Source organism: Streptomyces sp. Ag109_O5-1 (genome assembly GCF_003814875.1).
Taxonomy (GTDB): domain Bacteria; phylum Actinomycetota; class Actinomycetes; order Streptomycetales; family Streptomycetaceae; genus Streptomyces; species Streptomyces sasae.
On sequence record NZ_RKQF01000001.1, the window covers coordinates 3,256,675 to 3,312,402 of the forward strand.

Below are 55,728 nucleotides of genomic sequence, written 5' to 3' on the forward strand. Positions count from 1 at the left end.
CACCGGCCGTTGACGCAGGCGGAGCACCGGGCGCTGATCAGGGCCCTGGAGAACTGGGTGCCTGGCAACGACGCGTGGAACACCAACGAGGGCGAGATGTTCCCCGCGCTGGTGGCCCACACCCTCGGCATCCAGCTGCGTACGTTCCAGTCGACCGGCGGCGGCACGGCCCATCTGCGCACGGTCGGACCGGAGAACACCGGCCGTTCGGCCGATGTGTACTACAACGGCCGCAACCACTACGACGCCAGCCAGGCCCCGACGCGGCGCCCGCCCGTCATGACCGAAGAGGTCGCCCCCAAGGCCCCGAGGGCGCCCCTGTCCGCCCCCGCCACTCCCACCACGAGCGCCACAAGCACCACACACGCCCCGGCCACCGACCACACATCGCCCCGGCAGACCCGCGACGGCGACCATCACACCCCGACCACCGTCACGCCCCGTCGCGGCCTGAACCACGCACCGCGCTTCGTGGTGCGATCCGCCTTCGACGCGCGCGCCTTCCGCGTCGGCGAGAACACCGTCACCGACCTGACCGTGCGCGTCGCCTTCCGGGACGGCTCGGGGCACGACACCGAGACCCCGTGGCAGCGGCTGCAACAGGGCGCCGAGGACTACTACAACCGGCCGGGGCACCGCCTCCCCGACGGCAGCCTGCTGCATGTGACGGTGGAACGCGTGGCCGAGGACGCCGATCCCCATCTGGTCGTCGATCTCGCCGGCCACGACCGCCCCATGGACCAGCGCACCTGGTGGCCGGACGCGGATCCCGTCGCGTACGCCCACGAGCTGGGCCACCAGCTCGGTCTGCGCGACGAGTACCGCGAGGACGACGAGGAGCCGGGCCGCGCGCAGGTGCCGGGCAGCCTGCTGGGCGACTTCCACCAACCGGCGCCGTACGGTCTCGCCCAGGGCGGGCTGCGCGGCCGTCACCTCCAGCTGCTCGGCGCGCTCGTCGGGGACGTCCGGGGGCCCGGCACGGGCCACGGTGCGGGCCACCCCGAGACCCAGGAGCCCCCGAGGACGTCGTCGGACTCCGCCGACGACGTCCCCGCCCCGGACGCACGGCAACACACGGACCGCACCCCGCTGTCGCAGGACCCCCGCTGGCACGACGCCCGCTCGGCCGCCCCGCCGGTGACCCGGCGCCATGCCTGGGTCGACCCGGTGACCGACCCGCACCGCGGCACGGCCTCGCAGCACGAGACCGCGGCCCAGGACCCGCACATGCCACGGAGCGAGCACGACGCTCCGGGGACGTACCGGGACGAGGAGCAGGACTGGTCGCGGGTCCTGGAGGAGTACACGGAGGAACGGGCACGCGAGCACGAGTGGCTGGACCGCCTCTACGGCGACTCACTCGACCCGGAGGCGTACGACAGCGCCCACGGCGCCCTCCTCACGCTGCGGGCGATGGATCTGCCCGGTGCGACAGCGGACACGGCCGACCGCACGCACCTGGAGTCGCTGGCCCGCCAGGTGCTGCATCTGGACACCGAGCCGACCGAGGACGACTACCGGCACCTGCTGTCGCTCACCGCGAACGCCGGACCCGAGTCGATCACGGACGCCTCCGCGCTCGCCGCGCACTTCCTGGTGACGGAACACGACGCGCTGGACGACCACACCGCGCTGGTCGACGGGTCGGGATACGCGGCCGGGCGCGACTGGACGGGTTCGAGGGCGAACCCGCCGGACCTGACGAAGTACACGGTGACCGGTCCGGACGGGCGGCCGACAGAGCATCCGGCACCGTGGCACGACCCGTATGTGGTCACCGCGCAGGGGACCCCGGACCACCTCGTCCTGATGGCGGGCGGCCGCGCGATCCATGTGACCGACCCGGAGGAGTTCGCCGCACTCGTCGCCCGTGACCCGCTGCGCGGCGAGGGCCAGGACATCCTGCTGGTCGTCTCCGGGGGGCAGGACCACGGGCTCGCCCAGTCCATCGCGTCCCGGACCGGGACCGCCGTGTGGTCGACCGACTCGCATGTGAGTATCACGACCGACTGGGAGACCGGAGCCGAACACCTCGACCTGCTCGGGGGGAGCGGCGGCTGGGCGCTGCTCCTGGGCGGCGAGGGCGGCCTGGGGGACCTGTTCGACGGGCTCGGTCTCGGCCACGACTCCGCCGCGGAGGACCACACCGCCCCCGTGTCCCCGGACCACGCCCCGGTGACGCACCCCGTGGCACCGGGTCACGACCCCGGTGGCCCCGACTACGCGAGCAAGCTGCACCCGCCGCGGGACGCCGCGGAGTCGGCGCTGTCTCCGACGGATCTGGTGGACCGCCTCCGGGCCCGGCCGCTGACGACCACCGACTACCGGGTGATCGGCACCACCCCCGACACCGTGCTGTTCGAAGAACCGACCGGCATGTACCACGCCGCCTTCGACTACCGCCGGACAAGCTCCGACAACGTCCCGCAACTGACGGTGCCCGCGCAGGGCATGAGGCAGACACTGGTCGACGAGCACCCGCCGTTGCATGTCTCGGGGGACCTGTCGCTGGCCCACCGTCAGTACGGCTACGGCCAGCAGGTCTTCGCCACCGCCAAGGCCGTCGAAGCGGCCAACCGGCAGTTGTCGCTCGCGGGCAGCCTGGTGAGGCTCAAGGCGGACGGCCTGGCGCTGCACGTCGGCGACGGCAAGGGCGGCCATCGCGAACTGGTCCGTGTCACCCCGCAGTTCCTCACCCGCTCCGGAAAGTCGGAGGAGGAGGTCTGTCGTGACTTCGCCCAGATGGTGTCGGGCGGCGTGCCCGCGTCACATGTGGTCTTCCGGGATCCCGACGGCTCCGGGGTGGCCACGGGGCCGATCAATGCACTGGGACGCACCGAGGTCACCGGCATCCACTACCTCGCGGAGGCTCTCGGCCAGGTGGCCGACGGCCGGGAGCCGACCGGGCCCATGGATCCGTCGTGGGCCGCGCGCCAGGTGCTGCGGGACGACCGGCTCATCGCCGAGAGCGACGGTCCCACACCGGGCGAGTCCTACGGCAGCGCGCTGAGCTACGACCCGCTGGACAACCCGCGACGCGACGTGCTCTCCGACGCGGCGCACGGGATCGGCATCAACGAGCACGCCTGGGCGAAGGTCGGCGAGACCTACCTCGTGCACTCGATCAACGCGCTGGACGAGAACGGCTACCCGAGCCTGGCGCACAACTACGCCAAGCCGAGCGCGCCGGAGGGCCGCCACTTCGGCTACCACTTCGCCGCCGTCGTGCTCTCCAGTGAGGACGGCAAGCACCAGATCACGCTGGAGAACTTCGCCCGGCGCGCCCAGATCGCGGGCACCATGCGATCGGTCGTGGCGGAGAACCTCACCAGAACCTCGCCGAACGGTTTCCGGAGGCTGCACGCGGCCGTCGGCGACGAGCTGGACCGTCAGCGGGCGAGGGGTGCCGACGAAGCCACGCTCAAGAGGCTGGGCCGCCATCTGGACCTGGTCGACGCGCTCACCAAGGCGGCGGACGCGCGGCGAGCAGTCGGTGCGACGGCTCCGGGGAGTCCGCAGGAAGCGGCCGCCAGGGCGGAGTACGAGCGTACGGTCAAGGTCGCCGAGGCGCGGATGAAGCAGGCGGCGGACCTGCCCAAGGGCAGCGAGCTCTGGCACTTCCGGATGTTCTCCCAGCGGCCCGGTGAGACCATGCACGAGGTGAGCGCGGACCTCCTCAGCTCCACTCCGTCGGCCGAGGCCAACCCGCTGACGTCCGTGATCGTGCACGGTCACCGGCTCCCCCAGGTGGACATCGGGTTCGACCAGGGCTCCCGGCAGATCAACAAGGTCGAGGCGCGCAAACTGACCTACGTGGCCGAGCACGTGGTGCGCGCCGGGCTGTGGAACCACCACAACGGACTGCCGCTGCCGCGGCTCACCGTGACCGGGCGCGGCACCAACCGCCGTCCCACGCTGGGCGGGGTCTTCCCCGACAGCGCCCAGGTCCGGGCCGACACCGTCCACCGGGAACTCCGGGACCGGCTGGACCGCCACCTCATCAACTACCAGCACGGTTCGGCACAGCCGCATCTGACCGCGGCCGACTTCCCGGTCACGGTCACCACCGAGCACGGCAGCCGGACGACGGTGTCGGTGCACGATCCCCGGCAGGGCGACGCCCCCGCGGCCCCGCCGACCCGCTCCCGCCGGGGGCCGGGCAGCACGGACGTACAGCCCCGGGCGCCCCGGCCCCCGCAGGAGCTGCACCACACGGCGCAACCACAACCGCATGCCGCGCCACACGAGGCCGCGCCGCTGGACGGCATGCCGCAGGAGAGCGTGCCGCAGCCGTCCTACCGCAACGAGCGGCTGACCATCGGAGGGGTCGAGTTCGCGGACGGATCGTCCGAGCTGACGGGACCCCAGCGGGAGACGGTGCACCGGCTGGCCGCCGAGGTGGCATGGGCCTCGCTGGCGAACGTCAGGGCGGGCTTCCCGCCGCCCCGCGTCGAGGTGGTCGGCCACGCCAACGGGCTACGGGGCGGTCTCCCGCACTTCGGCGAGGCGCTCCGGCGCGGACAGGCGCGCGCGGACGGCGTGGCCGACATGTTCCGCTCGGCGCTGGCAGTCCATCTCGCGCGTCTCCAGGCCGACTCGGAGACCGCCATGGCCCCCGAGGACATCGAGATCACAACGCGCTCCGAGGGCAACGCGCTGCCCGACGACAGCACACCGGACGCGGATCCGACGAACGCACGACGCCGTACGCACATCCTGATCGACCTGCCCCGTCCCCGGACCGCCGAGGAGTGACGAGCCGACGCCGGCCGGAAACCGGCGTCATCGCCACTCCACACCCCGCGACGCCGGGCTGGTCCACCCGACAGACCCTGGGTGCGGGGTGACCGGTCCCTGGACCCGGGGGATGAGTTCGCGGGCGACCAGGTCGGCCTGCACCTGTTCGAGGTGCGAGATCTCGTGCTCCGCGGGGTTGGTGCCCGTCGAGGTCGGGGCGGTCACGCCGGCGAGTGGGTCGTCCGTCCTCGGCGTGGTACGGGTGAGTACCGTGCCGATGCCGGGAGCGGCGGCATCGCGGGCGGTGAGCGGAGGCAGGTTCCAGCGCTGCTGGACCGTCTTGAGGACGGAGGTGTGATCCAGCAGGGTGGTGCCTTCGGGCACGCGGAAGACCGTGCCCGGCTCTATGAGCGGGGAGACCAGGACGGTGGGCACCCGTACACCGAAGCGGGTGAAGCCGAAGCCGAACTCCCCGGCCGAACTGTCCGGCGGCACCGCCCCGTCGGGGGGCGGCACATGGTCGTAGCAGCCGCCGTGCTCGTCGTAGGTGATGATCAGCAGGGTGCTCGCCCAGGTCGGGCCGTCGCGCAGGGCCCGGTAGACGTCGAGGATGAGCTGTTCACCGAGGGCGACGTCGTAGTTGGGGTGCTGGCTGTTGCCGGTGGAGCTCCAGCTGGGCTCCAGGAAGGTGAAAGCGGGCAGGGTGCCGCCCGCGGCGGCGGTCCGGAAGTCGGGGAACAGACCGAAGTGCGAGGCCGGCGCGAGCGTTGTGTCTGGGAAGTTCCCGCGGGTCAGGGGCTGTTTCTCATAGCCGTACACCGCCCAGTCGAGGCCGTGGTCGGAGAGCCGGCCGAAGATGCTGGGGACGGTGAAGGTGTGGGTGCCGTCGTCCATGTGGCCCTGGCTGGTGCCCGCGCACGCCAACGCCCGGTTCGGCAAGGTCTCGGTCGGCGCCGACGCGAACCAGTGGTCGGCCACCGCGAACCCCCGCGCCAGACCGGCCAGCACCGGCAGCGCCTGCGGGGTGAAGCAGCCCATGATGTCCGCGGAGGTCGTCCCCGGGTAGATCGGCCGGTGCTGCCGGGCGCGCAGGACCAGGGTGTCGGCGTAATCGGTGACGAAACCGTCGTTCGTCGGCGCCGAGCCGCCGGGCGTCGCGGTGCCGAACAGCTGCCGGTTGGTGGGCTCGTAGCCCTCGCCCGGGTCCGCGCCGGGCATGAAGTAGGCGCCCGCCGCGGTGCCGTCGATGCGGAACACCATGACGCTCTTGCCGTTCTCGTCCGGGTTGGACTCGGTGCCGGTGAGCCCCTCATACGGCTGCTTCGACGGCGACACGTTGCCTTCGTCGGTGTAGAGCCAGCCGAGCATGTGGTCGAACGAGCGGTTCTCCAGCATCAGCACCACGATGTGCTCGACGGCCGCCAACTGTCCTGTGTCTTCGGGCATTTCATGCCTCCCCGGAGCGCCGCACCGTCGCGGCGGCGTGCTGATTCCCCCCGTGCGGCGATCCACAAACCGGCCTTGCCTCGTCTTTTCACTCCTGTGAACCGGAGTTGGCCGAAGGACATCGGGCGTTTCGGCGCCCCCGCTCCATGGAGCGAGTGGAAACAGCGTCAACCGGCCACCCGAGCAAGCGTGTTGGGTGGGCGGACGTCGAGTGGAGCGGTCATCCTCCGCCGCCACACCACTGGTCACAGCCCTGTGGTCGCCCCCGGCGTCGCGGTGGGCGTACGCAGGGCGGGCGGCCGGAAAGCCGCCTTGTGGCCGCGGGCGGCACGTCGCAATACTCGTCGACGTTCCGATCCTGGCATGATCACGCCAGCAAATCAGGCTGGTTCCCATGCCCTCCCCGACCCCTCCGGCCCCGCCTGCCGAGCAGACGGGGCACCCCCCTCAGGAGGCTCCACACGTGACGAACCGTCCGACATCCGCCGCCCGCCTCACCCTCGCGGGCACGGCCGCGGCGACCCTCGCCGCCACCGCCGTCCTGCTGCCCGGCACCGGAGCGGCCACCGCCGCACCCGCCCAGGTGGCCCACCAGGCCAGGGCCGCGGCGACCCTCGCCGCCCGGCTCGGGAACCGCGCCGCCGGCTCCTACTACGACGCCGCGTCCCGGCGACTCGTGGTCGACATCACCGACGCCTCGGCGGCCCCGCAGGTCCGCGCCACCGGTGCCGTACCGAAGGTCGTGCACTACTCCACCCCCCAACTGCGCACAGCCGTAGCAGACTTGGCGAAGCAGGCCCGGATCGCCGGCACCGCGTGGGCGATCGACCCCAGGCAGGACAAGGTCGTGGTCACCGCCGACCCCACGGTCACCGGGGCGAAGCGCACCCGGCTCGACGCCGCGGTCGAGGCGCTCGGCGGCAGAGCCGTCCTGCGCCACACGGCCTCGCCCTTCAAGCTGAAGATCGCCGGAGGGGACGCCATCTGGGGCAGCTCGGTGCGCTGCTCCCTCGGCTTCAACGTCACCGTGAACGGTGCGCCCTACTTCCTCACCGCCGGCCACTGCGGCAACGCCTCCTCGACCTGGTCCGACACCCAGGACGGCTCCGAGGTCGGCCAGACCGTCGACTCCCAGTTCCCCGGCACCGACTACGCCCTCGTGCAGTACGACGACTCCGGCTCGTCCCCCGCCAGCGAGGTCGACCTGTACGACGGCAGCACCCAGCAGATCACCGGGGCCGCCGACGCCTACGTAGGCGAGTCGGTCCAGCGCAGCGGCAGCACCAGCGGCCTGCACGGCGGCTCGGTCACCGGCCTCGACGCCACCGTGAACTACTCGGAGGGCTCGGTCTCCGGCCTGATCGACACGAGCGTGTGCGCCGAGGCCGGCGACAGCGGCGGCGCCCTCTTCGACGGCAGCTCGGCGATCGGACTGACCTCGGGCGGCAGCGGTGACTGCAGTTCGGGCGGCGAGACGTTCTTCCAGCCGGTGACGGCGGCGCTGAGCGCGGAGGGGGCGACGATCCCGTAGGCCACCGGAACCGCCAAGGGCGGTCGCTCACTTCGGTGAGCGGCTGCCCGCCGTCCAACTGCCGCTTCAGCGCGGGGATTCAGGGTGAGGACGGCAACTTGTTACCCGGGCGTAGCGGATGTCCATCCGTCCCCTCTAGGCTCTGCGCGACCACCGAGCACCATGAAGGGATCTGGCATGCTCATGATCCGCCGAAGAATCCGGGCCGCACTTCTGACGGCCTCGGCCCTGCTGCTCGGTGCGGTGGCGATGCCCGCCGCACACGCCGACGACGTCGGCGGGCAGACGCTGGCCGGGGTCTCCGGCACGGGCATCCACAACACGTACGACGACAAGTCCACGTACACCTACCTGGCCGACGCCCTGGACACCGGCACCTCCCTGGTCGAACTCGACACCTGGCACAACGTGTTCACCGGCAAGTGGAACGTGAGCCACAGCAACCCGCTGGGCAGTGACAACAACTGCGTGCAGGCGAGCACGGCCGCCGACCTGTACACCGGCGACCGCAACCAGAACCTCGACAGCTGCCTCGACGACATCCGGATCTGGCTCCAGGCCCACCCCACGAGCCACCCGGTCATGGTCAAGATCGAGATGAAGAACGGGTTCTACAGCACCCTCGGCATGACGCCGACCACGTTCGACAGCTACGTCAAGACGCACCTCGGCAGCGTTCTCTACACACCCGCCGACCTGCTCATCAAGAGCGACGGCTCGAAGTACGCGGATCTCGACACCGCCGCAAAGGCGAACAACTGGGCGAGCTACGGCTCGCTCGCCGGCCACGCGATCGTGGAGATCATCCCCGGCACCTTCGAGCAGGCCGTCAGCCCCGCCTCCTCGTGGTCGGACGTGGTCTACGCCCAGCACCTCAAGGACCTCGCCGCCGCGGGGAACATCAGCCAGGCGGCGGTCTTCCCGAGCGTCCTCGGCGCCCAGGCCGTCGACCCGCGCTCCCGCTACAGCGACACCACGCTGCGCCCCTGGTTCGTGGTGTTCGACGCCGACGCGGGCGCCTGGGTCGGCGACGGCAACACCGAGTGGTACAACACCAACCACTATCTGACGGTCGTCACCGACGCCTACGACGTCTCGCCCGCGCTCAGTTCCTCCGCGCCCTCACTGGCCGACGCCCAGGCCCGGGTCGCCCTGCTCGCCGCCGACGGGGCCTCGTACATCTCCTCGGACTGGATCACCGCCCCGGCCGACGGCGTCCTCAGCGACGTACTGCCCCGTGGCTGACGCCCGGCGCCCGCACGCGCTCCTGCGTGTCCTCACCACGGGTGCCGCGGCCCTCGCGCTCGCCGTGTCCGGCCAACTGGCCGGCACGGCGGGGGCGGTGGCAGCGGCCGACCCCGTGTCGCTGGTCAACCCGTACATCGGCACCGGCGGCAACGGCGACTTCAGCGCCGGGAACACCTTCCCGGGCGCCGACGTGCCGCACGGCATGCTCCAGTGGTCGCCCGACACCTCGTCACGCCCCAAGGGCGGCGGCTACAACTACTCCGACTCGGCCGTCTCGGGCTTCAGCCTCACCCATGTCTCCGGCGTCGGCTGCGACGCGGCCGGGGACCTGCCGATCCTGCCCGTGGTCGGTTCGCTCGGCTCGGACCCCGCCTCGACGACCGAGTCCTTCGCGCACTCCGCCGAGACGGCGTCGCCCGGCTCCTACTCCGTCGGCCTGGGCAACAGCACCAGCGTCGCGCTGACCACCAGCACGCGTGCCGGCATCGGCCGGTTCACCTTCCCGTCCTCCACGCAGGCGAGCCTGCTCCTCAAGGTGCAGGACACCCAGACGCCGTACGCCTCCTCGACGCTCGGCCTGTCCGGCGGCAACGCGGTGACGGGGTCGATCACCAGCACCGGCTTCTGCGAGGACACCACCCCGGTCACGCTCTACTACGCGATCACCTTCGACCACCCCTTCACCGCCACCGGCACCTTCACCGGCGGCGAGTACCTGACGTTCGACACCACGAGCAGCAGGACGGTGGAGGCCCGGGTCGGCATCTCCTACACCTCGGTGGCGGAGGCCGTGGCCAACCGGGACGCCGAGGTGACCGGGAAGACCTTCGCGGCCGTCAAGTCGGCGGCCGCGTCGGCATGGAGCGCCGAGCTGTCGAAGATCGCCGTCACCGGCGGCACCCCGGACCAGCAGAACGTCTTCTACACCGCGCTCTACCATGCCTCGCTCTTCCCCGCCGTCATCAGCGACGCGGACGGCTCCTACCGGGGCTTCGACGGCGCCGTGCACACGGTGGGCAGCGGCCACGCGGCGAAGTACGCCGACTTCTCCACCTGGGACACCTACCGCTCACAGGCCCAACTCACCGCGCTGCTCGACCCGTCGGCCGCGTCCGACATGGCACAGTCGGTGGTCGACGACTACCAGCAGGGCGGCACGCTGACCAAGTGGGGCATGGAGACCGCCGAGACCCACATCATGGTGGGCGACTCCGCCGTACCGCTGCTCGCCGGCTATTACGCCTTCGGCGCGCGGAACTTCGACACGTCGACGGCCCTGACCGCCATGGTCAAGGAGCAGACGACGGACACGGACGTCACCCCCGGCGTGACCTACCTGGACTCCTTCGGCTACCTGCCCACCAACTCGCTCTACGGCTGCTGCCACGAGTACGCCACGACGTCCACCCAACTCGAGTACGACACCGACGACTTCGCGCTCTCGGCGTTCGCGGGCGCGCTCGGCGACACCGCCACGCAGAAGAAGTTCCAGGACCGGGCGCAGGACTGGGAGAACATCTACAACCCGTCCTCCGGCTACATCCAGCCCCAGCACTCCAACGGCCGCTGGATGGACGGCTTCAACGCAAAACTGATCACCGGCACCTCGTCCAACGACTTCGCCGAGGGCGACGCCTTCACCTACACCCCGATGATCCCCTTCAACCTCGCCGAGCTGGCGTCCCTGGAGGGCGGCACCTCGTCACTGGCGTCGTACCTGGACCGCGTGCTCGGCGGCTACCAGGGCCTGGGCAGTGTCATCGGCACCCAGTCCAACATGGGCAACGAGCCCAGCATCGGCCTGCCTTGGGAGTACGACTGGCTCGGGGAGCCGTACAGGACGCAGTCCACCGTGCGGGCGGTCCAGGACCAGCTGTGGACCGACACGGCGGGCGGGCTGCCCGGCAACGACGACCTCGGCGAGATGAGCGCCTGGTACGTGTGGTCCGCCCTCGGCCTCTACCCGGAGATCCCGGGCACCGCCGACCTGGCCCTCGGCAGCCCGATGTTCACCTCGGCGGTCGTCACGACGGGCAGCGGACACACGCTCACCGTCAACGCCCCGGCGGCGGTGGACGGTTCGCCGTACGTCCAGTCGCTGAGCCTCAACGGCGGCTCCTGGAACAAGGCGTACGTACCGGCCTCGTATCTCAACAGCTCCGCACAGCTGGACTTCACCCTCTCCTCGTCCGCCAACACCTCGTGGGCGGCGGCCGGTTCCGCTGCTCCGCCGTCCTACGACGGCACCCCGGGCACCGGCGTGGCACAGCCCAGCGGCACGCTCACCGAGACCGCCACCGGCAAGTGTGCCGACGACGCCGGCTCGGGCACCTCGAACGGCACCGCCATCCAGATCTACACCTGCAACGGCACCACCGCGCAGACCTGGAAGGTCGTCCCGGACGGCACCCTCCAGGTGCTCGACGACTGCATGGACGTGACGGGCGGCGCGACCGCCTCCGGCACGAAGGTCCAACTGCACACCTGCAACGGCACCCAGGCTGAGCAGTGGCAGGCGAACTCGTCCGGTGAGATCGTCAACCCGGTCTCCGGCCTCTGCCTCACCGATGCGAGCAACGGTGCCACCGACAAGACCCGACTGACCATCGCCACCTGCACGGGCAGCATCGGCCAGCGCTGGACGGTTCCGTCGTCCGGCTGACGCACGGTGAAGAAGTGTCAAAAGAACACCCGTCGTGGTGTCAGCGGTTCCGGCGTTGTGCTGCGATGGCCGACGTCGGAACCGCTGCCGCTCGGGCCGAAAGGTTTGTCATGACCACATCCTTAAGAGGCCGTGCCCTGCTCACCTCGGGAGCCGCCGCCCTGGGGGCCCTCACCCTCGCCCTCCTCCCCGGCTCGGGCGCATCCGGTACGACCCCCGCCGCATCGGCGGCCTCCACCCGCACCGTACGCTCCCCGCAGGAGATCCTCGGCGAGCAACCGCAGGCCCTCAACCCGGTGTTCAGCAGCCCGGTGAGCACCAGCGAGTGCCGCAAGCAGATCAACCGGGGCTGCTACTCGCCCGTCCAGTACGACAAGGCGTACGACCTCTCGCCCCTGTACGCCGAGGGCATCACCGGCAGGGGTCGCACGATCGTCATCACGGACTCCTTCGGCTCCCCGACCATCCAGCACGACCTGGAGGTCTTCGACAAGCAGTGGGGCCTGCCCGACACCCAGGTGGACGTCGTCAAGTGGGGCGACGTGCCCGCCTTCGACTACACCGACCCGGACCAGAACGGCTGGGCCGACGAGACCACCCTCGACGTCGAGGCCGCCCACGCGGTGGCGCCCGGCGCGCGCATCGTCCTGGTCGAGACCGGCGTCTCCGAGACCGAGGGCCCGGTCGGCATCCCCGAGATGCAGAGCGCCGTCAACCACCTCGTGAACGAGGGCAAGGGCGACGTCGTCTCCATGAGCTGGGCCACCAGCGAGGCCCGCTTCCCCGGCTTCGACCTCGGCGACTACACCAGCCTCACGACCCTGCGCTACGGCTTCTCGGCAGCGGCCCGCCACGGCGTCACCCTCACCGCCAGCTCCGGTGACGGCGGCGGCCACGCAGGCCGCGTCGACGCGGCCTGGCCCGCCGGCGACCCCCTGGTCACCGCGATCGGCGGCACCGAGCTCTACCTGGACGACGCGGGCAACCGCCTGAAGCCGGACGCGGCCTGGTCGGGCAGCGGCGGCGACTACTCCAAGGTCTTCTCCCGCCCGGCGTACCAGGACCCGGTCCGCTCCGTCGTCGGCGAGCACCGCGGCACCCCCGACATCAGCATGGCGGCCTCCCCGGACGGCGCCCTGTGGCTGTACTCCAGCTACGACCCGACCCGCACCGGCTGGACCGCCGGCGGCAACGGCACCAGCGAGTCGTCACCACTGTTCGCGGGCGTCGTCGCCCTCGCCGACCAGCTCGCGGGCCACCGCCTGGGCCAGGTCGACCGCCTGCTGTACCGGCTCTACGGCCGCCCTGACACCGGCCTGGTGGATGTCACCACCGGCAACACGGGAGCCAACGGCTTTGCCGCGGGCCCTGGTTACGACCAGGCGACGGGTCTCGGCACGGTCGACGCCACGAAGCTCGTCCACACTCTGGCCGAGCGCCGCTGACCCCGACGTCTGCACAAGTCCCCTCAGAAGACCCGCTACACCCGGCTGACCGCCCACCGTGGCCCACTCAAAGCCCTGGCCGTCGCCGAGCACTCGATCACCACCGCGCTCAACCAGCTCAGCTGCACCGTCACCCTCAACGCCATCGGCGGCACAGCCCGACCATCCACAGACCAGGCACCCGTCGGCCGCTACGACCACCGGGCACCCAGCTCCGCCCAAACCGTCCCTGAACTGGACTTGTTTACACGTCAGAAGCCCTTCGCGGTGGGTTCGAGGATCGCCACGCACACTCGACCAGCAGGCGCACGGCCTTCTCGTCGTCCCACCAGGATCCCGAAGCTGGCGTCCAGGCGAGTGGTTCCGGAAAAGCCGTGGAGTTGGTCACCGGCACGTAGAGGTAGTCCATCAGGGTGGGCACCCAGTCGGATGCCTTGCTGGAGCCGTCGGAGACCTCTTGAACGGCGTCGTCGTTGTCGTCCTGCGAAAATCGGAAGTCCGCCAATGGCAGTTCCTCACGAGGCACTTGGGTCCGGCTGACCGGGCCGCCACGGTCCAGCTCCCAATAGGCCAGACCGAAGACGATGACGTTGGTGAGCCAGATCTGCAACGAGGCCACCAACAGCTCCTGGCCGTCCTTCACCTCGGCGGACACCAGCTCATGGACCAGGGGTGCCCAGCGCGAGGAGGTTGCTCGCCGCGATCACCGCCACGAGCGTCAGCGACAGGACACGGAAGGCCCGCGTCTGTCGAGTCAGCCGTCGAGGGTTGATCGCTACGAGGGACACGAGCAGCACACACTCCAGAGCGGGCAGTACGTAGCGGAGGGGGTGATCAGGAGCTGCTGGGGCAGGAGCAGGTACAGCGCGATGGCGACGAGTGTCACTGCCACACCTGGTAGTCGAGCCTCTCCGCGGCGCTCGTGCCGCGGATGTCTGTGACGGGCTTCTTCACGCGCTCGCGACATGACTGGTCCTCCACCTTGTCCCCACCTGGGCATGTAATGCGGCTCGTCCGGATCACTGTGCGCGTCGCAGGGGCCGGGCGCGGCGACGCTTCCACGGTCGGGCCCTCCCTGGTGACTACGGGGTCCGCCATGTGCGGACGGACGACCGGCGCCTAACGGGGGCTGAATCCCTGCGCCGGCAGCCCGCGTCTCCGGAGCCCCGGGGCCAAGCGGAGGCGGAGGGTGTTCATGATCCGGCTGCGGGCGCGGGGACCTGGCCGAAGTGAACGTCGAAGGTATCGCTGCACCATGAAGGTCATTCGTGCGCGCTGGGCACCCGGAGCGGGTCGTGAGGAGCGTCGGGCTTGGCGGCGGCGAGTTGCTCGCCCAGTTCGCCCAGCCGGCTGCGGCCGAGAGCGGAGCGGACCTCGGGGAACCACTCCTTCTCTTCCTCCTCGACGTGGTGCCGCACATTCTCGATGAGAACGGTCATCTTGGCGTCGAACCGCTCGTCCTCGGGATCCGTGCCCGCCAGCTCGGAGAGCATCCACAGGACGACATGGTGTTCCTCGACGCTCTCCAGTACATGGTCGGCGGTGTCCGGCACGGCGGCACGTGCGGCGGGGTAGAAGATCTCCTCCTCGATCCACGCGTGGACCGTCAGCTCCTCGATCACCCTGTCGGCGATCTTCCGCTTGGTCTTGTAGGCACGGTCCCCGGCCTGCTCGAACTCCTTGAACAGCTTCTCGACCGTCTGCTGGTCGTCCTTGAGCAGCACAATCGCGTCCATGGGCCCGCCTTCGTGTTCTCCGGCACGTCCCGCAAGGAGCGGGGGTGTTTCGCCGGTGGAAATACCAAAAGCCGATCGGCTCCCACGCTCCGATTACCCCAGGCAGTGCGTCCAACTCATCCGGAGCGCACCTTTTGCCGCGTCGGTCACGTCGTGAACGGGGTGGGTGTACTGGCTGTAATCACTGCCGGTCAAGATGTACGTTCGCACCATATCCCGGCTGCTGGTACGCCGTGGGTTGCGAAGTGAAAGCGAACTGCTGTGCGCCGACCTCGACGCGGCGTACGCTGAATCCGCGTCCTTGACCCCGGCGCTCCCCGTCGACAGACGGCGTCGTCCTTCGGCAAGCGGACCGGCTTCCCTGTTGTGTGCTCAGGTGGTTCTCCTGCCGGCGGTAGCACCGATCCCTCGGCGAACTCGCTGCTCACCTTTCGAGCGCGCCCGCACGGATGCGGCCTTTGCGGTGGCTTCGGTACGGGCAGGGAAGCCGAGGCGCTGTGCATTTTGTGCATACGATGATCCGGTACCGAGGCAGTGGCCGGGCGACCGTCTACCTGGAGGGTGAGATCGATCGGACCACCGTTCCAGCCGTACGCGCCGCGCTGGCAGCATGTGTGGCCAACGGGGTGACGGAGATCGACGTCGAGCTCGCCGCCGTCGGGTTCTGCGACGCCAGCGGTCTGAACGTCTTCCTCGAAGTCTCCCAGCACCTGGCCGCCTCGGAGGGCGAGCTGCGGCTGCACCATCCAGCCCCGGTCGTGAGTCGGCTCCTGGACCTCACGGGCACCGGATTCCTCCTGGCAGAGGAGAGCTCGGGCGTGGAACAGCCTCCAGCCGAGACAACTCAGCCGTCCAGCGGAGCCGCATGATCAGCGATCGGATGGCGGAGATCCTGCGGCGGCTGCAAACCAAGGAGTGGCCCGACGTGGCGGCGGACACTGCTGAACTGCTCGCTGTGGACGGGATCGCGGTCAGCGCGGGCAACGCACCAGGAGGGACGGAGATCCTCTGGTCCTCGGACAGCCTCTCGCGTGACTTCGAGGACCTACAGCTCACCCTGGGATACGGACCTGGGCGGGACTGCCTGGCCGACGGCATCGCGGTGCGCGTGCCCGATCTGGGCCGCGTGCACGAGGGCCGCTGGCCCGCCCTCCTCATCGAGGCGTCCGCCCTGAACGTGCGGGCGGTGTTCTGCTTCCCCCTGCACATCGGCGCCATCACCCTCGGCGCGCTGACCCTGGTCAGAAGGACCCCAGGACATCTGACACCCCTACAGGGCGACGATGCCAACGTACTGGCCGTCGCCCTGACCAAACGCGTCCTGGATCTCGGGAGCCCGCTGCGGTCGGCCGCGGAGAACCAGGACCTGGTCGCCCCGGTACTGCACCAGGCGGTCCTCCACCAGGCGACCGGCATGGTCAGCGTCCAGCTGTCCGTAACCCTGACAGAGGCTCTGCTGCGGCTCCGTGCCTACGCCTACGGCCACAGCCGCACCCTCACCGACACAGCCCGGGACGTCGTGGACAGACGGCTGCGACTCGAACCCGACCCGCACCCGACGAACGTCACCGAAGACGAAGACGAGGACTGATCTCGATGGCAACCCGTGAACAGCAACTCACCGAAGTCTTCGTCGAGGTGGCCGACTCCCTGATCGACGACTTCGACGTCATCGACTTCCTGCAGAAGCTGTCCGTGCACTGCATGGAACTGCTGGACGTCGCCGCCGTCGGCATCCTGCTCGCGGACGAGAACGACAACCTCCACGTTCTCGCCGCCTCCGACGAACACACCCGGCTGCTGGAACTCTTCGCCCTCCAGCACGACCAGGGCCCCTGCGTCGACTGCTACCACGACGGCCTGCCGCGGATCAACGTCAGCCTCACCGACCCGACGGCAACCGCCAGGTGGCCACAGTTCGCCCGCAGCGCCCAGGACACCGGTTTCGTCTCCACCAACGCCCTGCCGCTGCGGCTGCGCGGACGGGTCATCGGCGCGCTCAGCCTGTTCAGGGCCGGCCCCGCGCCGCTGGCCGAACAGGACCTCGCCCTCGCCCAGGCCCTCGCGGACGTGGCAACCATCGCCATCCTCCAACAGCGCACGCTTGCCCTCAGCGAGGCCGAGCGCGACCAGCTCCAGTACGCCCTCAACAGCCGCATCGTCATCGAGCAGGTCAAGGGCATCCTTGCCGAGCGATGGCAGATGCCCATCGACGAGGCGTTCGGCATCTTCCGTGCCTACGCTCGCGCCCACAACCGCAAACTCTCCGACCTCGCCCGGGCCATCGCCGACGGCACGCAGGGTACCGACACGATCCGCGCCTTTCCCTCGCGGGCAACGGAAACGGACAGCTGACACCTGCCGAGTTCGTCCACCGATCGTTCCCTGAGGCGCGCTCGTTCCCCCGCGGCAGGGGGTGCTGTGACGGCCAGGGTTCACCGGCTCGCGCCGATCGGGAGGACGGCCATGCGGGCGCGACGCCTGCGGTGGATGCCCAGGTGTTCGACCCCGGGGTTCACTCCGCGCAGCCGCGGGTGACGCATGTGGGGTATGACGCTCGGTCCCCCGGAGTAAGCGCCGGCCCACTCGGTCCGCGGTCCGGCAGATGCCAAATGACGAGACCACGTCCCGCGCCGTGATCATGAAGCCTGAGCAGGCCCGCGTGCAGCGCCCGTACTCACACACCGCGGACCGCCGAATCGCGGGACACCTCAAACGAGGTCGGTGACGCCTACCTGGTGGGTCGACACCGGTGTGTGGATCTTCGGCAAGCAGGTCATGCTACCGGCGAGCAGGGACGTGAGCATCGACCCGAACGAGAAGAAGGTCTTCGTCATCCTTGCCAAGCAACAGATCAAGGACGCACCGGAGTTCGACCGGGAGAAGCACCCCGGCGACCCGGGCTGCCGCGACGAACCGGGCACCTACTACGGCCCGGGCAGAGCCCGTTCGGCGGCCCGCAGGCCTGATCCGACGCCCGCTCCGAGCACCACGGCCCCCGGGACTCTTCGACGAGTCCCGGGGCTCTCGCGCGCCCGGGATGCACATGCGATGAGCGGGGATCTGGAACGGAGACCACCCACATCGCCTATGGTGCCGCCGTCGCTCAGGGTTGCGTCCAGGGAAGTGGTGTAAGGGTTCGGCCTGATCCGGGGTTTGTTCCGGCATCGGGATGAGGTCCGCATAGACGAACGGCCACCGGCTGATCTTCGAGATGTCGAGTCACGAAGGAGATCAGCACGATGACCGCGCCCGACAGTCTGCCCCTGCACGCCCTCGCCGAAGACAACCTCGCCGCGGCGAGTCCCGATCTGGTGCGCGGGATGGTCAAGACGTTCGCCGACGGCCGGTGCCGAGATGCTGGCCAGCGTCAACCTCATGTCCCTGTTCTGACTCCACCGCGCGCTGCGCGGGGCGCTGGTGGGCCACTTCGCCGCCGTGGAGACCACCCTCGTCGCCCGGCTCACGGCGCCTCGCCCACGGGCTGCGACGGGTCGGCGCGGGCCCTGCCGCCGTCCACTTCTACGCCGAGCACGTGGAGGCGGACGCGGTCCACGAACAGACCGTCCGCCGGGATGTCGTCGGCGGCCTCCTTGAAGCGGAGCCCGCTCTCGACGGGGACGTCGCCTTCGGTGTCGACGCCATCGAATGGACCGAGGAGCGGCTCGGCAACCATCTCCTCACCGCTTGGCGGCATGGCCGTACCTCACTGCGCGAACCGTTGTGACCGCTCTCAACGCATCGGCCGGACAGGCGAACCCTGCGCGTATGCGGTACGAGCGGAGTGCCTGGCTACCCGGGAACGGTGCCACCCTCCTCGTCTCGCACCAACTGCTCGTCGGCGACGGCACAGGGTGAGTGGCGTCGGGGCGCCCCGCGGCGACATGCACGCCCATACGAGGCAGTCGAGAAGAGGGGCATCGCGATGTCTGCGCAGTCCGAGCCCGAGTCCGCTCGGCAGGAGCACGGTGCGCTGGACGGCACGGGCCTGAACGGTCCCCGCTCGCGGGACCGCTCGGTTTCCGGTCCCTGCCGCTCGGGCTCGTCCTCGTCCTGGCCCTGATGGTCGTGCTCTACCTGGTGCTGATCGAGGGCGCCAAGCATGTCTTATACGCCCGCGCCGACACCCGGGCCGCGCTTCCGCCGGTACGCCACCGCGCCTCCGGCATCGCATCCACCGCCGGGCCGGCCGCTTCAGCCGTCCCGGACCGCTGACGACCCCGGTGACGCACTGTCACCGAGGTCGTCAGCGGGTCCGCACCGCACCGAGACGATCGCGTCGCCCCTGGCGGCCCGGAACGGTCAACCGCTCAAGGACTCCTCGGTGTCCCAGCGCGTCGGCCAGTTGTCCCGCCGCTCCCGGGCCACCTCCGCACGGCTGCCGGCCCGCTCTCCGGGCAGGGAGACCGGCCGCGCGAGGAGCGGTGCGGGGATGGCGGGCTCCGGGATCACGGCCCCTGCGGAGAGCGCGGCGTGCCTGTCGCTCCGGCGCACGAGCCGTCCGTCGGACTCGTCGTCGCTGTCCCTGCTCTGGTGCTCGAAGAAGCGGAGCATCTCCACGGGGAACGGCATCACGAGGGTGCTGTTCTTCTCAGCGGAGACATCCACGACGGTTTGCAACAGGCGCAGTTGGAGTGCTCCGGGGGTGTCGGCCATGGTCGCGGCGGCGTCGGTCAGCCGCTGGGACGCCTGGAACTCTCCGTCGGCGGCGATGACCCGGGCCCGGCGTTCCCGCTCGGCCTCGGCCTGCTTGGACATCGAGCGCATCATCGACTCCGGAAGGGCGATGTCCTTGATCTCGACGCGCTCGATGCGCAGCCCCCATGGCTCCTCGGTGGGGGCGTCCATCACCTTCTTGAGTTCCGCGTTGATGTGGTCACGGTCGGAGAGCAGCGTGTCCAGGTCGGCCCTGCCGATGACCGAGCGGAGCGACGTCTGGGCGATCTGGGAGACGGCGGCAGGATAGTTGCGCACGTTCACCAGGGCCTTGACGGGGTCGATGACCTTGAAGTAGACGACCGCGTCGACGGTGAGCGTCACGTTGTCGGCGGTGATGGACCCCTGCGGCGGGATACCCAGGACCTCGGTCTGCACGGACACCTTCCGCATCCGGTCCCCGATCGGCCGGATGACACGCAGGCCCGGCCCGCGGATGTCCGGCAGCAGCCGCCCGAAGCGGAACACCACGCCCTTCTCGTACTGCTGGACGTTGCGCAGGCTCAGGGCGAGCAGGACCAGCCCGGCCACGGCGCACACCGCCAGCACGGTGATCAGAACACCCATGGTTCTCACTTTCCTTACGTCGATGACGGTGCAGGACCCGAGCGGTCCGGGAAGCACACGGCACGGGGGGACCCCGGCCTGTCGTCTGAGGTGCGGCCGGGGTCTCGGGCTGCTGTTGAGGCTCTGGTGTGTCGGCCCGGCTCAGCCGGGAGAACTGTGCGGTGTGTCGGTCCGGTCGGCCCCGCTCACGGGTGCGCCGGCCCCTCCTCGGCCGGCTGCGGCCGTGGTCGCCACCAGGGTTCTCACGGCTCTCACCGCGCCGTCGGCGAAACGTATACGGCCGGGATCTGCGGGCGTGCTGCCGGATCGCGGACTTCGTGGTCTTCTTCGGAGTCCCAGGCTTCGGAGTCCCAGGCCGTGTGCCCCGCCGGGCCGGCCTCCGACACCGTGCGCAGGCGCGCCGCGTCCGCCATCAGCCGGTCCACGTGCGAGGTGCGCAGGCAGTCTCTGCCGGCGGCCATCAGCCAGCGGGCCGAGACGGGCGTCGGCTGCACCTGCCCGCCCAAGGGCACCGCACCCGGGAAGGCCGGCTGGTACGGCTGGTACGTCAGGCCCCCGGTGATCCGGCCCGACAGCGGATCGAGCACGGCTGTCGGCGAGGAACCGAGGGGAGCGGAAGGGATCCGGAGCGGCTTGGAGGAGGGCGTAGTTCCGGGGATCGGCGTGGGGTGAACGGTCGCAGTCATGAGGCGAACCCTGCTCCGGGCCGACCGGAGCCGGCCCAGCATGATCAAATCGCCGAAAGTGACAACGACATGGAAGCCAGTGCACGCAATACCCTCGGTAACACCAGCGTACTCCGTCGACGGTCCGAGCGGACTCCCCCGTCCGGGCAGCGCGGCCGGCCCAGGACCGGGCAACGTGGAGCCTGCCCAGCCGGGTCCGCTGGCAGCACCCCAAGGCCCGCACCCGGGGTGCCGCGGACCCCGGGGTGGTCCGACGGCCACCGTCAACGGACTGCGACTCCCAACCCCACACTGTCCTTCCAGGCGGCGGCCATACTCTCCATCAGCCGCCCGGCCTCCGCGTCCGTGGCGGCGGGCGGCACCACCAGCAGGTCACACCGGCCGCGGCCGGGCGCCAGCAGGCAGACGGTGGACGGGGAGTGCTGGGTGGTCGTCCGGCGCAGGCGTACGACCTGGTTGGCGACGAGCAGCCGGTTCGGGAACGGGGACCATACGGCCTCGTCCACGAGGACGCTGGTGACCTGTCCCCAGGCGTGCGGCAGTCCGGCCAGCAGCCTGGGCAGTTCGGTCGCCAGATCGGGCGAGCGGGGCCACCATGCGCCGTCGACACGCCGGTGCATGTGGCCCTGTGCCGGCTGGGACACCAGGCGCAGGCGGACGGCGGACGACGAAGAGAGCGGGGGCGGCGGGGCAAGTGTCATGAGAGCTCCTGAACGGGATGCGGTCGCTCGGGTTCACGCGCGGCGGGCGTCGATACGGTCCGGGGTGGGCCAGCGCACATCCCGGACCCAGCCGAGGCGTTCGAAGAAACGGATCACGGCGGCGGACGGGTCGAGCTGGCCGCGGTCGACGCCGTGCCGGGCGCAGGTGGGGTCGGCATGGTGCAGGTTGTGCCAGCTCTCGCCGAACGAGAGCAGGGCCAGGGGCCACAGGTTGGTGGCACGGTCGTGGCGACGGGTACGGAACGGCCGCTCACCGATCACATGGCAGAGGGAGTTCACGCTCCACGTGACGTGGTGGAGCAGGGCGATGCGGACAAGTCCCGCCCACAGCAGGGTGGTCAGTGCGGACACCCAGCTGCCGCCGATCAGCCGCCCCGCGGCGAAGGGCAGTGCGAGGGTGAGTACGCACAGGGCCGGGAAGGCCCGGGACACGGCCCGGATGTCACGGTCGGCCAGCAGATCGGGAGCGTAACGCGCCGCGGACGTGGGGTCGTTGCGGAACAGCCAGCCGACGTGAGCATCCACCAGTCCGCGCAACTGGCCGCATACAGAAGTGCCGTAGCGATACGGAGAGTGAGGGTCGCCCGGCCGGTCGGTGAAGGCGTGATGGCGGCGATGGATGGCGACCCAGCCGATCACGTCACCCTGGAAGCTCATCGACCCGGCCACCGCGAGCGCGGTGCGCAGCTGCCGGACGGCCCGGTAGCTGCCGTGGGTCAGGCCACGGTGGAAGCCGACCGTGACGCCGAGGCCCGTGACCGTGTAGAGCACCGCGGCGAGCAGGACATCGACGGGATGGATCAGGCTCCCCCACAGCAGCCAGACAGCCAGACCGAGTGCCAGGAACGGGAGGAAGACGATCAACGCCGTGATCGCCAGGGACAGCCGCTCGCTGCCGGTGCGCTCGGCAGCCGTTCCCTCGCGCGGGAAGGCTGCTCTCCCGTCGTACTCCGGGGACGGCGGGGCGCCTTCCGGCGGGACGGCGGATGGGGAGCGGAGGATATGGAGAGACATGCGCGGTCCTTGACCTCAGTGACGACGGTGCGGCCGGGGTCTTGGGCTGCGCCTCTTGGACGGTGGGTGCGTAACGGCATCGCAGAGAGCGGATGCGAGTCGCACGGACGGTGGATACGGGAGCTGTGCGGGCCTGGACTGGCCAGCACGTGAAGAGTGGGCGGCGGGGCCGTCATGCGGTCTCGCCCTGGTGGGTGCTGTCGGCGGGCGGTCCGGTGGAGTCGAGCCAAGAGCCGAGCGGACCGCCGACACGCGATGTGTCCCGGCGTCCCGTGTGAGGTGCAGTCGCGTGCCCGCTCCTGAGGGGCCGCGACGAGGACGAGACCGGTCCGAACACCGGCGTACGACGTGCCCTCGACGTTGTCAGCGTACTCCTGCCGCTCGGGACAGCCGCTCCGGCGCATCTTTGTGGTGCGGTGCCCGCCGAAACCACCGCCCGGCCAGTGACACCGCTGACCTTTCCGTCTCTCGTGCGGCAGCCCGGGGAGTCCCACTGACAGAACGGCTGCGACGGCGGAACATCCCGTCCCCCGCCGAACATCGGACGGAGACGTGGAGAGAGTGTCGGGTGCAACTCCCCCGGTGAGGCCGCCGGAGTACTCAGGGGCGGCTTGCCGCGTCGATGTGTGACTTGGTGGCGTCGGTGATGAAGTCGTGCGTGCTGTCCGGGCTGAGGGCTCGGGCCTGGAGGTGGTCGTACAACATGGCGTACTGCTGTACGGCAGACTGTTTTTCCAGGTACAGGTCGCTGGTGAAGCGTTCCAGGTACACCACCCCTGCCTGCGGGCCGTCGGCGAACCGCAGGATGGAGAACTGTCCTGAGAGGCCCGGGTGGGCGCCCACCGTGTAGGGGAGGACTCGCACGGTGATGTGCGGCTCGGCGCCGAGTGCGTTCAGACGCTCCAGCTGCTCACGCATGACGTCAGGACCGCCGACGACACGGCGCAGTGCCGATTCCTCCAGGACGACCCGCAGGCGCAGCGGGGAGGTGGGGTCGTAGATCCGGTGCTGACGGCGCAGCAGCACCTTGAGGCGCCTGGCGGCCTGTTCGGCAGTGACCGGGGGAATCGTTTCCTCGATGACGGCGCTGGCGTAGGCAGGGGTCTGCAGCAGGCTGGGAATCACCATGGGCTCGTAGGCATGGATCGAGGCGGCGTCCGTCTCGAGGCCGATGTGGACGCCGTTGGGGTGCTCGCCGTAGGCACTCCACCATCCCTGCTGTCCCGACTCCTGGGCCATCTGCATCAGGGAGCCGACGACCTGGTGGTCGGTCACCCCGTAGAGGGCGCAGAGGTCGCGTACATCGCGAGGGCTGATGGCACGGCGCCCGTTCTCCATATGGCTGATCTTGGGCTGGGAGACCATGAGCCGCTCAGCCACTTCTGTGCTCTTCAGCCCACTGTCCTGGCGGAGCCGGCGCAGTTCGGCCCCCAGACGGCGCCTCTTCACTGTGGGACTGATGACCACCGTCATGCGCGGTGTACCTCCGGATCCACGTCGTTGTCAGATCCGAAGGCTGCCATGGGACACGGCTTGTCGATCATGTGCCATGCCGTCGCGCGCGGGAACTGGCGAAACGGACTGTGACGTTGTCATTTTCCTTTCCTGTACTGATATGCCGGCTATTCGCGCCGCCGCGTCCCCGGGGGCGCGCGGAAGGCCGTCCGGGGTGGCGCCGAGCGAGGCGCGGTGACAGGCGAGCAGCCGTTCCTGCGGGCGGCGGGCGAGGTCTCGGTCCTTGCGGTGCGGATGGACCACGGTTCCGGTGATGTCGAAGACATGTCCGGATGTCGTGAGCTGCTTTCTGCCGGCGCTTGAGTCGGCGCAGCCGCCGCGTCCAGGGCGAACGGCTCGTGGCCGCCGGGTTCCCGTGGTTGCCCGGCCCCGGATCGCCCGCTCACCGCACATGCTCCGGGGCGGGGTCTGCGGATCCGACGACGCGTGCCGCAGGGCTGACCCAGGCTTGCGAGGAGACCGTCCGGGAGCCGGAGCGCACGGAGCGCAGGGAGTGGTTGCCGGTGAGGCGATGATGCGAGCCAGCACCGGTGGCGGCTGGCGCAACCGAAAGGATCCACTGACATTACCCCCGGGTGCTCCGTGCCGGAGTCGGCCCTCGTCGATCAGACCGGTCGCCGTGAGGATCCGCGACGGGTCGGTGGCCGCGGTCATCAGCCGGGCCGCGGCGGCCGGCGCTGTCTCCGGTGGGATCACCAGCAGGTCCCAGCGGCCGGCGGCGTAGGAGAGCAGCATCAGCTTGTGCGGGTCTTGCACGACCGCGAACCAGCCGACGTGCACCACGTGCCCGTGGACGGGCACCTTTCGCGGGATGACCGGCCAGAACGCGGGGTTCACCGTTACCCGGGTGATCCGCCCCCCACAGCGGGTCGAGGACCTCGACGAGCGCCGGAAGCTCCGCCGTCAGATCGCCGGAGCAAGGCCACCAGGCGCCGTCGATCAGTGCTGGAGCGGTGCCGGCGGGTGCCAGTTCGAGTCTGGGCGAGCGAAGAAGCAGGAAGTCGGTCTTCGACCGCGAGCGTCAACAGAATGGTCGCGGTCACGATGCGGACCCAACCCCGGGCCGGTCACGGCCGGCCCGGCTGTGATGAATCGCCGGGAACGACACCGGCGTGGAAGCTGGTGTTCGAAATGCTCTCGGTAGTCACCAGGGTACTCCTCGTCGACGCCTACCGAACCGACGCCGACCTGCGGGCTGAACGGAACACCGGGGGCCAGGGCGGCCGGCCGGACCGGAAGAAAGCACCCCTGGGATACGATCCGCGAATTCGGGTGAACCCGCCAGACAATCGGAAATATGAATTCCCCAACATCTGCCGCGCATTTGGGGGTTTAATTCCCGGCGACCTCAACTCTCCTTCGATTTCCGTTGCCGCACATAGATTTCTCCGTAATATGCAGCGACCAGATCCAGGCTCCCGGGCAATTTGGCAGGGCCCGGTACGCCACGGCTCCTACAGAAAATGGCCTCTCGATGAAGCTGAAAATCCCTCAGACAGCTCGCCGCCGCACCTTGCCCGGCTTGCTGGCCTCGGCCCTCGCCTCCACGGTGGCCGCGGCGATGGTCGTCCTCACGCCCGCGCAGGCAGTCGCCATCGCCACGCCCGTGCCGCTGGCCACGGCCGCGAGCTTCTCCGTTCTGGCAGGTGCGGGAGTGACCAACACCGGTGCCACGGTGATCAGTCACGACCTTGGCACGCACCCGAACCCGGCCATCACCGGTTTCCCGCCCGGCCAGGTGCTGGGCGCCGTGCACGCCGCCGACGCCGTCGCGCTACAGGCCAAGTCCGACCTGGTCACGGCGTACAACAACGCGGCCGGCCAGGCAGAGGACTTTGCGCTCGCGGCGGGAATCGGCAATGGCACCACGCTTCTCCCGGGCGTCTACACCGCTTCGTCCGGTGTCGGACTCACCGGCGACCTGATCCTGGATGCCGGGGGAAACCCGAATTCCGTCTGGGTGTTCCAGATTCCGGAAGCCCTGACGACAGCTTCCTCCAGCCGGGTGCTCCTGACGAACGGCGCTTCGCCGTGCAATGTGTACTGGCAGATCGGGAGTTCGGCCACTCTGGGGACCAACTCCACCTTCGTGGGCACCATCATGGCGCTGACGGACATCCACGTGACCACGGGGACGAACATCGAGGGCCGGGCGCTGGCCCGCAACGGCGCCGTGACGCTCGACACCAACCACATCTTCCTCAACAACTGCGCGACCAACACGACCGGTGGCACCACGACCGGTGGCACCACGACCGGTGGCACCACGACCGGTGGCACCACGGCCGGTGGCACCGCAACGACCGGTACGACCACCGGTACAACGACCGGCACCACCCTTGGTGTGACCGGTGGCGGTCTGGTCAGCGGGGGTCTGGTCACCGGCGGCCTGCTGGGCGGGCCGATCGTCGGGACCGGCGGCACCTCGGGGAACGTCTCCGGCAACACCGCCGGGAACACCTCGGGCAACACCGCCGGGAACACCACGGGTGGGCAGGGCGGCAAACCCGGTGAGCAGGACAACAAGCCCGGCGGCCCTGGCCACGGTGGCGGCCATCACGAGCATGGCAAGCCGAGCGAGGAGCACCAGGGTGGGCCCGAGAAGCCGGAGAACGGCGAGGACCACGCCAACAACGACCACGGCAACAACGACCACGGCAACAACGACCACGGCAACAACGACCACGGCAACAACGACTACGGCAAGTACGCCGACTACGGCTATGGCGACACACCGAAGTCCGAGGGTCACGAAGACTAGGCGGCAGGCCGCGAGAGGTCCGTACATCGGATGACGGCGCGCGGCGGGATCCCCTCGATTCCGCCGCGTGCCGCCGGTGTCGGTGGGTCCGCAGAGACCTCAGGCGCCGGGCAGCGGAACGAGAAGGCAAGGTGGGCGGTGTCGAGCGGAATTGATTCAGTGCGCGTGCGGGAAACCGGGGAGTCCGATGCCGGTCCGCTTCCATGGGAGGGGTACGACAGCGGGGACCCACCCGGTGAGCGGTCGGCAGGTGCCAGGGTGCTGAGAGCGGGGCTGCACACTGCCGTCCTCCTGTGTCTGGTGACGACCCTGGTCCACATCGGTGCCGTCTTTCTTCAAGTGGCACCTGCCAACCCCGTCTCAAGGCGGTACGGCCGGCAGGTCGACGCATGGGTGTATCCCCTCTTCGAACAGAACTGGCGGCTCTTCGCCCCCAACCCCGACTCGGTCAACCGGCAGGTCCTGGCGAGAACCGCGCACACCGCGTCCAACGGCTCGATGCGGGTCAGCCCGTGGGTCGACCTGACCGCCATGGACCGTGCCGCGGTCGAGCACAACGCGTTTCCGAGCCACACGGCCCAGAACCTCCTGCGCCGTGCCTGGGCCTCCTATGTCGACACGCACGGAGAGGACGACACGGCACGCTCGGACCGGGCCGTGATGATGCAGAAGTATCTGAGCAACATCGCCGCCGACCGCCTCGCCGACCACGACGGCGGCCGCACCTTCGAGTTCGTTCAGCTCCGGGTCGTCACGCTGCCCGTGGCCGCGCCCGGCACGGCGGCCGGGCACCGGCCGCCGTCGCCGGTGGAGAACCGGCTCCTGCCCTGGTGGAAGGTGACCCCCTATGGGAAATGAGCAGATCCGCGAACTCCCCGCCAAGGCGGCGGTCACGCAGGACCGGCCCATGGGCCACGACGCATGGACCGCAGACGCGCTCCACCGTCGACTCCTCGCCCGAGCCGACGCCTTGTGGGCACTTGTCACCGGCCGGCCAGTGTCCTTGTACGCCACGTCGGTTCTGCGCATCGGCTACGGGCTTCTCTACCTGGTCTTTCTCCTACGCGAATTCCCGCATCGGTACGAGATCTGGGGGCCCGGCTCCCCGTGGACGCCCGCGCTGGCGGCACAGCTCTTCGACCAGACGGGCTGGTACAGCTTCCTGATCCTGTCGGACAGCCGTGCCTACTTCGAGCTGTGCTACGTGCTGGCCCTCGTGACGTCCGCGCTGTTCATGCTGGGCTGGCGGACCCGGGCCGCGTCCGTCCTCTTCGCCCTTGTGGTGACCTCGTTCCACGCCAGATCGATCTTCATGACGGACGGGGGCGACAACCTCGTCCTGCTGATGGCTCTCTATCTCGTGCTCACCGCGTGCGGCCGGCGCTGGTCCCTGGACGCACGCCGAAAGCGGATCAAGGCGGCACGGGCGGACAACGCGCCGGAGCCGGTGCGAAGCTCTCCCGCTCAGCAACTCCGGGCGGCACACGGCAAGCTGGTCACGGTGGTGCACAACTGCGGCGTCTTCGTCATCGCGGTACAGGTCTGCCTTCTGTACGGATCGGCTGGCCTGTACAAGGTGCAGGGCTCATTCTGGGACGACGGCACGGCCCTCCACTACGTGCTGAACCTCGACCTCTTCCAGCCCTGGCCCGAGCTCTCCCATCTCCTGGACCAGTACCCGCTCCTGATCGCGATCGTCGGTTACCTGACCGTTCTCACGCAGGTCGCTTTCCCGTTCGTACTCTTCGGTAGGCTCAAGTACCCCGTGCTCACCATGCTGTTGGGCATGCACATCGGTATCGCGGTGGTCTTGGGACTGCCTCTCTTCTCGGGCACGATGATCATCGCGGATGCCGTGTTCCTTCCCGACCGCTTCTACGCTTCCCTGCCTCACCTCGCCCGGCGCGCGGCTCGGAGATCCGGCGTCGGGACGCCGGCGCCCCGGCAGGGAGCAGGGCTCGGATCCGTACCCCCGCAGGGCGGCCGCTCGGCTTGCCGGGAGGGGAACAGGCCGATGTCCCGTCCGAGAAGCGGTTGCGGTGGTCCGGCGCCGTCCGGGCCGACGCTGACGGAATAGGAGCCGCGCGGGACCGGCTCCCGCAGCGCTCATTCACGTGCGGAGCACCGCGGACGGTATCGAGGGCTCCCGTACACGGGTGTCCGCACCGGATCGTTCTCGGCGAACCATGAAACCCGGGTCGCCGCAGAGACGGCCCGGAGACGGGTCACATGTTGGCGACCTTGCGCCCAGCCCTGCCGTGCCCCGGGCCCGTCGCGGTTCCAGCCGAGTCATGAGCGTACGAGGGCGGCGCCTCTTCGAACTCCTGCCGCCGTTCCGGCACCGGCCGTTCGCCTCGGTAGCGGTGCCGCTGTCCGCATTTTCGAGTCCGCCGAAGGGTCTTTTGGACGCTCAGAGCGTCAAACGGGCGTCACGGCCGAGGTATACGCCGGCCTCCGTGCGGGGGCGGGGAAGTCCAGAGGTCGCTGTTGACGGCGATGGGCCCGCGTACGTCATCCAGTTGTGTCCGGGTGTCCGGCCCGACCAGCCGTACCAGCGCCTCCGGTTGGACGTCCGGCACCCGCTCGGTGATGACGGGTGCGGCCGGCCGATGCAGTGGATCGAGCTCGGCGTTCGCGCCGGGCGGCCCCTTCGGTGCGGGTGAGCGGGGCAGGGACGCGGAGATGTCAGGCGGCAAGCAGGCCCGTGCGGAGCTTGGTGAGGGTGCGGGCGATCACGCGGGAGATGTGCATCTGCGACAGATTCAGTTCGCGGCCGATTTCCGCCTGGGTCATCTCCTGGCCGAAGCGCATCTCGATGATGGTCCGTTCCCGGTCGTCGAGTTCCCGCAGCAGCGGGCCGAGCGTGTGCAGGTCCTCGAACAGGCCCAGGGCCGGGTCGACTTCGCCCATGATGTCCGCGTACTTGGGCCCGCCGTCGTCGGTATCCTCGCCGGCCGGGGTGTCGATGGAGCCGGCGACATAACCGTTGGCGGCTACGACGCCCTCGATGACCTCGCCCTCGGTCAGGTCCAGGTGGGCGGCGAGTTCCTTCACCGTGGGATTGCGGCCCAGCACCGCCGCCAGCGCCTCTTTGCTCTTGGCCAGGTCGACGCGGAGTTCCTGAAGGCGTCGTGGGACGTGGACCGCCCAAGTGGTGTCACGGAAGAAGCGTTTGATGTCGCCGACGATGTAGGGGATCGCGAACGAGGTGAACTCGACCCCGCGAGACAGGTCGAACCGGTCGATGGCCTTGATCAGACCGACCGTGCCGACCTGGATGACATCCTCCATCTCGCTGCTGCCCCGGTTGCGGAACCGGCGGGCCGCGAAGACCACCAGGGACAGGTTCATCTCGATCAGGGTGTTGCGGGCGTACTGGTACTGACGGGTGCCCTCCTCCAGGACCTTCAGGTGGTCCAGGAACACCTTGGACAGCACACGCGCGTCCCGTGGAGCGACCTTTGCCCCGTCCTCGATCCACGGCAGGTCATCCATGGCTTCTCGGGTTCCCGAGCTACAGGCAGATGCTTCGGGGACGTTCACGGAGGACGTCACGGTGCCGCCTTAGGTGGAAAGCAGGGTGAGCGTCTCCTGCCCGCCCCGACCGCATGCATGTCCGCGCGGGTCCACCCATCCGTCAGCGTCCGCAAATGTCCGGAATGGATACCGGAAGCCGTGCTGCCCGGGTATCCCGGGGTGCGCTGTGGGGGCAGTCCGCTCGCCGCGTCCCGAACAGGTCCGTTGAGCCCGGCTCCGCTACCGACTGCGGTCGCCGGGCGGAAGCCTTCCACAGATCCGCGATCCATCGGCCGGCGCAGAGCCCCGTCCCGGCACAGGGCCTGCCGGGCACCGGTGAGCATCGGCTCGATCGAGGGACTTTTGCCCGCCGATCGCACCGCTGACGGTCCGTGGGGGCGGCGCTCACGGCTCGTCGTACCGGGCGGCGATGCGGGTCACGGTGACCGTGACGGTGACCGGTTCCGGGGCGGCGAGACGGGAGATGACGGCGGTCCGCACCCGGCCGTGCACGGTGCGGGCGACGTCCACCGCCCGCCGGCCCTCGGCGAGGACGCAGCGCACCTCGATGTGCCATCCCGAGCCGTCCGGCGCCCGCTCGGCGCGGACGCCTGCCTCGGGCGGCGTGCGGTGGGATGCGGGGTGCGTCCGGGTGGACGCGGCGGCTGCCGCGAGGCGGTGGGCGAGTCGGGGTTGCAGGCCGGTCACTCCGGGAACCCCGAGGGCTGCCTCGGCCGCGACGCCGAGGAGCGCGGTCGGGTCGACGGTGGTCATCACGCACCCCCACCAGTCCGGATGCCGGCACCAGGGTGCGGCGGCCACGGCTCCAGTACGTCGACCACGGAGATGTCGACGGCCGTCACGGCGAGCCCCAGATCCTGACCGGCCGAGTGGAGGATCGCTCGCCGCACCTGATGAACGCGCTCGGGCAGCGGACGGTCGAGCATGGCGACCAGGGTCATGGTCACCCGGATGTCGGTGCCCTCGCCCGCAGATGTGAGCCGGCAGGTCGCGGCCCTCGCACCGGGGACTCCGTCCGCTGCCTGCCGCAGTGCTTTCGCCGCGGCGCTCTCGGTGATCCGCAGGTCCCGGTCCGGGTCGGCCAGGGGCAGCAGCCGTCCCAGCCCGACCTCCGTCCTGACGGCGTTCATGACGCGGTCGGCGAGTGCGTGCAGTCCGGGAGGGTCCACGGCGCGTAGCGCCCGGGTGGCCGCGTTCACCGTGGCCAGTCCCTCGGCGGCCTCGCGGCAGTGCGGGCAGGACACGGTGTGCGGGTCCGCGGCCGGCGCCTCGTCCTGGGCCTGTTCCCAGACCCGGCTGAGGAGGCGGCCGCAGGGCAGCGCCTGGTCCCCCGGGAACGGCAGCACGTCGGCGGCGGCCGATCCGGTGCGGGGTCCGTCGGCTTCCGGCGGTTCGGGGGGTCGTGTGTGCGGGTCGTCTAGCGCCATGGGCCCATCGCCTCCTGGAGGGATCGGCGTGCCCGGAACAGTCTGCCGCGCACTGTCGGCTCGCTGGTCCGCGTCATGTGGGCTATCTCCCTGTAGGGCAGGCCCTGCACCTCCCTCAGGATCCAGCAGATCCGCTGCCCGGCGTCCAGTTCGGCGAGCGCGCGGGTCAGGGCGACGGTGGCCGCGTCCCGCTCGGCGGACCGGTCGGGCTGGCTCCACGCGTCGCCCGCCACGGGTTCGACGACGGTGTTCAGGGAGAGGGGCGACAGCCGGCGCCGGCGCATGGTCAGGCAGCGGTTGACGGTGATCCGGTACATCCAGGTACGGAACTCCGCGCTGTGGCGGTATTCCGGAAGTCGCCGCCAGGCGCTGACGAAGGCGTCCTGGACGGCGTCCTCGGCATCCTGGGGGTTGCCGAGCATGCAACAGGCCAGGGTCAGGAGGGACCGGCTGTGCCGTCGGACGAGAACGGCGAAGGAGTCCTCGTCCCCCTCGGCCGCCCGTACGGCCAGCAGTCCGTCCGGCAGGTCGCATTCCAGCCGTGGCGAAGCGGTGCGTTCGATCATGACAACTCCCGCACAGGGCTCGGAACGTGCAGGTACCCACACAGAGTCATGTGATGCACATCACACACGATGGCTGTGAGAAGTACGCCGCCACGTGTGTCCAACGTTTCGACGGCACCGCACAGGTGTCTCCCACTGACCAATCGAGGCGACCGCCATGACGGACAACATCACCAGCGTCAGCGGGGGCGGCCGGGCCGATGCGGGCGTGAGCGCGCTGAAGGGCCGTACCGGGGCCGGGGCTCCGGCCGAGACACGGGGGAAGACCACCATCGCGGACGGCGTGGTGGCCAAGATCGCGGGCATGGCCGCCCGTGAGGTACCGGGAATCCACAGCCTGGGTGCGGGCATGGCCCGCGCCTTCGGGGCCATGCGGGAACGCGTCCCCGGTGGTGGCGGCGGCGGTGTCACGCGCGGAGTGAAGGTCGAGGTCGGCGAGCGGCAGGCCGCCGTGGACCTGGATGTCGTCGTCGAGTACGGCGTCTCCATCGTCGACGTCGCCGGCGGCGTACGCACCAACGTGATCAGCGCCGTGGAGCGGATGACGGGACTGGAGGTCGTCGAGGTGAACATCGTCGTCGACGACGTCCACCTCCCCGACGACGAGGAGGGGCCGACCGAACCGGACGAGGGCCGGGTGCGGTGACCGCTGCCGTGACCACCGCCGTGTCCTCGGGCATCAGCGGGTGATCACGGCGACACGGACGCTCGTGAGACGGGTGAGTGCATGATGAACGCAGCGACGACGGGCCTCGCGGCCGGCATGGCCCTGGGCTTCGCCGGTTACTTCGGCGGCTTCTGGGCATTCCTGCTCGTTCTCGTCCTGGGGGCGGCGGGGCTGATCGTCGGCCTCGCCGTGCAGGGCGACCTCGACCTCCATACGCGGAGGCAGCGGTGAACACCCGGCCCCATGGCCCGTCCTTCGGCGAAGGGTCCGGCCCACCGGCACGGGCCCGCGGCCTGCCGCCCCCGGCCGAGCGGGGCGCCACCGTCATACCGGACCGGGTGGTCGCCCGTATCGCCGCCCAGGCCGCCCGCACGGCCCAGTCCCGGCGCGCCGCCGTACCGCCCGACCGGGACGGACCGGCGGCGCCCGCCGCCTCCGCGGCCACCCGTACCGGATCGGTACGCCTGCACCTGGCCATGGACCTGCCCTATCCCGCCGACATCCCCCGGATCGGCGAACGGATACAGCAGGACGTCGCCGAACGGGTGGCTCAACTGACCGGTCTGAAGGTACGAGAGGTCACGCTCACGGTCCGGCGGCTGGTGACCGCCGCCGGCGCGAACCGGGGACGGGTCCGGTGAGCCGCTCCGTGACCGGTGCCACCGGTCACACCACGCAGGAAGGAGGACCGGAATGACATCCGATGACCCGGCCCCTCCCACCCACAGCACCACGCCGTCCGCGCACCCCGCCACGGTGCCGCTGACAAAGGAGCCCGAGGAGCCGAGGGAGCAGCCGGCAGAGCCCGGTCCACCCGAACACGACGTGCTCCCACCGAACCTGACGGCCGGTGAGCACGACAGAGGGCACCGAAGCCACCGGCCGTGGTCCGCGCGCCGTCTTCCGGCCGCACTGGTGGCCGCGCTGGTTCTCGTGGCGGCGGGCGCGGCACTGGTCGACGTCGTCGCCGTACGGGCGGGACGCCCTGCGGCAGCCTGGCGCCGACACCTGGCCGACGAACTGGCCACCCGCCCGGTGGACGACGTGTGGATGCTCACGGGAGCCGCCGTGGCGGCCGCCGTCGGCGTCTGGTTGATCGTGCTGGCCCTCACTCCCGGCCTGCGCCACTGGCTGCCCCTGCGCTCCCCCGCGCCCGGGCTGCGGGCCGCGCTGGACCGGGACGGCGCCGCCGATCTGATTCGCGACGCCGCCATGCGGGTACCCGGGGTCGGCAAGGCTCGCATCCGGGTGCGCCGCCATCGGGTCAAAGCCCGCGCGGACGTCCGTTTCCGCGACCCCCGGCAGGTGAAGGACGACCTGACCGCCGTCCTCGACGACGAGCGCGGCCAACTCGCCCTCGCCCGCCCTCCCCGCATCGTCGTACGGGTACGGCGACGCACCGACTGACCGAAATCCCAGCAGCACCGGAGCCCGCACCATGACGCCGCAACCCGTAGTCAACCGCAGTCTGCTGGCCCTCGCCGGGCTGGTACTGCTCGGCGGCGGTCTGCTGATCCTCTCCGCCGGGCTCGACATCTACCGGCGACACGATCTGGTGCCGCCCGCCGGCTGGCCCCTGACCACCCCGGACGACGTCCTGCTCGGCTCCGCCGACCGGGCCCGCTGGAGCAGCCAGGGCTGGTGGTGGTGGCCCGCGGTCATCGCCGCCCTCGTCCTCGTCGTCCTGCTCGCCCTGTGGTGGCTGCTCGCCCAACTGCGCCGACGCCGCCCCGGAGCACTGCCCGTCGGCGGCACACCCCCGCAGGAAGGCATCGAGCTGCTCGACCGCGCGCTCAGCGACGCGATCGCCGCCGAAGCCGGTGCCCTGCCAGGCGTGGAGCATACGGCCGTACGCATCACCGGCCGCCCCGCCCACCCCCTCACCCGCGTCGGACTCACTCTCACCTCTCAGGCGGCACCCGGCACCGTCCTCGATGCCCTGTGCGAAGGCCCGCTCCGCACCGCCCGTCGGTCCACCGGCTCCTCTCACCTGCCCACCGAGGTCCGCCTTCAGGTCGCCGGCCACAAACCGCACCGCACGGAGTAAGGAGAAGACCACCCACCCCCGTGTCACACCTTCTTACGGTCTCTCGCCGTTCGCTGAGGCGCTGGCACCACTCCCCCATGGAGAAACCATGATCATCCTCGGCATCATTCTGCTCGTCGTCGGCTTCGTCACCGGGATATCCATCCTGTGGACCATCGGCATCATCCTGGCGGTCATCGGAGCCGTCCTGTGGATCGTCGGCGGGATGGGACACGCCGTCGCCGGTCGACGCCACTACTGGTGATCGCCCACGAGGTACCCCTCTGACCCGCAGTGCAGCGCCCGACTCGGCTTCGGTCGACTCAGGCGCTGTCTCGTGTTCGGCCCTCGAGAGTCACCGGGGTTCAGTCGGAGGGCGGAAGCAATGTGCCCAGCGGCCCGAGGTCCAGGTTGAGGTCCTCCATGGTCAGTCCGTACTGGGCGCACAGGTCGCTCATGCGGTCGTGGAGGAGCATGAGTGTCACGCCCAGGCGTTCTTCCTGTTCGTCGGTGAGGTCTCCCTGGTCGACGCGGTGCAGGGCCTGTCGTTCCATGAGCTGGCGCAGCAGTTCCACAAGGGTGAGGACGAGCCTGAGGAGGTCCCGTTCGACGGTGTCGCGGTCGGAGCTGATCCGCCGGGCCGGGGAACGCGGGCCCTTTCCGGCCGGCGGGTCCAGGTCGCGTGGGGCGGCGGGCAGCAGCCGGAAGGCGCGGGCGGCGGCCTCCGCGACTTCGTCGGCGCGGGACGGCGGCCGGTTCTCACCTTCGGCTGTCATGGTCGCCGCCTTGCAGCGGGCCGGTGCTCGTCCATGGTGAGGGGTTCTGCTCGCTGATGGAAACGATCAGGGCGCGCAGTGAGACACGGACCAGATCGATGTCCGCGATGGACAGCACGACGTCACCGGTGAGGACGACCCCACCAGTCAGCAGCCGGTCCAGCAGATCGATGAGAGCGACCTGCCGCTGAGGCAGGCGCTCCGCTTCGGATGGCGGGTCGGGCGTGCTCACGGAAGGGCTCCCTCCGCGGTACCGCCGGATTCGCCGGGTGGCGTGGCGAAGGAGTACGGAGCCCAGGGGCCGGTGGCCTCGACCCGTACCCCGTCCAGCCCGTCGGCGGCATGCGTCACGTCGGCCAGGAAGTCGTCGCAACGGTTCAGGGGCACAAGGTAGGCGTCATTGACCACGTTCTCGCCGGCGCGGGCGGCGCTGCCGGCCGCTTCGGCGACAAAGCCCTGTTGTACGCGGTGCCGTACCCGGTCGGAGGCGTGCTTGCGGCCTGCGGTCTCCACCCGCTCGGCGGCCTGCTGCGCAGCCTGGTAGACGGTGTCGCGCACACTTTGCTGCTGCCGGCGGTTCCGCAGATAGGCGCGCCCGGGGGGCAGGTCCGCCGCGGGAACGGCCGGGGCCGCGGGGACCTCGGACGGCTCGGCATAGATCTTGACCCCCCACTCGACCTGTCCGGAGAGCCGGGCCAGGCGTTCGGCGAACACGGTCCGCCCGGCTTCCAGGACCACCCGGGCCCGCTGGTCGTCGAGGTAGACGGTCGCCAGGCGCAGGGGAAGGACGGTGGTGCGCTCGGCCAGGGCCTCGATGACGCCGTGGTGGGCGCGGGCCACCGCCTCCAGCCATTCCAGGTCCTCGAGATGCTGTTTGAGAGCGTCCTCCCTGAAGTCCTGCGCCTGCACATGACTCACCACGAGCCCCAGCTGATCGTCGCCGGCTTCGGTGACGAGCCCGACCGGGGCGTCGGCGACGCCCCGGAGCGGCGCGGCCGCCTCCTGCAGTCCCTCGACGGCGCGTACCACCGCATACGCGTAGGTCAGCAGGTCACTCATCGCGAGCACTTCCCCGGCGACGGCCGCCTGTGATCCGGGGCGCTTCCTCCCCCGTGGGGAGGGCGTCGCCCTGGCGGAGAGCATCGATCTCGGCCCGCAACCGGCGGTTCTCCTCGGCCAGTGACCGATCGCCCCTGGCCCGGGAGGAGAGCGCGGGGTCGTGCTCCCACCAGTCGATGCCCATTTCCTTCGCCTTGTCGACGGAGGCGACCAGGAGGCGCAGTTTTATGGTCAACAGCTCGATGTCGAGAAGGTTGATCTGGATGTCGCCCGCGATGACGATGCCCTTGTCGAGTACCCGTTCAAGGATGTCGGCGAGATTGGCGGAGGAGCCCTGCCCATAGGGCGGTGCCGCTCGGGACGGGTACGAACCAAGCCTGTTGGCCAGGGGTTCAGTCACGGTTGCGGCCTCGAATTCCCTCGTGCCGGATCAGGAGTGTCAGCCCTGCCGGTAGGCACGGATCTCCTCCAGCCGGTCGAGCAGTTCGTCCTCGCGCCGGTCGAACGTCTCCTCGTCGATGTCCCCTGCCAGGAGGAGACGTTCGAGCTCGGCGAGTTCGCGGTGCACCGGTGCTGGGTCGTAGTACTGGTTCTCGGCTTCCTCCCGGACCCGCTCCACGACCCATACGACGCCGCGCACGGGGGCCAGGGGGAGGGTGACGAGCTGGGTGAACAGGCCCATGAGAACTCCTTCAGACGAAGCTGTAGGGGGGCAGGGGGCCGTTGAGCCGGAAGACGACGTCGTCGCCCATCTGATGGGCGACGCTCAACTCCGTGGTGAGGAACGACTCTTCCCGGTCCTCGGTCACCAGGAACGACACGTTGAGGAAGTCCGAACCCGTCGGCTGGGACGATTCAAGCGTCCGGGCGAAGGGACGCAGTGCTTCGACCACACCCGCCGCCAGCGCCTCCTGCCGTGCCTGTACCTCCTGGGCGACCAGTTCACCGAGCCGCAGCGACGCGTCGGGGGCGGCGGTGCCGCCGCGGATCTCGGCATTGAGCTCTCGTGCCACGTCCGACTCCCGCAGGATCTGCCGCAGCAGCGCGTCCTCGTCCTGCGACGCCTTGAGGTGGTACTCGCTGCACCCCTCCAGCGCCTGAAGCCGGTCCGTGTAGTCCGCGGCATTCTGCTCCAGGGCCGCCAGGACGGCCTCGTCGTTCTCGGCGATGAGACCGAACCGCATGGGGAGCACGGTGCCGTCGGCCATGAGGCGCTCCTGTACCTCCTGGTGTGCGATGACGTCGCGGCGCTTGGGGCGCAGATCCTCCGGCGCGTCGCTGACCACAGCACACAGCGGTCCGGCCGTCACCGTCCGCAGGCCCGCCGGGGGTTCACCGACGCCGATGAGACCGTCGAGGCGGAGCGGATGCTGCTTGCCGGTGATGGAGTAGATGTATACGGCCATGGCTCATTCCTTCTCGCGCGGCGAGCCTCATTCGCGCTCGCGTCGGGAGGTGCGCCGAACCGGCCGCCGTCGCCTCTCCACGGGTTCCCTTTCCTTGCCCTCGTCTTCTTCATCGGGCTCTTCTTCTTCGGCTTCTTCGGCGTCGTCACGGCCGGTGATCCCCTTGAGGGAATCGGTGACCGCTTCCGCCGCGCCGGTGAGCGCCCCCTTGGATTTGCCTTTGGCTCCGCTCTCGACCGTGTCTCCGACGATGTCGGTCAGCTGGGCGGGTGCCTTCCTCCCGGATTCGAGGTCAAGGCGGTTGCACGCCTCGGCGAAACGCAGATAGGTGTCGACGCTGGCCACGACGATGCGAGCGTCGATCTTGAGGATTTCGATCCCCACCAGCGACACGCGGACGAACACGTCGATGACAAGCCCGCGGTCGAGAATGAGTTCCAGGACGTCGTAGAGGCTGCTGGTCCCGCCACCGCGAGCGACACCGCCTCCACTTTGCGGCACCACTGTCATGGTGCCTCCCTTCACACCGGCTGCGCTGCCTCAGCCCCGCCGGTCGATTTGGCCACGCGTATAGCGGCGCTTCCGTTCGTATCCCACCAGATCGCCTTCCTCGTCGAGCGTCACTCGATAGGTGGCCATCACGCTGGTGGTTTCGGGGACGCGCTCCAATTCGAGTACCTCGACATCGGCTTCCCAACCGGTTTCGGTCGGTTTCACTGCCGAGACGGACTCGGGGGCACGGCCGAGCAACTCCTGGAGTTGTCCGACGGCGGAGCGTATGGCCCAGCCGACGTTGCCCTTGCCGGAGCGGCGACGGGAACCGCTCGTGCCATCCCCGTCGGAGCCGCGGCTCCGAGCGCTGGATCGCCTCCGGGGTTCTGGTGCGACCATGATCTCTCCGATGGTCGGAGCGGGCGCCATATTCCATCCATCAACCCTATAATTTCATCACATAGGGATACATATCGCCCTAGCGTGGATGGCTTCGCGGGGACCTGTCCGGTGGTTGCATGGTGTGTCTGCGCCACAGCGGGCAGTGAGGCACGGTAAGCGTGCGATCCGCTTTCTCCATCACGGTTTCGGGACCGGGGCGTTGGTCCGGACGCGGGCGTTTCCATCTGCCCTTTGTGAAGGGAACCGGCTCATGAACGACACGACCAAGGTCGGCCTCGCCGCCGCCGTCGCAGCGGGCTATGTGCTCGGACGTACGAAGAAGGCACGCCTTGCCTTCACCGTGGCAACTTACCTTGCCGGCCGCCGCTTTGGTCTCGACCCTCAGCAGCTGCTGACGACCGGACTCCGCAAGATCGGTGAAGTGCCGGGGGTCGCCGAGTTGAACGAGCAGGTGCGCGGCGAACTGCTGGGCGCCGGCCGCCAAGCCCTGGCAGCCGCTGCCGATCGCCGCCTCTCCGACCTCGCCGACTCGCTCCACGAGCGGACGCTGCGCATCGGTCAGGAGAAGGACGAAGAGGACGAGGACGAATACGAGGAGGACGAGGGGGAGCCGGAGGAGGGCGAGGGGCGTTACGAGGAGGAAGAGGAAGCGGAAGAGGGTGAGGACGAAGAGCCGGAGGGAGAACTGGAGGAAGAGCCCGAGGAGGAGGAGCCCGAAGAGGAAGAAGCCGAGGAAGAGGCCGAGGAGGAACCGCCGCAGCGTCGCCGCCGGCGGACGGGAATCGCGGCGAGGAAGCGCCCGGACGAACCCGCCCCCCGTAAGGCGGCCGCCAAGAGGGCTGCTCCTGCAAGGAAGGCGGCCCGGGCGAAGAAGACCGCGGCACACAGGCCCCCCGCCAAGAAGGCGGCGCCGGCGAAGCAGACTGCGAAGAAGGCTCCGCGTCCCGCCAAGAAGGCCGCTGCGAAGAGGCCCGCTGCCAAGAAGACTCCGACGAAGAGGACGGCCGCGAAGAAGGCCCCGGCCAGGAAGACGGCCCCGGCGAAGAAGACCGCTGCCAAGAAGACGACCGCGCGGCGGAGGTAGGCCATGGCCAGCAAAGTGCATGACACCAACCACGAAACGAGTTCGGGTCTGGACCTGCTGCGCGAAGAACTCGTCGACTACCTCGGCGCCCAAATGGAACATCTCGCCGACAAGGCAGGGGACAAGTTGGGGGATGTCACCGACCAGCTTCTCGACGTGGCCGAGAACGGGGGAACACTCGCCGGCGTCGGCAGCCGGATGCTCCAGGGCGACTCCCCGCTGAAGGCATTCGTGGGTCAGAAGGCCAAGAGGCTCAAGGACAACGTGATGGGCAAGGTCAAAGGCATTTTCGGCGGAGGAGGTGGTGGCAAGGCCGGCAGCACCAAGGTCATGAACATCGTCGAAGTGCTGGACGTGGGTGTCCCGATCCGCACGGCGTACAACTACTGGACCCAGTACGAGGAGTTCAGCGGCTTCACCAAAGGCGTACGCAGTGTGTCCAAGAACGACGAGGTCGCCAGCACCTGGAAGGTGAAGGTCGGTCCGTCGACTCGGGGCTGGAAGGCGTCAGTTGAGGAGCAGGTGCCGGACGAGCGCATCGTATGGAGCTCCGAGGGCGCGAAAGGCACCACTCACGGGTGTGTCAGCTTCCACGAACTCACGCCCACCCTGACGCGCATCGTGCTCGTCGTCGAGTACTACCCCTCGGGCTTCTTCGAGAAGACCGGCAACCTGTGGCGCGCCCAAGGCCGCCGTCTGCGGCTGGACTTCAAGAACTTCCAGCGCTACGTCACATTCGCCGACGAGGAAGTCGAGGGCTGGCGCGGAGAGATCCGCGACGGCGAGGTCGTCCGCAGCCACGAGGAGGCACTGGAAGAGGAGGAAGCGGCAGGGGAGGGCGAGGAGCAGGAGGAGTACGAAGAAGACGACGAGGCGTCCGACGACCAAGAAGCGGAAGAAGGAGAGGAGTACGAGGAAGAGGAGCCGGAGGACGAGTACGACGAGGAGGCCGACGGGAACGAGCGCTGACGCGGCACACCAGGACTTGTGCTGCCAGGCGATCGCCTCCGCGGCCGCCCACCCCGGCGCAGGACACGCTCCACCCGGCATCCGCCGGCAGACTGGCCGCCACCAGCCCATTGGGCCCGGCGCCGATCACCACCGCGCCAGGCATGGGGCCTGGCGCGGTCCTGCTCGACGGGATCCTGTTCCACGAGGGGGCGCCGAGGAAAACGGCGGCAGGTCGTCGGGCGGGCTTCTCCTCAGGTGGTCAGCAGGCGGTTGAAGAACGAGCGGTAGTGGCGAAGGGCTGTACGCAGGGCTTCGGTGTCGGCGTGCCCGCCTTGGTTCCACTGAACTTCGAGTTCCTTCTTGTGCTCGTCGAACGTCGTGGCAAGCGTCTGCATGACGTTGGCGACCAGGCTGTCCGCGGCCTGCACTGCGTTGCGAGGGTCGTCGACGAAGGCGGTCTGGATCTTCTCCCAGCGTTTGCGCAAGTCCTCCTCGTCCTGGGTCGTCAGCAGTTGCGGCATCTCGTCGGCGTCGCCGGTCCGTGGTTCCGTCACCGGGGTGTCCGTGTCGTTGGCCGCGACGTCGTTCAGGTCGGTCTTCTCGTCGCTCTCGCCGGGGGAGACCGGGGGCGGCGAGGTGCTGTCCGGTGCTGCGTCGGTTTCGCGAGGCCGCACGAGGTCCTCGGTGGACAGCCCGGTGTCGGCCGTGTGCGGTGTTTCGTTGCGTTGCATGTCAACTCCGTGTCCGTCGGTTCCTGTCCGCTCGGGTGTCAGGCCGTGGCGTGGGGGGTCTGGCCGCCGTCGAGGAGAAGTTCGTCGAACAGCGACCGGTAGTGCACCATGGCGCTGCGCAGCTGTTCGGTGGTGGCCTTGTGGCCTGTGCTCAACAGGTCGATCTCGTGTGCGGTCCGGTAGTGCTCGAGGGTGCGGCCGTGTTCCACGGAGAGATCCTTGAGCTGCTGGTCGTAACTCCCGGTGGGATAGCCTCGCGCCTGCATCAGTGACGTCACCAGCCGGTCCGCGTCGTGCACAGCGTCCTCGGGCCGGTCCACGAACTCGTTCTGTACGTCGTCCCAGTCCCGGGTGTAGCGCTCCCGGAGTCCGTCGGGCAAAGGCTTGATGTCAAGCTTGTCATGGCGTTTCTCGCGCGTGCTGAGCTCGCGCTCGGCGGCGAGTCTGCTGTCGGCATCGTCGACCGTCCGTTCGTACTCCGGGCCGAACCGCTCACGCAGAGCCCTGCGTCGCCGGAAGAAAGTCAGGGCCAGCGCGATCAGCACGACGACCACCACGACGGCAATGACGATCGCGAGAAGCATGCCGGTAGACATCGGACCGACCTCCTTTCCGAATTGATCGATATCGCGCCGGGTACCCGTTTCACCTTGAATATCCCAAGGCGTGCAGAAATTTCGGCGACCGGCGGCCCAGGGCCCGGCGGGGCGCGCGTGGGCCGGACAGGCCGAGGTCGGCATGCCTCCAAGGCGGTCCGTCCGGACGACGTTTGACCCGACTGCGCGGGGTCACTCGCATGGCGGGCCGCGAGTCGGCCACCGAAGCCGACACCGACCTGACTGTCCGATGGGCGGCGCATGCCGGCAGGAGTACGGCGCCACTGCGGGCCGGCGCTCCGGTGAAGAGCCCCGCCCGGCCGGGAAGCGGGCGACGAGACCACCCGCGCCGCATAGACGACTGGGGGCAGCACAGCCCGGCACCTCGAACACGCCTTCACGTACCGGTCGAACATCAACGAAGTCATCGGCGAGCGCATCGCCGACGGCGTGCAAGCGAAGTCCGACGAAAAGGATCCGAAGGCGGTAGAGCGGGAACGGGGTAACCCCGCACGCCGCGCCGTACAGCACAAGGCATAGGCCCGCTCAACCGCGTCCACGTCTGAGCGACACAGCCTTCGACCCAAACCCCGAGAGAGGGAATCTCATGAACACCCCTGGTGACAAAGAAGCGCCTCTGAAAGACGACGAGACGCGACAACGGTCCGCGGAGCAGCGGAACGTCACCGCGCCCACACCGCGAGATGCCCGGGACAAGGCCAAGGCCAAGGAGGGAGACGAGCGCGAGGTCCCGACCGAAGACACCTCTTGACCGCCGGTTGCCGCTTCTAGGGCACCCGCGTTCTCGGCTACGCGGAACGGCATGACGGAAAGGCCGTCGGCATACGGAGGCTTTCCCGTTTGCCCGCGCCTTTGGGGCCGGCCGTCACCAGAACCCGCCGCCGGCGCCCCCTGTGTCCGTCGCGGCCGTGTCCATCAGGGCCGCGTTCTTGATCCTCCACGGCCGCAGGTCCGACCTGCGCGCCGGCTACGGAATGACCATGGAGGACGTCGATCCGGGCCTCGGCCCGCTCGGAGCGCTTCTCGCACCTGTTCGTCCAGACTGACTGCTTTCCCCCACCCCGTTTTACTGCCCGACAGGGGGTACTCGGGATGAGTACACGATTTCCCCACGGACCCAGGAGAGTGAACGAAAATGGCCGCAGGGCAAAAGGCAAAGGGCAAGATCGAAGAGACCACGGGAAAGACCAAGGAGGCGGTCGGCCGTACCGTCGGCAACGAGCGGATGATGGCCGAAGGGCAGGCCAAGAAATCGAAGGGTGCGGCCCGTCAGGCCAAGGAGAAGACAAAGGACGTTTTCAAGCACTGACAGGGCAGATGCTGAGCGGGATCTCATCCCGGGGATCCCGCTCCTTTGTGCCATCGAGCCTCGGCCCGGTCCGCGCGGAGGCTTGCCAAGCGGCGCAACACCTCGTCGGGGTCGCCAAGTTCGCCGTGCAGGCGGCGGGCCCGGTCGACGAGGAGCGGCCAGCCGCCGGTCAGTTCGTGGAGACGGTCCAAGCGGTCCCCCGTGTGGAACATGTTGACGCGCTGGGCCCAGCCGCGCAGGCTGCGGCGGTCGTGGCCGCGCAGCACCACCGGAGCGGCCGACGTGGGTTCGGTCCCCGTCAACAGTGTGCGCCGCAGGGCCAACTGGGTGGGGTCGGTGACGAGGACGACCGCGCGGGTGATCCCCGGCCGCGGGCGGTCGTGAGGGTCTGAGTCAGCGTCGTCGTGCCACACTGGTCCGTCAACGGGACCTCCGGCGGCGGTGTGTCGAGGCGGCGGGCCGGGAGAACGGGACGGGGCCTCGACACACCGCCGCCGGATGCTTGACAAGCGGCAACTTCACATAACTTTCCGGCATTGAACCGCGAAGTCACCCGCTGACCGACGATCTTCGCCTGAGTCATCCGCCGCGACCAGTACGAGCATCCCCCACATCACTGACACCAGGTCCATGACCTGCAACTTCACGATGTACTGTGCTCAACAGTGCGGCGGATGCCCGTCCTTGTCCGGTGGGCAGGGGCAGACACTGCCGGACGGCTCCCTCCGGGTCCCGGACCGTCCCGCCGCCGGCCGCGGCAGGAAGCGCGCACCGTGTGAGGCGGCTCCGACGTGACGGGACGGCGGCTACGAGGAGGCTTGCGCAGGCGGGCCGGTGAGGTGGGTACGGGCCGACCGCCGGAATGCCGCGAGCAACCGGTTGGGGTCGGTTGCGCGGGTGGCCAGCACGACGCAACCGGGATCGACGCCGCGCAGGGGGACCGTGGTGATGTCGGGTCGTAGGCGGGCACTGGCCGGCATGATGGCCACCGCCTGTCCCGAAGCGACGAATTCCAGCTTGTCCTCGGCCACTTGGGCCAGCGGCCCGCCGGGCGCGGGGCGTCCGTCGGGGCGAGGATCGATGCGCCAGTAGGCGTTCCATGCCGGGTCGGGTACCCGCGGCAGGGGCTCGTCGGCGATGTCGTCGAGTGTGACCGATTCCCTGCCGGCCAGGAAGTGGCCGAGTGGGACCGCCAACACGCGGGCCTCGTCGTACAAGGTGGTGACCGTCAGGCCGTCGGTGGTCAGTGGCAGCCGGGTGACCACAGCGTCGACACGGTGATCGAGCAGAGCCTCGCGTGGGGTGTCCCAGCTGAGGTACGAGGTGTGGATGTCAGCGTCCGGGTGATGCCGGCGCATGTGGCGTACGGCTGCGGTGATGAGCAGGTCCGCGGTGTAGCCGATGGTGATGCGTTGCGGTTGTGCCGCTGTGCGGGCAGCGGCCGCTGCCTGGGCGGCCGAGCGGAGCAACGCCCTGGCGCGGGGCAGGAACGCCTCGCCCGCTTCGGTGAGTCGGCTGCCCCGGGCGGTTCGGTGGAGCAGCCGGGCGCCGACCTGCGTCTCCAGTTTGCTGATCTGCCGGCTCAGGGAGGGCTGTGTGATGCGCAACTGCTCGGCGGCGCTGACGAACCGCCGGTGTTCCGCGAGCACGGTGAAGTACCGCACCAGGCGCAGGTCGAGGTCCGCCGACGGTTTGGGCACGGGAGAAGCGTATCGCGGGCCCCGGCACCGGTCGGTGCGGGAATCTCCGCGACGTGCGGGTATGCCTGCTCCGTATAGCTCAATGCGGATCAGGGCTTGGACATGGAGAGCGGGAGCGCCCCAGTATCGGGGACACGGAGCGGGCCGGCCGGGCGGCCGCAACCGGCTCGCTGCGATTTCCTGTGCTCAGGCGGGTTTCCGGGACGCCGCTCCGGCGCCGCCTCTTTACTCGTCGACCTCGTGGAAGGACTCTTCATGCGCCAGGACTTCGCCGGTCAGACCGTGCTGATCACCGGTTCGACAAGCGGTATCGGCCGCGAGACGGCGCGACGGTTCGCTGCCTGCGGTGCCTGCGTCATCATCACCGGCCGGGACAGGACTCGCGGGGAGGAAGCGGTCGCCGAGATCGCCCGGGACGGCGGTCGGGCCCACTTCGTCGCTGCGGACCTGAGCGATGCCGGCAGCGTGCTCGAGCTCGCCCGTCAGGCACTCGACCTCGGCGGTGGGCATGTGGATGTGCTGGTCAACAATGCCAGCCTCCTCTCCCATGCGGCGACCGCGGACGTCAAGGTCGATGAGTTCGACGCCGTCATGGCGGTCAACGTCCGCGCCCCGCTGGTGCTGGTGGGCGCGCTGGCGCCGGGGATGGCCGAGCGCGGTGACGGCGCGATCGTGAACGTCACGACGATCGTGGCCAACCGGGGTATCCCCGGGTTCTCTGTGTACGGTTCCAGCAAGGCGGCGTTGCAGATGCTCACCAAGTCCTGGGCGGCGGAGTTCGGTTCCGCCGGGGTGCGGGTCAACGCCGTCAGCCCCGGTCCCACCCGCACGGAGGGCATGGCCGGCTACGACGACATGCTGGAGGCGACGGCCTCGCAAGCACCGGCCAACCAGGTCGGTACGCCGCAGGACGTCGCTCGCGCCATCGTCTTCCTCGCGTCACCCGGCGCCGGGATGATCCACGGCGCCGTCCTGCCCGTCGACGGGGGGCGGCTCGCTGTCTGACGGCGGGGCTGCTTCCCGCCCTCACCGGCATCCCCCGGATCAGACTGCCCCCAGCTTCTACCCGGCCGCTGCCGCGGCGGCTTGACAACAAGATTGGGAAGCTCCATGACCAGTTCCCTGTTGTCCCGCTTGAGCTGGGCGTTCTCCCGCCGCAACCGCTCCAGCTCATCGCGCCCGCCGACCGGTGCGGTCCCTGCCCGGCGGGCGCGGGAGACCCAGCTCGCCAGGGCGGTCTCGTTGATCCCGAGATCCTGCGCGACCTGCGCGATCGGCTTGCCGGTCTCGGCGACGATCCGCACAACCCCCTCACGGAACTCCGCGTCGAACTTCCGCCTCTTGCCCGCCATGACCCTCAACTTCCCCTGCAGTCACGGTCTCTACGCTACGACGGGAAGGCCACCGCTCACGGAACCTCATTCCGTCCCGGCACCTCACGACGTCGAACGTCAGGAAACGGGGAACCAGGCCGACAGACGCTTGGCAATGGCCGGTGCATCGATGTTGTCCTGCGCGACTTCCTCGACGAACGGGCCGGCAATGGAGACGGGTGGCGGGACGGTACCGGCGCTGACGCCGTTGAGTCGCAAGAAGACACGCATGGCGAGCCAGGCGGTGCGCTTGTTGCCGTCGATCAGCGCGTGATTGCGAGCGACGGAGTGCAGCAGTGCCGCCGCCTTCTCGTGCAGCGTGGGATACAGCTCAGCCCCGAACACGTTCGTCCGGGGCCGTTCGATCGCTGACACCAAAAGTCCCATGTCACGCACGCTGTGCTCGGTATCGTTGACCGCACGGGCGATGGCCAGGATCTCGTCGATCTGGATGTAGCGCACTTCGGTCACTTCAGGTAGTCCAGGATCTCCGCATCGCTGTCCATGAGCTCGGCCAGGACGTCATCGACCTTCAGCTCGGCCCGATTCTGGGCGTCACGGATGGCCTCAATGGCAAGTTCCTGCTTGCTGCGGCCCTCCCGGCGAGCCCGCTCGGTGAGCTTCGTGTCAAGGTCGTCGGGGAGTCGGAGTGTCATCGCCATGCAGCCATGATACCGGACTGGTATCAAGACGGCGAGGTAATAGAAGTCACTCGGCTTCAGACCAGGTCGCCGGGTTCTGCAGCCCGTACGGGCCTCGCTCTCGGCTCCAAGAAGCGTGAGGCCGAGATGGCAACTCGCACCGCCGCTGGGGAGGCGAAACGGGCCGCACGTACCGAGTCCCTGCCCGTGCCGATGGAACCGGTCCGCGCGGCCCGGGCCGGAGAGGTCCGGCAGGTTGAGATTCCCGCTTCGAGCGTCGTGCGAGCGTCGAGAATCTCCGGACGAGACCTTGACGACATCCTCCGATGCAGCGCCTCCCCTATGAATGCGCAGGTCAGCGACTCAGCGCATCTTCGGTGCGCGCCGGGGGCGTGGTAAATGTCGTGGCGCGCGCCGGAGGTGCTTCTGTCCGCCCTGACGTGGGCTGATGCCGGTCCGGGACGCTGGAGGGGTTCGTTCCGGCCCAAACCCAGGCTTCTGTGATGCCGGTGAGCTCGCAGGTCAGCATGGTGCCGAGGGCCGTCCACGGGAACCGTGGAGTGTTGCTGTGAGCACGCGCGTCAGAATTCCTGTTCCACCCTGGCCCTCCCGGAACGGCGAGTCGCCCGGTCGTCCGGTGAGGGAGGGAGCAAGGCCGTGGACGTGCTGCACGAACGCTGCGCCGGCCTGGACATCAGCAAGAAGGACGCCAAAGCGTGCTCCGCCGCCCCATCGCCGTCGGCCACCGCCCGGCCCCTCGCGGGCGTCACGGCGGCCAGGGGCCCTTCTCGACGTGCCGGTCGCGGTCGAGCCGGGCCAGTTGCCGCAGGGATACGGCGATGCCGTGCTCCCGGCACCACGCGACGGCGACTCCGAGCGGGATGCCGTGGTCGCTGCGCAACCGCAGCAGGGCATAAGCCTGTTCGGCAGGCGGATGGCGCGCTGTCACCGCGCTCTCCAGCAGGGCAGGCGCTTTCGCCAGCACGCGCGCAAAGCGTTCCCGCTCCGCGCGCACCGTCTCCAGCAGGTAGTCGGTGAGCGGTGTGAAACCCAGCTGCGTGCGTGCGGTCTGGTCCGCGACCTGCACGAGACCTTCGAGCCAGGTGAGGGACACGCCGGTGAGGGCGAGCTCCGTGGCCGCGTTACGCAGCAGCCTGCGCACCACATGCGACCGCCCGCGGGGCCCCGGCACGAAGCCCGACCCGATGAGCAGGGCAGCGGTGAAGACCCGGTCAACCAGCAGGCGAACCCGCTGGGCCTGTGTGCCGCGCGTCCCGTGCACCGACAGCACGTCACGGACACTCTTCACCAGCGCCTCGAAGCGCGGCACACCGAACGGTTCACGGGTGTCGTCCACGGCGCTGAGGAGTTCGCTCTCCAGGATCGCGACCTCCAGCAGCGAACGGCCCTGGGAGGCCGGGCTGAACTGGAGGTGGGCGAGCGTGAGATAGCGTCCGCACCGGCATCCCGGACCGCAGGCGCCGCCACAGGGGGAACCGACCGGGAACTCGATGCTGAGCCGAGGCCCGCCGGCGAGCACCGCCCGCTTCGCGGTCGACACGGTCCGCCAGTCGTATCCGATCCGATGCCCCGCCATCCCCAGGTGGGCAAGGGCCCGGCACAGGGGGTCGGAGTCGGCGGGGTGCGCCGGCACAACGAAGGCGAGCCTGCCCGCGTCCACCCCCACACCGGCGAGTGCTTCCACGACGTGCTCGATGGGGACGTGGAACGGACGTGGCCCCGCCCAGACGGCGCTCAGCACCCGCTGGGCCGAAGGGGGCATGGCGACCGGCAGGGCACCCATGGGCCGCGTCCCGATCGACCAGCGCACCGTGTAGACGCCGCCCCACGATCGGGACACCGAACTGAGCAGCGGGTCGATCCACGAGGGCGCCAGGTGGCTCGTAAACAGTTCCGCGCGGTCGGGCGGCACCAAGGTCGGCGGCGGCTGCCAACGGTAACCCCGGGCGGCCAGGACCTCGGACGCCTGCTGAATATCTGTCGACGCTCCGGCCAACCCTACCGTCCCCCAATTCATTAGTGACTCACTTATGACTCCCAATGTAACAAGAAAAATTCCGAGCCCAAAGATTACCCAAATTGATAAATAAATGCCATGATATCGCGACCTGAGATCACTCCCAAAGGATCTCATTTACGACATACCGTCTGCGACATTCGTTTCTTGACTAGACTAGTCATGCACTGTCAAGATTTCCTCAGTCGAACCGAGTGACTCAAAACCGAAGTGACGGAGAGGTCCCACCGTGCGCACTCTTGCCGCCTTTTCCCTGACCACCCTCGCGCTGCTGCTCATGGGCATCACGACCGTGGGAGCGCTCCCCACACGCTCGACGAGCCTTCACGAAACCAGCTGGGCCGCTTCGGCCGAGGGGCCGGCCAGCGGCACCGACGGCGACATCCCGCTCTGCTGCTGAGACGGTCCGGGGAAGGCGGCGGCACAGCGCGAAAGGGCCCCCCGAGCAACTCGAGGGGCTCTTCGACCATCGTTCCCGGCGGCTCCGGATCTCAGCAGCACAGAGGCAGGTCGGGGCCATCGGGGCCGCCCGCAGCACGGACGTCCCGGCCGGCGACCGCACCCCGGACCGGCCCGGCCGGCGATGACGCCCCCAGGACACAGAGCAGGGCCAGGACGGCGAACAGAGAGCGGGCAGCAGCGGTGCTCCTCATACGTTTTCTCTCCCGATTGCCTTGCACGCCAGTCGACGGGATGCTGCAGGGCGGCGCGCCGACACCGCGGGCGGGGCCGATCGCCCATACGAACGAAATTACATGACTGCCGCAGTCAAGACGGCGGCAAGCCTGGAGCATGAGCGTCACTTGTCGTGGTTTGATACATTTCATTTCTGTCGAAATATTCTTTTGAGGGTGTTTTCTCGTGGCTCGGGGCAGCGGGCGTGTCGTCGGCGTAACGGCCGGGCAGCGGCAGCGTGCCCGCTCGGAAACGGCGTGCGACCTCGGACGCCCGGAGCTTCCCGCTGGTCGTGACCGGCAGGCTCCCGCGGGACGCGAAGTGCACCTGTGCGACGTAGAGATCGAGCTCTCCCGCCAGCCGACGCTTCAGGAGACCGGCCAGTCCGGCCGGAGGTGCGCTCACGCGCAGTTCGGCCACCAGATGGACGTCCGAACCCCGTCCGCCCTCCCCGCTCCTGGGCGGATCCGTCGCGAACACGACGCAGCGGCCCGGGTTGATCTCCGGGAACGCGGCGCACACGGCGAGGACGTCCGCCGGGTGGAACTGCTTCCCGCGATGGACCAGCACGTCGTCGGCCCGTCCCAGGACGAAGAGATGGTCCCCGTACAGGAAGCCCCGGTCTCCCGTGGCGTGCCACTCCCCGCCGCCGGAAGGCCGCACGGGAGCCGCGTCCCGCTGCTGCCAGTAGCCGCTGAACAGCTGAGGTCCCCGGAGCAGGATCTCGCCGACGGCGCCCTCCGCCGCCCCTGCGACGGCCACCCGCGTCCCCGCCACAGGGATGCCCGAGGAGAGCAGCGATGCGATGGGCTCGTCCACCGCACTCCCCCGCTCCACGGGAACGACCGCGCCCTCGGCCAGGGGCCGCCGCAGCACCTCCAGGCGCAGGGCAGGTCGCTCGGGGGTGCTCGCGGTGACGGTGAGGGTGGCCTCCGCCATGCCGTAGGAAGGGCACAGGGCGGCGCGCCGGAAGCCCGCGGCGCCGAAGTGCGCCGCGAACCGGTCCAGCGTGCCGGGCCGGACGAACTCCCCGGCGTTGCGGGCCACCCGCCACGAGGCGAGGTCGAAGGCGTCGGCCTCCGCACGCGGAACGCGCCGTACGCACAGGTCGTAGCTGAAGTCGGGGGCGCTGGACAGGGTCCCCCGGCACGCGCTGACGGCCGCCGGCCAGGACGCCGGTGAACAGGCGAACTCACGGGCCGGCATCAGCACCGATCCGTACCCGGTGAACATCGGCCGCAGCACCCCCGTCACCAGGCCCATGTCATGGGAGAGCGGCACCCAGGTCACGGCCACGTCGTCGTACCGCTCCCGGTAGGTCCGCGCTGCCTGGCCGCAACTCGCCAGCAGCGCGCCGTGGCTGATGGCCACCCCCTTCGGATCGGCGGTCGACCCGGAGGTGTACTGCAGGAAGGCGATGTCGTGGGCCTGCGCGTGGGTGACCGTACGGCTAGGCGCGCCCGGGGCGGCGGCACGTTCCCAGGAGCGTACGGCGCACCGCGCGCCCCGGCCGTCCAGGAGCGAGCGGATCTCCTGGTGCCACCCGTCCGTCGTGATCAGCAGGGCGGGATCGCAGTCCTGGACCATGCCCAGCAGCCGGTCACGGAACGCCCCGGGACGGGACGCCTCGGGGGTTGGTGCCGGCACTGCGATCAGACCGGCCCCGACGACTGCCAGGAAGACGGCCGTGAACGAGGCGTCGTTCGGCAGGACGAGCAGGACGCGGTCGCCGGGTGCGGCACCGTCCGCGCGCAGAACGGAAGCGCAGTGCTCGGCGAGCGCCGCCAGTTCGGCGAACGTCGTCGAGGCACGGACCGCTCCGTCGCGCCATGTCGTCACGGCGGTGCGTCGGGGGTGGCGTCGGGCGTGCTGTCGCAGCCAGCCGTACGCCGTCGGCACCAGGGGGCCCTGGCTCGTCACCGACCGGTGTCCGCGTGCGCGGGGGCCGCGGCGAGCGCCGCCCGTGCGATTTTGCCGCTGGGCGTACGGGGCAGCGATCCGGTGGGCCCGGTGACGACACCGCGCAGGGTAAGGCCGAGACGCTGTGCCGCCGCCTGTACGGCGGGGGTCACATCGGCCGGGCAGTGCCTGCTGACCTCCACATGGCAGGTGAGGTCGGCGCCGACGACGGCGACATCCGTCACCCCCGGGATCAGCCGGATCTCGAACTCGAGGCGGGCCTGGTCCGGATCTCCCGAGACGTCCGCTCTGCCGACCACCGTGAGAAATCCGTCGGCGTCCAGGAAGCCGATGTCCCCGGTGTCCATGAAGCGTTCCTCGTCGTCGCCGCGATCGGCGCCGCGCAGACTCACGCGGATCTCTCCGACGGCGCCCGCCGGTACGGCGTGCCCGTCGCGCGCGATCTCGATCCCGATGCCCGGCAGCGGCCGCCCGACGGACCCCGGACGGTCGAGCCAGTCCTCGGAGCCGATCTCCGTGAGGGTGCCGCGCGAGGTGCCGTAGTACTCGTGCAGCACGGGGCCCAGCAGGTCTATGGCGCTGCGCTTGACCACGGGCGGACAGGCCGATCCGCCGTGGAAGACCACGCGCAGCGGGTGGTGCGGTGCCTTCCCGTCCTCCACCAGTTCCAGCAGGCGGTCGGGGCTCAGCATGGCGCTGTCCGCCTCGTACCGGTCGACCGCCGCGAAGAAGCCGGCGGGCGACCAGTCGCGCTGCACGACCACCGCGCTGCCGGCCTGGAGGGCGTAGAGGGCCGGCCCGAGTGTGCCCAGGTGGTAGGTGGGGTTGGCCATGACGTGCGCGCCGCGGTCGGTGCCGGCGCCGTACCGCTCGGCCACGGCGACGCCCTTGTACGGACGGGGCGGGCGCGGGCGGAGCACGGCCTGGGGGACGCCGGTGGTGCCCGAGGTGGCGAACACCAGGTATCCGGCCCGTGGCCGCCGCGCGGACCCGGGGGCGGCGGGGGGCGGTTCGACCGCCGCGGCCAGTTCGTCGTCCCCGACGACCGGGCACGGCAGCGGTCCGAAAGAGCGGGAGCCGTCGGTGACGAGCACGGCGGCGGCGGTGCCGGTGAGCAGTGCGTCGGCCGTCGGGGTCGCGAAGTGGTGGGCGCCCACGGGAAAGACTCCGTAGCCGTGGCGCAGCCCCGCCAGGGCCAAGGCGAAGAAGCGGGGTCCGGTAGGGATGTCCGTGGCGACGATGGCGCCCTCCGCCACCCCCGCCCGCTTCAGTCCCCGGGCCATCGCATCGGCCCGTTGCGTCAACTCGCGGAAGGTGAAGGCCTCTTCCGAGTCGGTGACGACGACGGCGGGGCGGTGGGGGAACCGGTCCGCCGTCTTCCAGGGGTCCCAGAGATAGGGCCGCATGTGCCTCACCTGTCCCGGCTGGCGGAGACGTCCGCGAGTACGGTGGCCAGTGCCGCGAAGTCCGGCTGGGTCAGCACCAGTTCCAGGTCGATCTCGGTGTGGAACATCTTTTCCAGCTCGGTGACGAGTTCCACGGCGGCGACGGAGTCGCCGCCGGCCGAGAAGAAGTCGTCTTCGGGCCCGACCTCGCGCATGAGGATCTCGGACGCGGCGGTCAGCACCTGACCGAGGGGCGTGTCGGACATGGGTTCTCCAGAGGTATCCGGTGCGGCGTGGCCGCGTCGTCGGTTCAGCGGACCTGGGGTACGGCGGGGCGGAACTCCGCGTCGGAGTTCGTGTCCGGCCGCGGGGAAGCGGGTGCACCCGCGCGCGCCACGGTGTTCATCACGTCCGTGGCCATGGCGTCGAGGATGCTCCGGGCCAGCGGTCCACCGACCGTCGCCCCGTCGAAGCGCAGACCGAGGAACAGCCGGTCGCGGTAGGCGTTGCAGTTCAGCAGCAGGGCGGAGTCCTGGGTCGTGCCGATGCGGACCAGGGGGTAGGCGTCGGTGGTGATCCGTGCCGGTCCCGTCTCACGGGTCGCCGCGTAGTCGCCCTCGAAGGTGCGCAGGTGGACGATTACCTGCTGCCCGTCCCGCAGGGGGCCGCCCGCTACGGGCTCGGGCGTGCAGTCGGCGATGTCCTCGGGGGTCATGATCTGGTGACGCAGCGCGTCGAGGAGCCTGCCGCGGACATGGTCCACCACGTCGGGCAGGCGCTGGTCGAGGCCGGTCAGGGCCAGCGGGGCGGAGCCGGCGAGCATGCCCACCAGGTCCCGCTCGCGGGTGGACCGGGTGTCCACCGTGGTCCGGACGGCCAGCCGGTCCCGCCCGGCGGCCCGTGCGGCGGCCCGGGCGAAGGAGGCGACCACCCACTGCGGCAGCGAGCACCGCTCGCGTTCGCACAGCCGCCTCAGCGGTGCCACGGTCTCGGCCGGGAACTCGATCCGCACCACGCCGTCCTCGGTGCCGGCCGCCGCGGCGGGCCGCGTCCATCCGTTGGCGGCTTCGAAGGCCAGCCGCCGGCTCCAGTCCCGCCGGGCGCGTACGGTCCGCTCCGGGGTAGCGCCCGCGTGCTGGCGGATCGCCGCGGCGGCGAGCGAGGGGGCCGTGGCCGGTGGGGTCTCGCCGCGTCCGAGAGCCTCGTAGTCGCGCCAGACCTCCCGGGCGAACAGATGGTGCGCGCGGCCGTCGAAGACCATGTTCTGGAAGGTCGCCAGCAGCGCGTGCCGGTCGTCGCCGTGGCTCAGCAGCCGCAGGGCGAACGGCCGGGAGCCGTCGGCCCACTCGGTGACCACGTCGCGTGACAGGACGGCCGAGGCGTACCGGGCGAACTGTTCGGCCGAGGCGGCGCGCACGCTCTGCACGGTGACCGACCGCTCGTCGGTGCCGGGCGGGTGGGCCTGCTGGCCGCGCGGGCCGCCGGGGCCGGAGACCAGCCGCATGTGCAGGGCGTCGTGCCTGCGGACGAACGCGTCCAGGGCCTCGACGAGCCGGGAGGTGTCGAGCCCGCCCGAGATCTCGAAGGAGATCCGGACGTTTTTGTGCACCCATCCGGCCCGGTTGATCTTCGCGTGGTAGCGCTGCTGCTCGAAGGTCAGGGGCACCACGGCTGGTCCCGACGGCACCGGTGTCCCGTCCTGCGGGCGGCTCCCGGTGTTCCGCGGGTCGCTCAGATCAGACATGCGAACTCCTCGCCGTCCGCCAGGAGCTCAGCGGGGGCTCCCGATTCCACGATCCGGCCGCCGTTCATGACGATCACCTGGTCGGCCCGGTCCAGGACGGTGAGGCGGTGCGCGATGACGACCACGGTGATGCCCGCCGCGAGCAGGCCGTCCAGGATGCGCTTCTCCAGCGCCGGGTCCAGGGCGCTGGTCGCCTCGTCCAGGATCAGCAGCCGCGGCTTCTTGGCGAGGGCCCTCGCCAGCACGATCCGCTGCCGCTGCCCGCCGGACAGCCCGTGTCCGCCGGGGCCCACCAGGGTGTTGTAGCCCATCGGCATGGCCTGGATCTCGTCGTGGATCTGGGCCGGCCGTACCGTGTCGATCAGCTCGTCCTTGGCCAGGTCCTCGTCGGCGCCGAAGAGGATGTTCTCGCGGAT

At 69.8% G+C, this 55,728-nt stretch carries 56 protein-coding genes and 3 pseudogenes (2 of these 59 cut by a window edge); 25 read left to right on the forward strand and 34 right to left on the reverse strand.

Features of this window, described 5'->3' with window-relative positions; translation table 11 throughout:
- A protein-coding gene (locus EDD90_RS14605; RefSeq protein ID WP_123973439.1) for a hypothetical protein crosses the window boundary here: on the forward strand, positions 1-4,755 show its 3' end. The gene continues 13,692 nt to the left of window position 1, outside the view; the window shows 4,755 of its 18,447 coding nt (coding positions 13,693-18,447); the start codon falls outside the window, past its left edge; the stop codon is at positions 4,753-4,755.
- A gap of 27 nt (positions 4,756-4,782) precedes the next feature.
- On the opposite strand, the gene EDD90_RS14610 is transcribed toward EDD90_RS14605, so the two are convergent.
- Positions 4,783-6,183 (reverse strand): alkaline phosphatase family protein, encoded by a 1,401-nt coding sequence (locus EDD90_RS14610; RefSeq protein ID WP_123973440.1) that lies wholly within the window; start codon positions 6,181-6,183, stop codon positions 4,783-4,785.
- A gap of 463 nt (positions 6,184-6,646) precedes the next feature.
- Here EDD90_RS14610 and EDD90_RS14615 point away from each other — a divergent pair, with 463 nt between their 5' ends.
- The 4 genes from EDD90_RS14615 (at position 6,647) to EDD90_RS14630 (ending at position 13,069) form a co-directional block, all read left to right on the forward strand.
- Positions 6,647-7,714: a S1 family peptidase gene (locus EDD90_RS14615; RefSeq protein ID WP_398924526.1), complete on the forward strand. Its 1,068-nt coding sequence runs from the start codon at positions 6,647-6,649 to the stop codon at positions 7,712-7,714.
- 183 nt (positions 7,715-7,897) lie between these two features.
- Positions 7,898-8,959, forward strand: a complete 1,062-nt coding sequence (locus EDD90_RS14620) for a hypothetical protein (protein ID WP_260327860.1) — start codon at positions 7,898-7,900, stop codon at positions 8,957-8,959.
- The gene (locus EDD90_RS14625; protein ID WP_123973443.1) at positions 8,952-11,624 is read left to right on the forward strand and encodes a lectin; all 2,673 of its coding nucleotides are present in this window, start codon (positions 8,952-8,954) and stop codon (positions 11,622-11,624) included. The genes EDD90_RS14620 and EDD90_RS14625 overlap by 8 nt, the downstream gene beginning before the upstream one ends.
- A 110-nt stretch (positions 11,625-11,734) precedes the next feature.
- Positions 11,735-13,069, forward strand: a complete 1,335-nt coding sequence (locus EDD90_RS14630) for a S8 family serine peptidase (protein ID WP_123973444.1) — start codon at positions 11,735-11,737, stop codon at positions 13,067-13,069.
- Positions 13,070-13,313: 244 nt separating this feature from the next.
- On the opposite strand, the gene EDD90_RS56365 is transcribed toward EDD90_RS14630, so the two are convergent.
- Together EDD90_RS56365 and EDD90_RS14640 are read right to left on the reverse strand one after the other, a co-directional pair.
- The gene (locus EDD90_RS56365; RefSeq protein WP_221305107.1) at positions 13,314-13,724 is read right to left on the reverse strand and encodes a hypothetical protein; all 411 of its coding nucleotides are present in this window, start codon (positions 13,722-13,724) and stop codon (positions 13,314-13,316) included.
- A 607-nt stretch (positions 13,725-14,331) separates the two neighbouring features.
- Positions 14,332-14,805, reverse strand: coding sequence for a hemerythrin domain-containing protein (locus EDD90_RS14640; protein ID WP_123973445.1), 474 nt, complete (start codon positions 14,803-14,805; stop codon positions 14,332-14,334).
- Between the two features lie 515 nt (positions 14,806-15,320).
- On the opposite strand from EDD90_RS14640, the gene EDD90_RS14645 reads away from it, so the two are divergent.
- The 6 genes and pseudogenes from EDD90_RS14645 (at position 15,321) to EDD90_RS14670 (ending at position 19,020) form a co-directional block, all read left to right on the forward strand.
- Entirely contained in the window at positions 15,321-15,674 is a 354-nt protein-coding gene (locus EDD90_RS14645) for an STAS domain-containing protein (RefSeq protein ID WP_123973446.1), read from the forward strand.
- The gene (locus tag EDD90_RS14650) at positions 15,671-16,396 is read left to right on the forward strand and encodes a GAF and ANTAR domain-containing protein (protein WP_123973447.1); all 726 of its coding nucleotides are present in this window, start codon (positions 15,671-15,673) and stop codon (positions 16,394-16,396) included. The genes EDD90_RS14645 and EDD90_RS14650 overlap by 4 nt, the downstream gene beginning before the upstream one ends.
- 5 nt (positions 16,397-16,401) lie before the next feature.
- Positions 16,402-17,160 (forward strand): GAF and ANTAR domain-containing protein, encoded by a 759-nt coding sequence (locus EDD90_RS14655; RefSeq protein ID WP_123973448.1) that lies wholly within the window; start codon positions 16,402-16,404, stop codon positions 17,158-17,160.
- 444 nt (positions 17,161-17,604) lie between these two features.
- Positions 17,605-17,940 carry a hypothetical protein gene (locus tag EDD90_RS55420; protein ID WP_185149090.1) on the forward strand — a complete coding sequence of 112 codons (336 nt, stop codon included), beginning with the start codon at positions 17,605-17,607 and terminating at the stop codon, positions 17,938-17,940.
- 210 nt (positions 17,941-18,150) lie between these two features.
- Positions 18,151-18,532: pseudogene (locus EDD90_RS14665) on the forward strand (iron-containing redox enzyme family protein); the annotation flags it as partial.
- Between the two features lie 335 nt (positions 18,533-18,867).
- The gene (locus EDD90_RS14670) at positions 18,868-19,020 is read left to right on the forward strand and encodes a hypothetical protein (protein ID WP_185149091.1); all 153 of its coding nucleotides are present in this window, start codon (positions 18,868-18,870) and stop codon (positions 19,018-19,020) included.
- A gap of 87 nt (positions 19,021-19,107) precedes the next feature.
- Here the strand turns inward: EDD90_RS14670 and EDD90_RS14675 are convergent, their stop codons facing one another.
- From EDD90_RS14675 to EDD90_RS57285, 6 genes and pseudogenes are all read right to left on the reverse strand, one after another.
- A complete protein-coding gene (locus EDD90_RS14675; RefSeq protein WP_260327861.1) occupies positions 19,108-20,088 on the reverse strand; it encodes a slipin family protein in 981 nt (326 codons plus the stop codon).
- A 251-nt stretch (positions 20,089-20,339) separates the two neighbouring features.
- Complete coding sequence (locus EDD90_RS14680; protein ID WP_123973449.1) at positions 20,340-20,774, reverse strand: hypothetical protein; 435 nt, start codon at positions 20,772-20,774, stop codon at positions 20,340-20,342.
- A 263-nt stretch (positions 20,775-21,037) separates the two neighbouring features.
- On the reverse strand, positions 21,038-21,475 hold the full coding sequence (locus EDD90_RS14685; protein WP_123973450.1) for a DUF5994 family protein: 438 nt from the start codon (positions 21,473-21,475) through the stop codon (positions 21,038-21,040).
- Between the two features lie 33 nt (positions 21,476-21,508).
- Complete coding sequence (locus EDD90_RS14690) at positions 21,509-22,510, reverse strand: acyl-CoA desaturase (RefSeq protein ID WP_123973451.1); 1,002 nt, start codon at positions 22,508-22,510, stop codon at positions 21,509-21,511.
- A 600-nt stretch (positions 22,511-23,110) separates the two neighbouring features.
- Positions 23,111-23,983: a helix-turn-helix transcriptional regulator gene (locus tag EDD90_RS14695; RefSeq protein ID WP_123973452.1), complete on the reverse strand. Its 873-nt coding sequence runs from the start codon at positions 23,981-23,983 to the stop codon at positions 23,111-23,113.
- 633 nt (positions 23,984-24,616) lie between these two features.
- A pseudogene (locus EDD90_RS57285) lies at positions 24,617-25,068 on the reverse strand (DUF5994 family protein); the annotation flags it as partial.
- 431 nt (positions 25,069-25,499) lie between these two features.
- On the opposite strand from EDD90_RS57285, the gene EDD90_RS14710 reads away from it, so the two are divergent.
- The 3 genes from EDD90_RS14710 (at position 25,500) to EDD90_RS14720 (ending at position 28,863) form a co-directional block, all read left to right on the forward strand.
- A complete protein-coding gene (locus tag EDD90_RS14710; RefSeq protein WP_123973453.1) occupies positions 25,500-26,786 on the forward strand; it encodes an ice-binding family protein in 1,287 nt (428 codons plus the stop codon).
- A gap of 258 nt (positions 26,787-27,044) precedes the next feature.
- Positions 27,045-27,644, forward strand: a complete 600-nt coding sequence (locus EDD90_RS14715) for a DUF5819 family protein (RefSeq protein WP_123973454.1) — start codon at positions 27,045-27,047, stop codon at positions 27,642-27,644.
- Positions 27,634-28,863, forward strand: a complete 1,230-nt coding sequence (locus tag EDD90_RS14720) for an HTTM domain-containing protein (RefSeq protein WP_260327862.1) — start codon at positions 27,634-27,636, stop codon at positions 28,861-28,863. Before EDD90_RS14715 ends, EDD90_RS14720 begins: the two co-directional genes overlap by 11 nt.
- A gap of 608 nt (positions 28,864-29,471) precedes the next feature.
- On the opposite strand, the gene EDD90_RS14725 is transcribed toward EDD90_RS14720, so the two are convergent.
- From EDD90_RS14725 to EDD90_RS14740, 4 genes are all read right to left on the reverse strand, one after another.
- Entirely contained in the window at positions 29,472-30,281 is an 810-nt protein-coding gene (locus EDD90_RS14725) for a SigB/SigF/SigG family RNA polymerase sigma factor (protein ID WP_123973455.1), read from the reverse strand.
- A gap of 426 nt (positions 30,282-30,707) precedes the next feature.
- Positions 30,708-31,076 carry a hypothetical protein gene (locus tag EDD90_RS14730; protein ID WP_123973456.1) on the reverse strand — a complete coding sequence of 123 codons (369 nt, stop codon included), beginning with the start codon at positions 31,074-31,076 and terminating at the stop codon, positions 30,708-30,710.
- On the reverse strand, positions 31,076-31,750 hold the full coding sequence (locus tag EDD90_RS14735) for a hypothetical protein (protein ID WP_123973457.1): 675 nt from the start codon (positions 31,748-31,750) through the stop codon (positions 31,076-31,078). Before EDD90_RS14735 ends, EDD90_RS14730 begins: the two co-directional genes overlap by 1 nt.
- Positions 31,741-32,316 (reverse strand): RNA polymerase sigma factor, encoded by a 576-nt coding sequence (locus tag EDD90_RS14740; protein WP_185149092.1) that lies wholly within the window; start codon positions 32,314-32,316, stop codon positions 31,741-31,743. Before EDD90_RS14740 ends, EDD90_RS14735 begins: the two co-directional genes overlap by 10 nt.
- Positions 32,317-32,473: 157 nt before the next feature.
- Here EDD90_RS14740 and EDD90_RS14745 point away from each other — a divergent pair, with 157 nt between their 5' ends.
- From EDD90_RS14745 to EDD90_RS55430, 6 genes are all read left to right on the forward strand, one after another.
- Positions 32,474-32,962, forward strand: a complete 489-nt coding sequence (locus EDD90_RS14745) for an Asp23/Gls24 family envelope stress response protein (RefSeq protein WP_123973458.1) — start codon at positions 32,474-32,476, stop codon at positions 32,960-32,962.
- Positions 32,963-33,043: 81 nt separating this feature from the next.
- Entirely contained in the window at positions 33,044-33,214 is a 171-nt protein-coding gene (locus tag EDD90_RS55425; protein WP_185149700.1) for a hypothetical protein, read from the forward strand.
- A complete protein-coding gene (locus EDD90_RS14750; RefSeq protein WP_123973459.1) occupies positions 33,211-33,624 on the forward strand; it encodes an Asp23/Gls24 family envelope stress response protein in 414 nt (137 codons plus the stop codon). The genes EDD90_RS55425 and EDD90_RS14750 overlap by 4 nt, the downstream gene beginning before the upstream one ends.
- 52 nt (positions 33,625-33,676) lie before the next feature.
- On the forward strand, positions 33,677-34,390 hold the full coding sequence (locus tag EDD90_RS14755) for a DUF6286 domain-containing protein (protein WP_221305109.1): 714 nt from the start codon (positions 33,677-33,679) through the stop codon (positions 34,388-34,390).
- Between the two features lie 31 nt (positions 34,391-34,421).
- Positions 34,422-35,030: an alkaline shock response membrane anchor protein AmaP gene (locus tag EDD90_RS14760; RefSeq protein WP_123973460.1), complete on the forward strand. Its 609-nt coding sequence runs from the start codon at positions 34,422-34,424 to the stop codon at positions 35,028-35,030.
- 88 nt (positions 35,031-35,118) lie between these two features.
- The gene (locus EDD90_RS55430; protein WP_185149093.1) at positions 35,119-35,274 is read left to right on the forward strand and encodes a DUF6131 family protein; all 156 of its coding nucleotides are present in this window, start codon (positions 35,119-35,121) and stop codon (positions 35,272-35,274) included.
- Between the two features lie 100 nt (positions 35,275-35,374).
- Here the strand turns inward: EDD90_RS55430 and EDD90_RS14765 are convergent, their stop codons facing one another.
- Genes EDD90_RS14765 through EDD90_RS14800 form a run of 8 tightly spaced genes read right to left on the reverse strand, consistent with a single transcriptional unit; the run spans position 35,375 to position 39,141 of the window.
- Positions 35,375-35,785 carry a gas vesicle protein K gene (locus tag EDD90_RS14765; protein WP_123973461.1) on the reverse strand — a complete coding sequence of 137 codons (411 nt, stop codon included), beginning with the start codon at positions 35,783-35,785 and terminating at the stop codon, positions 35,375-35,377.
- Positions 35,769-36,017, reverse strand: coding sequence for a gas vesicle protein (locus EDD90_RS14770; RefSeq protein ID WP_123973462.1), 249 nt, complete (start codon positions 36,015-36,017; stop codon positions 35,769-35,771). The genes EDD90_RS14765 and EDD90_RS14770 overlap by 17 nt, the downstream gene beginning before the upstream one ends.
- Positions 36,014-36,844 (reverse strand): GvpL/GvpF family gas vesicle protein, encoded by an 831-nt coding sequence (locus EDD90_RS14775; protein ID WP_123973463.1) that lies wholly within the window; start codon positions 36,842-36,844, stop codon positions 36,014-36,016. The genes EDD90_RS14770 and EDD90_RS14775 overlap by 4 nt, the downstream gene beginning before the upstream one ends.
- Entirely contained in the window at positions 36,837-37,244 is a 408-nt protein-coding gene (locus EDD90_RS14780) for a gas vesicle protein (RefSeq protein ID WP_123973464.1), read from the reverse strand. Before EDD90_RS14780 ends, EDD90_RS14775 begins: the two co-directional genes overlap by 8 nt.
- Before the next feature lie 39 nt (positions 37,245-37,283).
- Positions 37,284-37,526, reverse strand: a complete 243-nt coding sequence (locus EDD90_RS14785) for a gas vesicle protein GvpG (protein ID WP_123973465.1) — start codon at positions 37,524-37,526, stop codon at positions 37,284-37,286.
- A 10-nt stretch (positions 37,527-37,536) separates the two neighbouring features.
- Complete coding sequence (locus EDD90_RS14790) at positions 37,537-38,250, reverse strand: GvpL/GvpF family gas vesicle protein (RefSeq protein WP_123973466.1); 714 nt, start codon at positions 38,248-38,250, stop codon at positions 37,537-37,539.
- Between the two features lie 27 nt (positions 38,251-38,277).
- On the reverse strand, positions 38,278-38,760 hold the full coding sequence (locus EDD90_RS14795) for a gas vesicle structural protein GvpA (RefSeq protein WP_185149094.1): 483 nt from the start codon (positions 38,758-38,760) through the stop codon (positions 38,278-38,280).
- 30 nt (positions 38,761-38,790) lie between these two features.
- Positions 38,791-39,141 (reverse strand): gas vesicle protein, encoded by a 351-nt coding sequence (locus EDD90_RS14800; RefSeq protein WP_123981270.1) that lies wholly within the window; start codon positions 39,139-39,141, stop codon positions 38,791-38,793.
- A gap of 253 nt (positions 39,142-39,394) precedes the next feature.
- Between EDD90_RS14800 and EDD90_RS55435 the strand changes: the two genes are divergently transcribed.
- Both EDD90_RS55435 and EDD90_RS14810 read left to right on the forward strand, forming a co-directional pair.
- The gene (locus EDD90_RS55435) at positions 39,395-40,228 is read left to right on the forward strand and encodes a histone protein (protein ID WP_185149095.1); all 834 of its coding nucleotides are present in this window, start codon (positions 39,395-39,397) and stop codon (positions 40,226-40,228) included.
- A gap of 3 nt (positions 40,229-40,231) precedes the next feature.
- Positions 40,232-41,197, forward strand: coding sequence for an SRPBCC family protein (locus tag EDD90_RS14810; RefSeq protein ID WP_123973467.1), 966 nt, complete (start codon positions 40,232-40,234; stop codon positions 41,195-41,197).
- Between the two features lie 233 nt (positions 41,198-41,430).
- On the opposite strand, the gene EDD90_RS14815 is transcribed toward EDD90_RS14810, so the two are convergent.
- Together EDD90_RS14815 and EDD90_RS14820 are read right to left on the reverse strand one after the other, a co-directional pair.
- Positions 41,431-41,910, reverse strand: a complete 480-nt coding sequence (locus tag EDD90_RS14815; protein WP_123973468.1) for a hypothetical protein — start codon at positions 41,908-41,910, stop codon at positions 41,431-41,433.
- A 38-nt stretch (positions 41,911-41,948) separates the two neighbouring features.
- A complete protein-coding gene (locus EDD90_RS14820) occupies positions 41,949-42,506 on the reverse strand; it encodes a hypothetical protein (RefSeq protein ID WP_123973469.1) in 558 nt (185 codons plus the stop codon).
- 1,156 nt (positions 42,507-43,662) lie between these two features.
- Here EDD90_RS14820 and EDD90_RS14825 point away from each other — a divergent pair.
- Positions 43,663-43,836 (forward strand): CsbD family protein, encoded by a 174-nt coding sequence (locus EDD90_RS14825; protein WP_123973470.1) that lies wholly within the window; start codon positions 43,663-43,665, stop codon positions 43,834-43,836.
- 23 nt (positions 43,837-43,859) lie between these two features.
- Here EDD90_RS14825 and EDD90_RS14830 read toward each other — a convergent pair whose 3' ends face one another.
- On the reverse strand, positions 43,860-44,249 hold the full coding sequence (locus EDD90_RS14830; protein ID WP_260327864.1) for a hypothetical protein: 390 nt from the start codon (positions 44,247-44,249) through the stop codon (positions 43,860-43,862).
- Between the two features lie 393 nt (positions 44,250-44,642).
- The gene (locus EDD90_RS14835; RefSeq protein ID WP_123973471.1) at positions 44,643-45,536 is read right to left on the reverse strand and encodes a LysR family transcriptional regulator; all 894 of its coding nucleotides are present in this window, start codon (positions 45,534-45,536) and stop codon (positions 44,643-44,645) included.
- Positions 45,537-45,791: 255 nt separating this feature from the next.
- Here EDD90_RS14835 and EDD90_RS14840 point away from each other — a divergent pair, with 255 nt between their 5' ends.
- The gene (locus EDD90_RS14840) at positions 45,792-46,541 is read left to right on the forward strand and encodes an SDR family NAD(P)-dependent oxidoreductase (protein WP_123973472.1); all 750 of its coding nucleotides are present in this window, start codon (positions 45,792-45,794) and stop codon (positions 46,539-46,541) included.
- Between the two features lie 131 nt (positions 46,542-46,672).
- Here EDD90_RS14840 and EDD90_RS14845 read toward each other — a convergent pair.
- The 4 genes and pseudogenes from EDD90_RS14845 to EDD90_RS14860 all read right to left on the reverse strand — a co-directional run.
- Positions 46,673-46,888 (reverse strand): annotated as a pseudogene (locus tag EDD90_RS14845) (transposase); the annotation flags it as partial.
- Positions 46,889-46,987: 99 nt separating this feature from the next.
- Entirely contained in the window at positions 46,988-47,380 is a 393-nt protein-coding gene (locus EDD90_RS14850; protein ID WP_123973473.1) for a type II toxin-antitoxin system death-on-curing family toxin, read from the reverse strand.
- Positions 47,377-47,571: a ribbon-helix-helix protein, CopG family gene (locus EDD90_RS14855; protein WP_123973474.1), complete on the reverse strand. Its 195-nt coding sequence runs from the start codon at positions 47,569-47,571 to the stop codon at positions 47,377-47,379. Before EDD90_RS14855 ends, EDD90_RS14850 begins: the two co-directional genes overlap by 4 nt.
- Before the next feature lie 745 nt (positions 47,572-48,316).
- On the reverse strand, positions 48,317-49,411 hold the full coding sequence (locus tag EDD90_RS14860; RefSeq protein ID WP_260327865.1) for an alanine--tRNA ligase-related protein: 1,095 nt from the start codon (positions 49,409-49,411) through the stop codon (positions 48,317-48,319).
- Positions 49,412-49,817: 406 nt separating this feature from the next.
- Between EDD90_RS14860 and EDD90_RS55440 the strand changes: the two genes are divergently transcribed.
- Entirely contained in the window at positions 49,818-49,988 is a 171-nt protein-coding gene (locus EDD90_RS55440) for a hypothetical protein (protein WP_185149096.1), read from the forward strand.
- 368 nt (positions 49,989-50,356) lie between these two features.
- On the opposite strand, the gene EDD90_RS14865 is transcribed toward EDD90_RS55440, so the two are convergent.
- The 5 genes in view from EDD90_RS14865 to EDD90_RS14885 are tightly spaced (at most 44 nt apart) and all read right to left on the reverse strand, a layout consistent with a single transcriptional unit that may run on beyond the window.
- Positions 50,357-52,183 (reverse strand): AMP-binding protein, encoded by a 1,827-nt coding sequence (locus tag EDD90_RS14865; protein ID WP_185149097.1) that lies wholly within the window; start codon positions 52,181-52,183, stop codon positions 50,357-50,359.
- Positions 52,180-53,589: a class I adenylate-forming enzyme family protein gene (locus EDD90_RS14870; protein WP_123973475.1), complete on the reverse strand. Its 1,410-nt coding sequence runs from the start codon at positions 53,587-53,589 to the stop codon at positions 52,180-52,182. The genes EDD90_RS14865 and EDD90_RS14870 overlap by 4 nt, the downstream gene beginning before the upstream one ends.
- Positions 53,590-53,594: 5 nt before the next feature.
- The gene (locus EDD90_RS14875) at positions 53,595-53,834 is read right to left on the reverse strand and encodes a phosphopantetheine-binding protein (protein ID WP_123973476.1); all 240 of its coding nucleotides are present in this window, start codon (positions 53,832-53,834) and stop codon (positions 53,595-53,597) included.
- 44 nt (positions 53,835-53,878) lie between these two features.
- A complete protein-coding gene (locus EDD90_RS14880) occupies positions 53,879-55,312 on the reverse strand; it encodes a condensation domain-containing protein (protein WP_123973477.1) in 1,434 nt (477 codons plus the stop codon).
- Positions 55,300-55,728 carry the 3' end of a peptidase domain-containing ABC transporter gene (locus tag EDD90_RS14885; protein ID WP_123973478.1) on the reverse strand. 1,854 nt of this gene lie beyond the right edge of the window, so 429 of the gene's 2,283 nt are visible here — the last part of the coding sequence; the start codon falls outside the window, past its right edge; it ends in the stop codon at positions 55,300-55,302. Before EDD90_RS14885 ends, EDD90_RS14880 begins: the two co-directional genes overlap by 13 nt.

Bases quoted from the DNA above. Each gene is read 5' to 3' on its own strand.
- EDD90_RS14610 (WP_123973440.1), bottom strand. From the start codon at position 6,183: ATGCCCGAAGACACAGGACAGTTGGCGGCCGTCGAGCACATCGTGGTG.
- EDD90_RS14620 (WP_260327860.1), top strand. From the start codon at position 7,898: ATGATCCGCCGAAGAATCCGGGCCGCACTTCTGACGGCCTCGGCCCTG.
- EDD90_RS14630 (WP_123973444.1), top strand. From the start codon at position 11,735: ATGACCACATCCTTAAGAGGCCGTGCCCTGCTCACCTCGGGAGCCGCC.
- EDD90_RS14640 (WP_123973445.1), bottom strand. From the start codon at position 14,805: ATGGACGCGATTGTGCTGCTCAAGGACGACCAGCAGACGGTCGAGAAG.
- EDD90_RS14645 (WP_123973446.1), top strand. From the start codon at position 15,321: ATGATCCGGTACCGAGGCAGTGGCCGGGCGACCGTCTACCTGGAGGGT.
- EDD90_RS14650 (WP_123973447.1), top strand. From the start codon at position 15,671: ATGATCAGCGATCGGATGGCGGAGATCCTGCGGCGGCTGCAAACCAAG.
- EDD90_RS14655 (WP_123973448.1), top strand. From the start codon at position 16,402: ATGGCAACCCGTGAACAGCAACTCACCGAAGTCTTCGTCGAGGTGGCC.
- EDD90_RS14670 (WP_185149091.1), top strand. From the start codon at position 18,868: ATGGTCGTGCTCTACCTGGTGCTGATCGAGGGCGCCAAGCATGTCTTA.
- EDD90_RS14675 (WP_260327861.1), bottom strand. From the start codon at position 20,088: ATGGGTGTTCTGATCACCGTGCTGGCGGTGTGCGCCGTGGCCGGGCTG.
- EDD90_RS14680 (WP_123973449.1), bottom strand. From the start codon at position 20,774: ATGACTGCGACCGTTCACCCCACGCCGATCCCCGGAACTACGCCCTCC.
- EDD90_RS14685 (WP_123973450.1), bottom strand. From the start codon at position 21,475: ATGACACTTGCCCCGCCGCCCCCGCTCTCTTCGTCGTCCGCCGTCCGC.
- EDD90_RS14690 (WP_123973451.1), bottom strand. From the start codon at position 22,510: ATGTCTCTCCATATCCTCCGCTCCCCATCCGCCGTCCCGCCGGAAGGC.
- EDD90_RS14695 (WP_123973452.1), bottom strand. From the start codon at position 23,983: ATGACGGTGGTCATCAGTCCCACAGTGAAGAGGCGCCGTCTGGGGGCC.
- EDD90_RS14710 (WP_123973453.1), top strand. From the start codon at position 25,500: ATGAAGCTGAAAATCCCTCAGACAGCTCGCCGCCGCACCTTGCCCGGC.
- EDD90_RS14720 (WP_260327862.1), top strand. From the start codon at position 27,634: ATGGGAAATGAGCAGATCCGCGAACTCCCCGCCAAGGCGGCGGTCACG.
- EDD90_RS14725 (WP_123973455.1), bottom strand. From the start codon at position 30,281: ATGGATGACCTGCCGTGGATCGAGGACGGGGCAAAGGTCGCTCCACGG.
- EDD90_RS14730 (WP_123973456.1), bottom strand. From the start codon at position 31,076: ATGACCACCGTCGACCCGACCGCGCTCCTCGGCGTCGCGGCCGAGGCA.
- EDD90_RS14735 (WP_123973457.1), bottom strand. From the start codon at position 31,750: ATGGCGCTAGACGACCCGCACACACGACCCCCCGAACCGCCGGAAGCC.
- EDD90_RS14740 (WP_185149092.1), bottom strand. From the start codon at position 32,316: ATGATCGAACGCACCGCTTCGCCACGGCTGGAATGCGACCTGCCGGAC.
- EDD90_RS14745 (WP_123973458.1), top strand. From the start codon at position 32,474: ATGACGGACAACATCACCAGCGTCAGCGGGGGCGGCCGGGCCGATGCG.
- EDD90_RS55425 (WP_185149700.1), top strand. From the start codon at position 33,044: ATGATGAACGCAGCGACGACGGGCCTCGCGGCCGGCATGGCCCTGGGC.
- EDD90_RS14755 (WP_221305109.1), top strand. From the start codon at position 33,677: ATGACATCCGATGACCCGGCCCCTCCCACCCACAGCACCACGCCGTCC.
- EDD90_RS14760 (WP_123973460.1), top strand. From the start codon at position 34,422: ATGACGCCGCAACCCGTAGTCAACCGCAGTCTGCTGGCCCTCGCCGGG.
- EDD90_RS55430 (WP_185149093.1), top strand. From the start codon at position 35,119: ATGATCATCCTCGGCATCATTCTGCTCGTCGTCGGCTTCGTCACCGGG.
- EDD90_RS14765 (WP_123973461.1), bottom strand. From the start codon at position 35,785: ATGACAGCCGAAGGTGAGAACCGGCCGCCGTCCCGCGCCGACGAAGTC.
- EDD90_RS14775 (WP_123973463.1), bottom strand. From the start codon at position 36,844: ATGAGTGACCTGCTGACCTACGCGTATGCGGTGGTACGCGCCGTCGAG.
- EDD90_RS14785 (WP_123973465.1), bottom strand. From the start codon at position 37,526: ATGGGCCTGTTCACCCAGCTCGTCACCCTCCCCCTGGCCCCCGTGCGC.
- EDD90_RS14790 (WP_123973466.1), bottom strand. From the start codon at position 38,250: ATGGCCGTATACATCTACTCCATCACCGGCAAGCAGCATCCGCTCCGC.
- EDD90_RS14795 (WP_185149094.1), bottom strand. From the start codon at position 38,760: ATGACAGTGGTGCCGCAAAGTGGAGGCGGTGTCGCTCGCGGTGGCGGG.
- EDD90_RS14800 (WP_123981270.1), bottom strand. From the start codon at position 39,141: ATGGTCGCACCAGAACCCCGGAGGCGATCCAGCGCTCGGAGCCGCGGC.
- EDD90_RS55435 (WP_185149095.1), top strand. From the start codon at position 39,395: ATGAACGACACGACCAAGGTCGGCCTCGCCGCCGCCGTCGCAGCGGGC.
- EDD90_RS14810 (WP_123973467.1), top strand. From the start codon at position 40,232: ATGGCCAGCAAAGTGCATGACACCAACCACGAAACGAGTTCGGGTCTG.
- EDD90_RS14815 (WP_123973468.1), bottom strand. From the start codon at position 41,910: ATGCAACGCAACGAAACACCGCACACGGCCGACACCGGGCTGTCCACC.
- EDD90_RS14820 (WP_123973469.1), bottom strand. From the start codon at position 42,506: ATGTCTACCGGCATGCTTCTCGCGATCGTCATTGCCGTCGTGGTGGTC.
- EDD90_RS14825 (WP_123973470.1), top strand. From the start codon at position 43,663: ATGGCCGCAGGGCAAAAGGCAAAGGGCAAGATCGAAGAGACCACGGGA.
- EDD90_RS14840 (WP_123973472.1), top strand. From the start codon at position 45,792: ATGCGCCAGGACTTCGCCGGTCAGACCGTGCTGATCACCGGTTCGACA.
- EDD90_RS14855 (WP_123973474.1), bottom strand. From the start codon at position 47,571: ATGGCGATGACACTCCGACTCCCCGACGACCTTGACACGAAGCTCACC.
- EDD90_RS14870 (WP_123973475.1), bottom strand. From the start codon at position 53,589: ATGCGGCCCTATCTCTGGGACCCCTGGAAGACGGCGGACCGGTTCCCC.
- EDD90_RS14875 (WP_123973476.1), bottom strand. From the start codon at position 53,834: ATGTCCGACACGCCCCTCGGTCAGGTGCTGACCGCCGCGTCCGAGATC.
- EDD90_RS14880 (WP_123973477.1), bottom strand. From the start codon at position 55,312: ATGTCTGATCTGAGCGACCCGCGGAACACCGGGAGCCGCCCGCAGGAC.